Genomic DNA, 49336 nt, shown 5'->3' on the forward strand with positions numbered 1-49336 from the left:
CCGGAGTCGACGCCAAGTCTCCCGCCACTCTCGTTGCGGCGCCCCATGGGCCACACCGAGTTCCAGGTAGGGGTTGAACAGTGGCCCACGTCGATTGCGATCCGTGGCGAGTCGGTCTCGGAGCCAGGAGATGTTGGCATCCGTGCCGAGGCTACGGTTCTCCAGTGCGAGCAACCGGTCCAAGGCCTTGCGCAACGCTGAGGAGTCACCATTTTCCGCGAATCGAAGGTCGAGGTACACCTCCATCGCAACGGCTTCCTCTCGCACCCACCGTTCATCGGCGTCCAGGTGCGGACCGATCCGCTCGTAGGCGGACGGGTTCACCTGAAGCAACTCCTTGTGGGCCGCCCGCAGGTCCCGCCACGCAACGAACCCAGATGTCTCCTGGTGGGCTGTCTCGATCGGCCCTGAATACAAGTTCTCCAGCACCGGCCACAAGGCCTCCTCCTTGAGGATCGCCTTGGGCCAGACTTCAGGCCGATCCACCGCACTGAGGAGCTGAAGCACCAGACTCCGGGTTCGTGCGTCGAGTGCACCGCTCAGCCTTGTGAGGGCATCAGTGTCTCCCAAGGCCACGGCCGCCAGATCGGAGATTCGCGCCGGTGCTTCAGCCGGGATCTCGCACGAAGGGTCTTGGAGCAGTCGTCTACGCCACGATTCCTCCGGCCAGTCGAATTCGTCGAGTTGTTCCTCGGTCAGCCGTTCAGGGGAACGGCGGGCCAACAGATAGCGATTCTCTTGCTCGTCCACCCGCTCTGTACCGGTGAATGGGAAAGCGGTGCCCCGGTCGACCAGATCGTCCACCAGACTGAGCGGTGCCCGCTCCAGAAACCGCTCCAGGCTTCGCAGCTTGTTCCCACGACGGAGCAACTCGCTGTCGCGCCACAGGCTCAAGGCGGGAGTGTGAGGTGGGAGGTCATTGAGTTCCGCCGCGGTGTTCCGTTCACCGGCGGCCAGCATCACGCCCACACGGGTCCAGCGTGTCAGCGCCGAAGCCCCGATCTCGTGAAGTTCCTCCAAGTGGGTGATGGCGATGTCGGGAGGAAGTTCCATCAAGGCCCGCATCAGCAACACGGGCGCGCCGGGACACATCCGTTCCGCCAACAGTTTCCGAAGTTCTCGCGGGGCCGGTCCATCACCGGCGTCTTCGAGAACGGCCTCGACCACGGCGCGCAGTCGCGGAATCCGTTCGGGGTCGACCTGAAACTCCTGCCAGACGCTGTCCTTACGCCCTAGCTTCCTTCTGGCTCGGACCCGTTCGAGACGGCGCAGCTCTTGTTCGAGCAAAGCGTCTTCGCGCGCACGGGAGGCACTGGATTCCACGTTGACGAGCTCTATTCACAGAGGAGGGGCACGACCTTGGAACGTGACAATCCGTGCGGGTTCGGACCTTCACCAAGCTTCCAGGATCTTACCGGCCTGATCACCGAACCGGGAAGTGCAAGATGAGCCCGCTTCCGACCACGCAGAGTGATGCGTTCGGGGACTCCCGGTTCGAGTGAACGCGTGGTCAGGCGATGCCGGCCTCGGTCAGGAACGGGCTCGGGGCGCCGTGCCAGGACATGTGCAGGTGGTCGCGGGCCCTGGTGCACACCACGAAGAGCAGGCACCGTTCCGCCATCATGTCGGCCTTGTGCTGGAGTTCGTCCACCTCTTCGGGGGTGATCGCCTTGGGGTTGGGCACCGCTCCGTCGGAGACCCCGACCGCGGCGACGCATCGGAACTCCAGACCCTTGAGCGAGTGCATCGTGCCCACGCGCACCCCGGGGGTGTCCTCGTCGGCTCCACGTAGATCGCGCGCTTGGATCCCGGCCTCCTTCAGGGCGGTCACCACGTCCTTGGCCACCCACCGGACCCGGGTGGCCACCGCCACCGATGATGGTTCCACCCCGGCGTCGATCCACTCGCGTACCCGTTCCACGAGGCCGTCCAGTTCCTGCTCGTGGTCGGCGGCGGCGTAGGTGGTGGGCCTTGGTCCTTGGAGCGCCGAGCGGTACCCGGCCAGGGACTCGGTACCGCCATCGGCCAGGGACTCCACCTTCGCCCCGTCCAACAACGGCCGGGACCAAGTGAGGATCTGCTGGGTGCTGCGGTAGTTGCGGCGCAGCCGCTGGGAACGGCCCACCACGTTGATGCCGAGGGTCTTCAGGGAGACCTTCGCGTCGTAGATGCGTTGGTGGGGGTCGCCGGCGATGAACAGGTCGTCGGGCGCGGGCGCTACGGCCGCGCGCAGGAACCGCCACTGGGCGGGGTGCAGGTCTTGGGCCTCATCGACCACCACGTGTCGGAAGCGGGGGCCTTGTTTCTCCAGAACCCGAGCGGCCAGGTCGCAACCACGAAGGTGGGTCTGCATCCCGTCAGAGTCCAAACCGGTGGTGAAGGCGGTCATCGCCTTCCACACCCGTTCCCGTTGGGCACCGGCGAGACGGCTTCCCCTTCCGCTACGGGTGGCGTCCTGGTATTCCTCCAGGGTGTCCAGACGCTGGGCGAGGACGACGTGCCGGTATTCCTGTTGGAGGAACTCGGCGTTCCACTCCAGACCTTGGTCCTGGACGATCGTGCGCCAGCGGTCGAGCTCTTGCACGTCGCTGATGAACCGCGGGGCGCGCCCACCATTCTCCTCGGTCAGGACCTTGCTGGCCTGGGAGTTGACGGTGGTGATGTCGAGCCGCTCCATGTGGGCCGCATCGTCCACGAGTCGGCGGATGCCCATGCCCAAAGCGTCGGCGAGGGCGTTGGTGAAGGTGGTGAGCAGGATGCGTTCGTCGGGGCGTAGGTAGGTGAGCAGGTGTTTGACCCGGTGCATGGCCACCACGGTCTTTCCGGTACCGGGGCCCCCGGTCACCTGGTAACTACCGGGATAGCTGGCCTTGTAGGCGACCTTGCGCTGCGCCGGGTGCAGGAAGATCCGCCAGGCCGCGAAGGGCTGGGAAAGGATCTCCTCCAATTCGTCCAACCCCGAGACCAGACGCACACGGGTGGGGGTGTTGCGGATGGCGGTGTCCATGTCACCGCTGACCGCACCGGAGGGGCGGTGGGCGACGATGTCGCGCCAGACCTCCTCCACGGAGAACTCGGCGGCCAGGTACTGGAGCACCTCCGCCTGGTCCTCGGGCAGGAACGGAACGATGTCGACGAGGGCGTCGGCGTCCACGACGGTGCGGGCCGCGCGCAACACCTTCTCGCTCAGACCCAAGGTGGTCAGCTCGCCGTCGGAGATCCCGGCGAACAGACGCTGTTCGGGTGCGGTCGGGGCGGCTCGCTCCTCCAGGTCGGGGGTGAGGCGATCCAGCCCTTCGTCGTCCCAGATCTCCACCGCACCGGTGAGCCGGTTGACGCCCGCATCCTGTTTGTTGGCCCAGTCGTAGGCGGGGTCGTGGTTCATGACCTTGAGCAGGACGTAGCTGTCGCCGCTCGGGGGCGCCAGGACCACGCCCCGGTAGAAGTTGTCCACCTTGAAGGTGAAGATGTCGCGGTTGCGGCGCGCTTGGGGTGGTTTGAAGTTCAGGCCCTTATCGGCCTTCAGTTCGGCGGGGGTGAGCAGACCGAACTTCTCCATGGCGAGTCGGACGTTCTTGCGCGCCGACGGCGGAAGCTCGTCGTACTCACCGCTCTCGAAGAACTGCTGGCCCAGGAAGAGCTGCGGCATGGGGGGGAGGTCTCCTTCTGGCTGGTACGACTCGGGGCGCTGCGGCGGCCGGGCTCAGCCGGGGGTCTGTCCCAGCCGGTCCAGGAGTTCGGCGACCTGGAGGGTTTCGGGGGCGCCCGGGCCGTAGGCCGCGCGCAGGTCAGAGTACAGCGCGCGCAGTTCAAAGGAGGCCTGTTCGGTCTCACCCGAACGAAGGCGCCACATTGCCATCTGCCTACGCAGGTCCAAGGCGTCCTCGGAGCGTTCGCCAAAGACCGATCGGTATCGGTCCAGAACGTGCTCGGCCTCCCTCAGGGCCTGGGTGTTCCGTCCCAGTTGCGCCATGCAGTACACGGCCTGTTCGCGGCAGATGAGGGCGCGTTCGTCCTGTAGGCCCGCCTGGCGTTCGAGGATGTCGGCCAGGTCGGTGAACTCCGGTAGGGCCAGGCGCGCGTCCCCGTTGATGGCCAACGCGTTGGCCCGCAGTAGGCGCAACTCCACCACCTGGGCGGATTCGGCGCCCAATGCGTCGGCGGCCGGGTCGATCACGTCGTCCAGGACACCGATGGCCTGGGCGAAGCGTCCTTCGGCGATGAGGGCCTGGGCGTGCTGGTCCGCTTCGGTCAGTTCTCCGGGAGCCAGCCCCGGAGCGGGTACCAGATCGAGGGTGTCCTCCGCCGGGGTGGGCGGCAACGGCTTGGTGGGGGCGGCCACGACCGCCTTGGGACGGGGCGGGATCGGGCGCCGATAGGGACGAGTGGGGTCGGGCAGGGCACCGGGGGGAAGGGGACGATCCGGGGCGAGTGGCTCGGGCCGAGGAAGGTGGGGGACAAGACGTTCGTAGACGTCCTGCGCGGTGGCGGGGCGGTCCTCGGGGTCCTTGGCGAGCAGGTCCAGGGTGAGCTCTTCGAGGTCCGAGGGCAGTCCTTCCAGGTGTGTGGAGGGGGGGAGGGGGACCTCTCCCACGTGTGCGACCTGGAGTTGGAAGGACGTGTAGTCGTCGGGGAAGACGGACCGACCGGTGAGCATCTGGTACAGGACGCAGCCCAGGGAGTACAGGTCGCTGGCGGGGGTGGCGGCCAGGCCCCGTACCTGTTCGGGGGGCATGTAGGCGTAGGTTCCCAGGGGGCTGCCGGTCTGGGTGAGGCGGGTGACGTCGGTGCGCAGCACGGCGGCGATCCCGAAGTCCAGGACCTTCACGGTGCCGTCGTCGGCCACCATGATGTTTCCGGGTTTGAGGTCACGGTGCACGACGGGGACCGCGTGCGCTTCGGACAGGACCGCGCAGACCTGGGCGGCCACAGCCGTCGCGGTGGCCACCGGCAGGGGTGCGGCCTCATTGATGGTGTCGGAGAGCGACACCCCTCGTACCAGCTGCATCACCAGGTACAGCGAGCCCTTGTCCTTGTCCACGGCGGCGTCGTAGACGGCGGGCACCCCGGGGTTCTCCATCCGAGCGGTGACGCGCGCCTCGCGTTTGAAGCGGTCGGCGTACTCGTCGTAGCGCGTGGGATCGGCGACCGCGTCGGGGCGGATCACCTTGACCGCGACCGGGCGGTCGAGCACGGTGTCGTAACCGCGCCACACCTGCCCCATGCCACCGGTGCTGATGACGCCGACGAGTTCGTACCGGTCGGCGATCCGCTCGGGTGTGGTGTGCACCGGGCTCCCATCCGCCTCGGGCGCGGCCCACCGCCCAACCGGCCCGGCCACGCGGCTGCTGTGTCCTCGAAGGGCGATCCTACGGGGGTTGTGGATCAGGGCTCGCGGCCGAAGGTCCTCAACCGGACAGTGGGCACCGGCTCCGATCCACAGGTACAAGACATCACCGACCCACCGCTCACCCTTGGTCGTGATCCGATGCCATAATGTCGCGATGTCCTCCACTTCCACACCTTTGCCCCCTGATTCCCCCAACACTCCAGGTAGGCCTCGTCTGCGTAGTGGCTACGTCGCGAGTCTGATCTGCGCCGTCGTCACGCTGGTGGTCTTCGGAATCCTTCTCGCCCTGGGCCCCTGGGTACGTCATCCCGCTCCCGACTTCATCAGCGAGGTGGGCCGCGACCTGGAGGTTCGGCTGGATGTCGAGGAAGGGGATCTCGGGGAAATCGGAGTCTATGGGCTGAAGTTCAACGGCTACTGCATGGTCACCACTCCTTCCGGCGTTCATGGAGAAACCGAGCTGCACGCCGCGAGCGGCTACTACTTCGGGGCCGAGGAATGGAACCTGGTCCAAACCCTGGAGCTCACCGAGACCGGCACCCATGACATCGTCTGCGAAAACCCGGACACTGATTTCGGCATCGCTTCCAAGGACCTCTACGAGAACGCTCCGACGAGACAGCTCCTGTGGGGGCTCACCCGGATCAGCCTGCCCGTCTTGGGACTCGTCACCACGGTGACCATCGTCGTGGTCACTTGGGTGCGTGACAGGCGGGGGAAGGCCGTCATCAGGCGGAGTCACTGACTCCTACGTCAGCTACCGGGGCCCGTCATCGCACGGGCCCATCCGCGTCCACGGGTGCGCTGCACGAGCGTCCAGGAATAATCCGGATACCCCTACCCTGACCTGGAATTATTTAATCCTCGCTACCGGCGAGGACAAGTTCTGGCGCCAGGATCATCCTGTGGAGTCTGCTCCGGGGTGAGGCGGCGGGGCCGGGCGGCGAGGGCGCCCGGCCCGCTGTGTGGGTCAGGACAGGAACGGGACCAGGTGGTGGGCGAGTGCTCCGATAGCGGTGGCCAGGATGTAGCCGAGCACCTGCCGGCCCACGTACGAGCTGCGACGACGGGGTTTGCGATGGCTGTGCGGACGCCGAGGTCGGCGCGGCGATGGCGGACGCGCCGGCCGGGGCGGAGGCGGGCCATCATCCGGAGCCGGGCGGGGACTCGGAATCATCGGCCGTGGCCGGTGTCGCGGAGCGGGTGAGGGTTTCCACGGATCTTCAGGACGTTCGAGTTCAGGAACTTCGTGGGCGTGGCGCTCGTCTTCGGTCACTCGGGTGGAGTACAGGGGTGCCCAGAGTGGGAGGACCCCATGGGGATTGTCGGCCATTTGGACGAGTAGACGCCGTTCCAGGGCGTGCCGGCGGGCACGCGGGGTCTCCATGTTCGGGGACGAGGCCCCGGGGCGGGAGAAGCGCTGTCCCCGAGGCGCGTCCAGCACGGCGCGCAGTTCACCCGTGACAGGTCCGGGGCTCATACCAGGGCTCCGAAGGGGGCGCGGGGGCCGGTGAAGGCGAACTCGGCCCACAGGAAGGTGCCCAGACCCTCGCAGAAGGGGAAGTCCAGGACCTTGCGGCTGCCCCAGCGTTGGGAGAGGTGTTCGACCATGAGCAGGCCCCGGCCTCGTTCGGCCTCCTCCCATTCGGTGAGGGTGCGATCGGTGGGGATGACCGGTTCGGTCAGCGGGTCGTTCGGGGCGAGGCTGGTGCGGTGGCCGTCGTCGATGACGCCCAGGCGCAGGGTGGTGGCGGTGGGCATGGTCAGGGTGCGGACGACGTTGCCGTCGGGTTCACCGGATCGGCTGTGATCGATGGCGTTGGCGAAGATTTCGCTGGCGCACAGGACGATGTCGGCGGCCGTGTCGGAGTGCAGGCCGACCAGGCCCGCCAGGTCGCAGTGCAGGTCACGGCGCATGATGGCCAGGTGTGCCAGGTCGCCCGGGTAGAGCAGGCAGGGCCAGCGGCGACCCGGGAAACCCAGGGTGGGCACGGGCTTGGGGGCGGGGTGCACGTGCACGGGCGGGAACGGCTGAGGCACAATGGACATGTCGGTCAGACTCCTTCGTTCTTTGAAGCGGGATGGTTGGAACTTCGATCGGCCTGCTCTGGGGGTGTTGGCGCACCCGCCAGAGCTTTTTCATGCCGGGGTGTGGATGGTTCGGTGCTCGGTCAGTGGTCGGTGAGGGCTTGGCGGGGACTGGGGGTGAGCCGCGCGGCGAGTTCCGCGATGCGGTGCAGGGAGTCCTCGGCCGGTAGGGCGACCCCTTGGAGGGTGGCGAACAGGTCGGTGTGAGCCTTGACGGTGGCCGATTCGCGGTGGAAGTGGCCGGTACCGCAGGGGTGCGGGGTGTAGACCAAAGTGCGGGCCGGGGAGTAGCACAGCGTCCAGAAGGCGCCACGCAGCCCGGGGTGGGGACCGGTGGTGGCGGGGACGCGGTCCTGCTGGGCCAAATGGTGCAGGTGCAGGAGCTGGGCCCGCAGGACTTCGGCCGGTGCGAGGTACCGGGTCAGGGCGATTTCGTCGACCACCAGGCAGTGGGGCGTGGTGGCGGTGGTGGGGTGCAGCCGGCCAGTCTCCTCGACAGGGGCGTTGGTGGAGAGCGGAAGGTTCATCGGGGCTTCGAGCCGGTGCAACGCGGCGGCGTAGGAGTCGGTGAGGTAGGGGTCCGGGAGAACGAGGGGCGCATAGGCCCGGACCTGGAAGGCCTCGCTCAGAGCGTCGGTGATGGTGGGCGGCCGGTCGGAGTGGAAGAGGGCCGCCAGGTGCGCCGAGGCCCAAGAGTTCCAGAGCTCACCGCCGGCGTTCAGCGCCCGATCGAGGTCCCGGGCGATGCGGAGGCCGGGGTCGCAGCCGCCTGATTCGAGCTCCTGGAGGAGTTCGGGTGTGGTCAGCACCAGGTCGGCGACGAGGGGAAGGGAGAGCCCGCGTTCCTTCCGTGTCGACCACACCCCTCCCCCATAGCTCTCCCATCCCGCTCCCTCCAGCTGCACACCTATCCCAAACTCACCAACCACAGACGACCTCCTCGGCAACGTCCGACCCTCTGCTTACCGAGGGTCGGGGGATGGTTACAGTAGACACCGAGAAACACGCAGATGCAATCCGCATCCACAAATCCCTTGGAGGAATTTTGCCGAGCCGAAGAGCCAGTGCAGTATGGAAGACATGACAATGAGCCCCACCGTCGCCCAATGGCAACTTGCGACCGATTTGCGCAAGTTGCGTGGAGGTAGGAAGCTTTCCGAAGTGGCTCGCGCCATCAAGGTGAACGTCTCCACCGTTTCGCGTTGGGAGACACCCGGGGTCGAAGGGGCCATCCCAGGGCCTGGCAGCCTGGAACGTCTCTTGGAGTACTACGAGCTTGACTTCGAGGCCATCAAGCGCTTCCTACACGTGCGCAAGGAAGCGCGTTCCTCGGGCTGGTGGCAGTCCAGCGGCATCGCGGACCATTACGGCACCTACATCGGCCTTGAAAACGAGGCACGACGCATCCGGACCTACGAACCCGTACTCATCCCCGGTTTGATGCAGACCGAAGCTTACGTTCGCGCTCTCTTCAAGGGCACAATGCCCAGTGCGGCACCTGAAGTTGTGGATGCCGCTGTAGAGGTTCGCCTTACCAGGCAAGCCACCTGGCAGGAACGAGGCGCGCATCTGTGGGCGATCATCAGCGAAGCAGCCATCCGAACAACCGTCGGAGGTTCTAAGGTGATGGCCGAACAGATTCGGCAACTCACTCAACTCGCCGAGCAGCGAAACGTCACCCTCCAGATACTCCCCTTCGAGGCAGGAGCGCACGCTGCACTGGTGACCGGCGAATTCACCCTGCTCACCTTGGATGAGTTGTCGGTGCTCGTGACTATCAACGACAACACAAGTCTCTTCTGGGACGATCAAGACGCTTTGGCGCAGCACACCAACGTGTTCGAACGACTACTCGCAGATGCTTGGCGTCCTGCACAGAGCCTCGAATACTTGGAACAAGCCGCCCAAGCCTTGGAGAAGGAGTAGTTATGCGGCCGTACGCAGCAAACTGGCGCAAGTCCAGCTATAGCGGAACGTCGACGAACTGTGTCGAAGTGGCCGACATAGGTAATGGGGCCGCCGTACGAGACACCAAGCATCGTGACCTTGGCATGCTCATCTTCCCCTCAGCCGAGTGGCAGGCGCTTCTCAGCGCCACCCAGAATGGGCTCCCTGAGGAGGCTTGATGACAGGTTGGTTCAAGTCCAGCTACTCACAGAGTGAGGCTGCCTGCGCAGAGGTCGCCCACAACCCTTGGCGCAAGTCCAGCTACAGTGCCGAGCGGGGTGAGTGCGTGGAGGTGGCCGAAGGTCCGACTACCGGCATCCGCGATACACAGAACCGCAAGCACGGCGCACTGTTCTTCGCGGCGGACGAGTGGCAGGCCTTCCTCGGTATCGCCAAGGGCGCCTGACACACTGACCGTTCTTCCTCTCGACGATCTTGTACCTGTGGCGAACAGAATGAGACCACGAACTGTTCGGCCCTGCCTGCTTTGAGTCAGCGAGGCGGGGCCGAACAGTTCGCAGGCCAAGTACTGCGGCTCAAGCGGCGCTGAGGCCGTTGCGTTGGCGCAGTAGCCGGTAGGCCGCCCGGCTCATCGCCCGGTTGATGGAGCTCTGGAAGTCCTGCTCACCGATATAACGCTCGGTGAACTCCACCCCGCTCTCGTATCGGTCCATCACGGCGTTCTTCATCGCCGGGTCGAACTTGTGCCGGAACGCGCCCTCGTCGTTGTTTACGGCGGCCATCTCGACGTCGGGGTCGTCCATGACCGTCTGGAGGCGCTCCTCCATCATGAGCTTGTCGGCTTCACTGAGGTCTTGGCCGAAGTGCTCGTTGAAGATCTCGATGATCTCCGACAGCAGTTCCTTCTTCGGGTCGTAAGCGCTGCCGGCCCCGTCCGAGAACCCGGGCAGCTCCTGGTCTTCATCAGAACTGAGCTTCAGGTCACTCTCGCCCTTACGGAACAGCTTCAGGTGGCTCAGGTCCACCTCACCGATGTCCACTCCCCCATCCTTGCGTGCGGGCAGCACCCGCAGCAGGAACCGGCCGTACAGGTACAGGCGCTCCAGATCCGTGTCCGGGTAGCGCATGATCTGGGAGAGGAAGGCGTACTTGGTGACGTAGTCGTTCAGGTCGGCGCGGAAACGGTCGGCGTCGGTGCGCTCGTCCTCTTCCTCACTCTCCAGCAAGGCAGCGAACCGCTCGACGGCCAGGGCCGTGAACCTGTTGAGCTCGGGATGGTTCTTCAGGTTATCGGCGCCGGGCTGGACGTCCAGCTTGTGGAAGGCTTCGGCGAACCCTTGCATCTCGTCCCGGACCAGCACGTTGAACTCGTGCATGACCCGATGGGAGATGGTGTGCAGGATGTCCGGATCTGCCTCGGCGGTCACGGCCTGCTCGTAGTAGGGCAGGAAGGCGTCCCGGATGTCCTCGGCGTCGTTGACGAAGTCCAACACCCGCAGGTCGCTCTGGGACTTGAGGGGGTGGGTCCGGTTCAGCCGGGACAGGGTCTGCACCGCCGCAACGCCCTTGAGGGACTTCTCCACGAACATGGTGGTCAGCAGCGGCTGGTCGAATCCGGTCTGGTACTTGTCGGCGACGATGAGAAGCCGGTATTCCTTGCCGTTGCGCTTCACGGCCGTGGGGTCGTCCGCCAGGGTCGCGGCGAAGCGTTGGGGCAGCTCACTCTCGGCGAACCCGTTGATGCTGTGCTCGCTGACCTCTTCACCCGCCCGGTTCTTGAGCGAACCGGAGACCGCGAGGAGGGCACCCGGGTCGGGTGCTCCGCTGTCCTTCAGGTAGCTACCGATCGCTTCGTACAGCCACAGGGCCGCCTGCCGGGAACGGGTGACCACCATGGCCTTGGCCCGCCCACCCATCTGCTTGCGGGTGACGGCGTTGAAGTTCTCCACGATGGTCTCTGCGTGCTGGGCGAGCGTGGAGTCGTGCAACAGCGCGAACCTGGCCAGCTGCGACTTGGCCTTGGCCGCGTCGACCTCACGGTCCTCGGTGTTGGCGTTCAGCAGGCGGTACTGGGTGCCGTAGGTGATGTAACTGCGCATCGGGTCGAGGATGAAGCCCTCTTCGATGGCCTGGCGCATCGAGTAGGTGTGGAATGGCTCGTAGAGACCGGTGGCCTCGTTACGCACCCCGAACAGGTTGAGGGTCTTGTGCTTGGGGGTGGCGGTGAAGGCGAAGTAGGACAGGTTGGCGCTGCGACCCCGGTAGGCGGCCGATTCGCGTAGCGCGTCCTCGGTGGACCTGGGGGTGTCCTCGCCGTTGGTCTCGTCGCTGTCGTCGTCGGCGTCCAGGCCCAGGTCACGCAGGGCCTTCTTCACGTCCTTGGCCGCTTCACCACTCTGGGAGGAGTGCGCCTCGTCGACCACGATCGCGAACCGGCCGCCTCGGATCTCGGTGGGTTCGCGCTTGAGGTACTCCAGCAGGGCGGGGAAGGTCTGGAGGGTGACGACGATGATGCGCTTGGTGGAGGTGGACAGTGCCTCGGCGAGCTGGGCGGACTTGGAACCACCCTTGCCGCTGATCCGCCCGACCAGTCCTTCGACCTGAGAGAAGTCACCGACGGTGTCCTGAAGCTGCTTGTCCAGGACCGAGCGGTCGGTGATGATGACGGTCTTGTCGAAGACGGGGGTGTTGGGCTGAAGGCCCTTGGCGACGGCGGCCGGGTCCAAGAGGGAGACGTCGGCGGGGGTGTGCAGGGAGGAGAGCCGGTGCGCGAGCCAGGCGATGGTGTTGGACTTGCCCGAGCCGGCCGAGTGCTGGATGAGGTAGTTGTTCCCGGCGCCGTGGAGTGCGGCGTGGTCGACCATGCGGCGCACGGCGTGCCACTGGTGGAAGCGAGGGAAGATGACGGTGTCGCGTCGGCGGCCCTTGTCGTCCTTGCCGCGCTTGACGTGGATGAAGCGTTCTAGCAGGTCGAGCCAGTTGTCGACGTCCCAGACCGTCTCCCACAGGTAGGCGGTGCGGTATCCGCTCTGGTCGGCGGTGGGGAGTGGGTTGCCGGCGCCGCCGGTATTCCCTGGGCCTTCGGAACCGGTGTTGAAGGGCAGGAAGCGGGTGTCCTTGCCGGCGAGCTTGGTTGTGAGAAAGACCAGGTCGGGGTCGACGGCGAAGTGCACGAGAGCGCGCTTGTGGAAGAGCGGTTCGCGCGGGTCCCGGTCACGGACGTACTGACGTTTGGCGTCGTTGACGTTCTGCCCGGTCAGGGGGTTCTTCAGTTCAGCGGTGGCGACGGGGAGGCCGTTGACGAACAACCCCAAGTCCAACGCCTTGTTCTGGCTGTCGTCTCGGGTGGCGTAACGCAGCTGCCGAGTGACGCTGATCCGGTTGGCGTCGTATTCGGCGAGGGCGTTCTCGGCGATGGTGTGCGAGGGCTTGAAGTAGGCGAGAGCGAACTTCAGTCCTTCGACGGTGATGCCCTTACGAAGGACATGGAGGGTGCCCTCGGTGTTGATCCGCTTGGCGAGCGTCTTGGCGAAGGTGGCCTGGGCCTGATCCTGAGAGCTGCCGCAACGGCTGATGAGTTCATCGAAGACCTCGGCCTGGGTCGCACCGATGAAGATGAAGAGCTGAGCGGTGTCCAGTGCCAATTCGGGGCTGTAGGAACTGTTGTCGCCCTGGATCCAACCACGGTCCAGCATCGAGGCCACGATGTGGCTTTCGAAGGTGTTCTCGTCATACACGGGGCTCATGACACGTCAGCTCCTCGCGCGGTAGTGACATCGATCTGACCAGTGACAGCAGCGGTGATCAGCGCACGCTTTCGCTCTTCCAGAAGGTCGATCTGACGCACCAAGGCGGAGCGAAGGCGACCAATCTCTGCAAGTGAGCCGTTCACCTCGACAGCAGCCTTGTGCTGCTCTGCCAAGGAAACAAGAGGAATAGGAAAAGACTTGACCTTGCTGCTACTTGTTGAAGCCAGATTGGTGCTCTTAACACCGGTTGCTTCAAAATAGCAACGCCCATGCAGGGAGCGCGTGAGCAGTGCTAGATATTCAGCATCAAGTCGCTCAGGATCCGGTCGCAGGGCGAACACATGGTTCTGGTGCAGCGCTCCAGGGAGTTCACCACTCCAGACTGTTCCACGCCCGAGTTTGTCGATATCCCCACCCTCGGTCATCAACACATCTCCAGGCTGAAGCGCCGAGCGATCCGCTACCGCTTTGGGAACCGTGATCTCAGTAACAGAACCGAGCTCCAACCGATCAGCCTTGACATTCGCTACTCGGAGATAAGGCCGTGTCACATCAGTCTCGGATCTCCCACGCGATGCGTCGACAGTAACGCCACCTTGAACATGACAAAGGTAACCAAGGCGAACCAGAATTGGGGATTCCTCAGCGCGAGGCAACCACGGCCAGGGAAATTCTCCGGATGCACGTCCGATACTTCCAGGAAATAGGCGTTCAGAGATGAAGCTCGCCTCACGCTCCTCAAATATTCTCATCTGAGATCTCCGAGCAGCCATAATACTTCCGATCCGACCAACCTCAGCATCGAGGAAGTCAGCAATGCGCCACTGCTCTTCGACTTCCGGGAAGTGCACCCAAAGATCTTTAACCTGTGACTCACTAACATAAGGTAGCGGACCAGACCCAGAAAGCTCCCCCATGTCGATGGTCGTCATGGCATACATTAAGAATGCAGCATCCCCAATCCGAGGAACCACAGACATCAAGTTATTATCCATTGCAGCTTCACGCAGAAGAACCCTCCTCTGATTCTTCAGGAGGGCCGCCCCAACTTTCGGAAATACTACGGACCCAACAGGAGAAACTCGGCCACCCAATTCGGAAAGCGTCGACCTGTTAACCCAATTGTTCGCCTCGCGCACGCCTTGGGAATTCTCAGCCAATGAAAGATCCGAAACCTTCAGGAAAGGAATTTCACCAGTCCCGCTTCCCTGAAAAGAGTGAGGGAATCCTACGCCACTTATAGTCCTGGCGATACGCCCCAACTTGACCATACGCGTCGAAGTAGTCACTTGGTTACCTCGCCAAGCAGCCGCTGGATCTCGGCCTCAAGTTCCTTCAACTCCGTGTCGATCTCCTCCAGCGGCCTTGGCGGCGTGTAGACGTAGAAGTGTCGAGTGAAGGGGATCTCGTACCCGATCTTCGTCTTGTCCTTCTCCACCCACGCATCCGGAACGTGCGGCAGGACCTCACGCTCCATGTAGGCGTCGATGTCCTCGTCCAGCGGGATGTTCTCGAAGTCGCGCAGGTCCGTGTCCGGTTCCGGCTCGCCCTTCTTCTTCTGGACCTCGCCCTCGGGGTCGCGCACCGACACCGCACCCCACACGGCCTTCATCACCGGCGTCGGCGGCTTGGCGATACCGCCCTCGGCCAAAGCCTGCTGGACCCGATCGGCGAACTCGGTCTTCTTGATGCTCGGCTCACCACCCACCAGTGACCGCAGCGCCTCGACCAGCTCCGCCTTCTGCTCGTATTTGGCGGTGCTCTTGCCCTTGTCCAACGCGGCGCTCAGCTCGACCAGCGTCTCCTCGGTGACCTCGAAGCGCAGCTTCAGCGGCCTTTCCACGGTGATGCGCTGGTATCCGAAGTCCTCGTTGCCGAACACCTTCACCTTGCCGTGCAGCGGGTGCTCGGGGTCCTCGACCACCCCCAGCGCGTCCGCGTACAGCCGCGTCAGCTCGGTGATCTGCTCGGCACTGACCTCCTTGCGCTTCTCCCCCAGGGATTTGCGCATCTTGGTCCAGTGCTCGCGGGCATCGATCAGCTTGACCTTGCCCTCATGGGCACGATCCTTGCGGTTGGTCAGAATCCAGAAGTAGGTGGAGATACCGGTGTTGTAGAACAACTGATCCGGCAGGGCGACGATCGCCTCCAGCCAGTCGTTCTCCAGGATCCAGCGGCGAATCTCGGACTCACCGGAGCCGGCCGCACCCGTGAACAGCGGGGAGCCGTTGAAGACGATGGCGATACGGCTGCCACCCCGCTTCTCACCCTCCTCGTCGAGCTGGACCGGCTTCATCTTGGAGATCATGTGTTGCAGGAACAGCAGCGATCCGTCATTGATGCGCGGTAGCCCGGCTTCGAAGCGACCGGAGGAGCCCAGTTCGTACTCGGCCTCCACATCGTCTTTGACCTTCTTCCACTCCACACCGAACGGCGGGTTGGCGAGCATGTAGTCGAACTTGCGGCTCTGGTGTCGGTCGTGGCTGAAGGAGTTGCCGAACTTGATGTGTTCGGGGTCCTGGCCCTTGATCATCAGGTCCGATCGCGAGATCGCCCAGGACTCGGGGTTGAGCTCTTGGCCGAACACGACCGCCTTGGCATCCGGATTCAGGGCCGTGATGTGGTCGTGCATCTCGGTGAGCATCCCGCCGGTACCACAGGCCGGGTCCAGGATCTGGCGGATGATGCCGGGGGTGCGCAGAACGTCCTCATCCGGAGCCAAGAGAAGATTGGCCATCAGCTTGATGACCTCACGCGGGGTGAAGTGTTCACCAGCGGTCTCGTTGGACATCTCGGAGAACTTACGGAGAAGCTCCTCGAAGATGTAACCCATCTGGACGTTGGAGATCCGATCCGGAGACAGGTCCAGGTCGGCGAACTTGCCCACCACCTGGTAGAGCAGGCCGGAGTTGTCCAGTTTTCGGATCTGACCTTCGAACTCGTACTTCTCCAGCACCTCATGGGCGTTGTAGGAGAAAGCGTTGATGAAGTGAGTGAGGTTGTTCGCCGTTTGGGAGGGGTCGGCGGCGATGCGCTCGAAGGTCAACGGGCTGGTGTTGTAGAAGCTGTGCCCCGACGCCCGCAGCACGAACTCGTGGTGGACGGGCTTGTCCTTGAATTTCTCGTGTGCGCTCAGCACCGCCTGTTTGGTCGGCTCCAGCACACAGTCCAAGCGACGCAGCACGACGAACGGCAGGATGACCTTGCCGTACTCCGACTGCCTGTAGTCACCGCGGAGCAGGTCCGCGACCGACCAGACGAAGCTCACCATCTCCTGATGGGTACTCGAATTCACCGGGGTCCTTCCGAAGGGGTGTGCGCCTGAAGGGGCATGCAGCGGGGTTGGTTCAAGTCTGTCTGATTCACGGGGTTCCCGTGACCTCTTCCACGGGTTCCTCGGCGCCCGCCGGCGGCGGCTCGACCGGCGGCTCCAAGAGCCCCGTTCGCAGTCCGCTGGTGAGGCGTTCTCCCAGTTCACCGGCGGTATCACGGGCCTGTTCCAGCCGCTGCCGAAACTCGTGCAGCTCGCGGAACGCCGCGCCGTAGCGGTGCTGTTCCGCCAGCGGCAGCAGCGGCACGCGCAACCGCCGAAAGTCCACGCGCAGGATCGTCGAGCCCTGTCCTGCCCGGCGCAGGTTGTCCTCATCGGCGAGGAAGCCGGCCAAGAACCACGCGTCGAGGTGGGCGGGGTCCGGACGCACCAGGTACAGCGGGTTCCCCAAGAGCGCACCGGCGTCGATCCCGGTGACCACCCGGATCTTGGAGGCCCCGCTCCTGGTCATAGCCGAAGGGATGAGCACGTCCCCTTCCTGGATCACCTGGTGTCCCGTGGTTTCCGGCTCCACCGGTTCGGCGAGGCGCTTGCTCGCCTCGCCACCACCGTTGACGTCGCCGGGGGTGAGCACCCTTGGCCCGGTGCCCTCATCCAGATCGACGACGGGTACAACCGGTGCCCGATAGACGGCCAGGGCCCCGGACCGGGACAGGTCGTCGAGGGTGGTCATCCGCCACTCCCCCGGCTCACGAGCGCCCCACCCGACACCGGGGACGGACGAACGTGTGTCCTCCAGGGTGCGCAGGAGTCTTCGTCTGACCTTGCCCACGCCCTTGTGCGCCTGGGCCGGACTCACCTCGGGGACGGTGGCGGGCAGGTGGCGCTGCGGGGTCAGGTCCACGCTGTCGTCCAGCAATTCGACCACGGGCACGGCCCGGCTGAACCCTGTCTCGTCCACCACCGTGTCGGGCCCGTCCAGGAACGTTCGCCAACTCCGACCCACTCGATCGCGTAGCTCGTCCCAGTCCGCGGGCCTGCGATCCTCTCCCCCACCACGATCGCTCTCGGTGTCGACGAAGAGCACCCGGTGCCGCTGCACGGCCTCCGTCTCCGGCTGTTCCAGCACCCACAGGTGCAACCCCACGTGCAGGGGCGCGGCCGCACCGATCGGCAGAGCGATGACGGCCGCCAGCGCTCCCCGCCGAAGCAGTTCCCGCCGGATGCGGCGGCCCGAGGGCCGGGAGGCGGCCGCAGGGGGCATGAGTACGACGTCGCGGCCGCCGGGGCGGGTGTGGGCCAGGCAGTGTTGGATCCAGGCGAGTTCGGATTCGGAGCGAGGTGGGACTCCGTAGGCCCATCGTTCGTCGTAGGCGAGTTCGTCGGCGCCCCAGTCACGTTGGTTGAAGGGCGGGTTGCACAGCACCGCGTCGAAGTGACGTCCGTCGAAGGCGTCTGCGGTGAGGGAGTCTCCTCCCATGACCCGCCCGGGGGCTCCGCTGGGCACCAGTCCGACCAGTGCCTGGGCCAGGCGCGCGCCGGCTTCCTCGATCTCCTGTCCGTACAGGCCCACCGCTCCGTCCTTCGATGCGGTGCGCAGCAGGGAGCCGGTGCCACAGGCGGGGTCGAAGACCTCGGCTCCGCGTACGTCGGCCAGGTCGACCATCAGGTGTGCCAGGGGGGCGGGGCTGAGGTGCGCCTTGCCGCCCAGGGCGCCCAGGTAGGCCTCGTGCAGGTGTCCGGACAGTTCCCGGGCGGCGTCCGGGGTGGTGGCCGCTCCTCGCACGGCTTCGGCCAGGTCGGTGCCTCCCTGGTGGTTGGCCACCCGATCCGCCGCCTTCTTCGTGGCCCGTCCCTGGGACAGGTGGAGCAACAGTTCCTGGACATCGGCGACGACCTCTCCCAGATCGCCCTCCTCGGCAGACGTCACCCGGATCCGCTCCCAGACCTGTTCGTGGGGGGCGCGTTCGGGCATGCGGTCGCTGCCGGCCAACCACCGTTCGACCTGAGCCAGGTCGAACAACGCCCGGTTTCCGTTGCCTCCCACGGGTTCGGGAAAGTCCCCATGGCGTTTGCGCCAGTTGCTGACCGTGGTCCGGCTCACCTGCGCGATGCGCGCGATGTCGGCCGCGGTGACAGTCGTGTTCTGCGCCATCGAAGCCTCCTTTCCTCGGTCGTGAACAGTACACCACAGCCTTACTCAGGTTGACAATGTTTTCAGGCAGTCCCTATGTTGATGGCATCGGCATCACCGCTCCATCCGACGACACACCCCCTGGAGTCCGGCCATGTCCTTGCCCCTTCCCCTGCCCTTCGAGCAGGAGGAACCGGAAGCCCACCCGCAGAAGGTCACACCACGGCAGTTGCTCGACATTCGCGAGGCCGAGTGGCGTCCGCACCTGGAGTCGGTCTCCCTCGTCTCCGAGGCGCCCTTCAACGCGAAGGAACTCGACCAGGCGGCTCGGGCGCTGGGGTCGATCTTCACCCGGGAACTCGACGTGTACGGGCGCTCGAACCTGCACCATTGGCCCGCCTGCCTGACGGCGGTCACAGTGGGGGTGGCCACCAGGCGCTACGCCCACGGCACCTTCTGGCCGGCGTTGTGGGAGAGCACGAAGGTCCCCAGTTCGCGTCGCAAGACCGAAGCCTGGGGCACCCGTTTCCTGCGCTCCCTGGAAATCCTGGGCGTGGACACCTTCCCCGGGATGAGCTACCCCTACGTGGATCCGATCCTGATGCACTCGGGGATCCCCACCTACTGCCTGGGTGACGTCTTCGACCTGCTGTTGCACCGGAGCGCGGTGGAACCCGGGTTGGACGCGTACGGGTTCCACCTGTGGGCCGTCTCCGGTCGTCACCGGCTCAGGGACCTGGACATGCCGGCCGACAGGTTCATCTCCTCCGGTGGTGACTACGCCCTGGAGACCATCGAGCGATGCATGCAACTGATGGATCTCCTGCGCGAGGACCCCGACGCCGCTCCTCGGGAGGTGGGGCTACCCCAGCGGTTCCACGCCCCGGCGGTAGCCGCGTTGGAGCGCGCGGCGGGTCGGGGCGCCCTCCCCCGACAACCGCTCTGGCAATCCGCCACGCCCCGCGCGGCCCGAGCACGTCTGCGTCTGGATCCCTTCGTCCACGGAATCCACGTCGTCCTGCCGGTTCTGGACGGCACCGACGACCTCGACGTCTCGTGGGAGGTCACCACCGACGAGGGCACCCACACCGTGCGTACCCGCCGTCGTTGGGGCGCGGCGGCCGAACCGACCGTGTTCGCGCTCGCCCGCCCCACCCGTTCGGTGAACGTCACCCCGCAGGGGCTCGGGGTACGCGAGCAACTGGACCTGATCGATCCGCTGGACCCGCTCCTGGTCTTCGACGACTCCGGTGCGTTGACCGGTACCGACGCGACGTTGTCGCCCGGGCCGGTGTGGGTGATGCATCCCGGCGACCACGTGCTCGAAAAATCCGAGACGGTGGAGGAACTGGGCGAGTCCGACGTGCCCTATGGCTGGGAGGGGTGGTCCCTGCGTCGGCTACAGCTGTACCGGGGCGACTCGATCCGGTTGGAAGGGGGTTCCCACCACCGTGCCCAGGGCCGGGAGCGACCCCGGTTGGAACTGCCCGAACCCGTTCCCGGCGCGACCACCCCGCTCGGGGCACCGGTGTACCCGCACCGGCCCTCCGTGGTCCTGCCCGAGGCGGAGGGCGTGTCGGTGGAGTGGTCGGTGGAGGTGCGGTCAGCGGAGGAGGGGCGCCTGATCTCTCGCGTACGGGCGGACTCCGGTGAGGACGTCGTCCTTCTGGCGGACCTGCGATCGCCCGTGGTGGGCTCCTACACCGTGAACGTTCGGGGCCCGCTCGGGCGTGGGTTGAGCCGGCAGATCACCATCGTCGAGGGGCTCGACGCCCGACACACACCACGTGTGCGCGTCATCGAACCAGGAGGGCTGGTGCCGGCCGAGACGCGTTTGGCGGCCGCCGACGGTGTCGAGGTCGAGCCCGCCCATCCGCGGTTCGGTCCTCGGGTGGTGGCCCGTCCCGTCACCGTGCGCGCCGGAACCTCGGTGGTGTCCCTACTGGTCGAGCCCCCGCACCTGCGTCTGCTCACCACCGGTGAGACGTCCCCGCAGTGGCGCGTCGAAGCCGCGCGGTTGGACTGTGAGTCCGTGTCGGATGCGGGTGACCTGCTCGTGCGGGTACCCGAGGGCGAACCGGGCCCCGGCCCGTTGCTCGCCTTGCAGGGCACGGACGTCGTCCAGCGGGTGGACGCGATCTCGGTACTCGGGGCGAACACGCACCGTTATCCCCTCGGGCAGCTCGTGGAGACGGCCGCCGCGCGGCGCCATCTGCGTCTGGTCGTGGGGCATGGCTCGACACCGATGCCCGTGGCCGTCGTGCGGCCCAGGAGGTTCGCGAGCGGCGCGGAGGTCCGCGACGGGGTGATCGAACTCGAAGGGTTCGCCGGTATCGACGACGTCAGCGCGGCCGTGTACCTGCGCGGCGCACCGTGGCGGGCACCGGTCGTACTACCCGTACCAGTGGACGGGCGCGTTCCCCTCCCCGATGAGCTGCGCGAGGCCGGGCCCATGCGGCTGCTGTTGGCCGTAGAGGACCCGTGGTCGGTCACCGACCATCCCCGTTGGCCCGGGAGCGACGACCCGAACGTGTTGGGCTGCCCGGCCCAGGGGCGACCCACCGGCTCCGACGAGGAGGAGGAAAGACTGTGCGCCGCCTTCGCCACCGGGGACGGCCTGGACTCCCTGCCGCTTTCGCGTGACAACGCCGTTCGCCTGTGGCGGGTGCTGGGGGCCTCCGACCTCCTGGCCCGCTCCGGTGTGCCCCCAGAGCGGATCATCGCCTGTGCCGACGCCTTGGGCAACACACCGCTGCCGGCGCTCATGGCCCACGGCGACTCCGAGCTGTCCGCCACCGAGAGCGTATGGGCACTGGTCACCGGAGGACTCGTCGCCTCTCCAGCGGGTGGGCGCGTGCCCGTGCGGCAGGCGGCGGAACTGTGGCACCGTCTGCCCGCAGCGGCCGCCCTGGCCACCAGCGACCTCATGCCCCTGATCGACGCCGAGGTCTCCGACCCCGACCACGCCGAGCTGATGGAACAGTTGGAACGGCGATGTGGTGGGATCGCCATGACCCTGCTTCGGGGGAAAGCGGACCCGGCCTCGGGCGCGGGCAGGTTCGACACCAACGCCGAGCACCTGGCCCGGATGTCACCGGACCAGGTCACCGCGATCTGGCAGGCGGCCCGGGTGGTCCCACGCGCCCTGCTGGACGAGGACTCACGCACCCAGGCCGCTCTGGGGCTGTTCAGCGCACGTGATCGACCCGCCATGCACCGGATACGCTCCGCCGCGCCCGACATCGCCGGGAGCGTCCTGCACCTGGCCAAACGCCTCGACCAGACCTACCGCCGTCCCGTCCTGGACCTGCTGGAACCACGCCACGCCCCGGGCGCCGCCCGCTGGCGCAACCTGCCCGCCGCGTCCCTGGCCCTGGCCCTGTCCGCACGGTTGGCCGCACGCGGCGTACCCGCCTTCGCCTCCCTGGCCCGTGGGCAACGCGCGGTCTGGGGGGACCTGGCCCGGCACGCTCCCGACCTCGTCCGCATCGACATCGTCTTGGCCGAACTGGCCCTCGCCGGGGCCGAACGCGCCCACTTCGCCAAGGAGCAGAACCGATGACCTCCCGATTCGACCCCATCGACGTGAGCGCACTGATCGGTGACGGCTACCGCCGTTACCTGGGCTCGCTGTTGCCGCTGCGAGACCCGGCCCTGGCGGACGCGCTCTCCGAGCAGATCTCCGACAGCCCCCTGCTGAGCAAGGGGCCGCTGTTGGAGGCCACCCCGGCCTACGAAACCGGTCGAACACCACGCGAACTGGTCGAGGAAGGTGTCCTCTCCCCCGGGTTCGCCTCACCCACCGGCCCGGCCGTCCATCTCGACCGACCGCTGTACAACCACCAGGAGGAGGCGATCCGCAAGGCCCGTCAGGGCCGCAACCTGGTGGTGGCGACCGGGACCGGGTCGGGGAAGACCGAGAGCTTCCTGTTGCCGATCCTCAACGAACTCCAGGCCGAGCACGAACGCGGCGAACTGGGCCCCGGGGTTCGAGCCATCCTGCTGTATCCGATGAACGCGCTGGCCAACGACCAGCTCAAACGACTGCGCGAGACGCTGTTGGCCACCAGCCCGCACATCACCTTCGGTCGCTACACCGGGGAGACCAAGGAGACCGAACAGCAGGCCCTGGATTCCTTCAGGGCCCTGCACCCGGGCCAGAACCCTCCGCACAACGAACTCCTCAGCCGGGAGCAGATGCGCAAGAGTCCGCCGCATCTACTGCTGACCAACTACGCGATGCTGGAGTACCTGCTGTTGCGCCCGGCGGACCTGGACCTGTTCGAGGGCGAGCACGCCGGGCACTGGAAGTTCATCGCCGTGGACGAAGCGCACGTCTACGACGGGGCCAAGGCCGCGGAACTGGCGATGCTGCTGCGCCGGCTGCGTGACCGCGTCGCCCGTGGTCAACAACTCCGGTGCATCGCCACCAGCGCGACCGTCGGCGACGACGCGAGCGCGGTCACCACCTTCGCCCAGCGTCTCTTCGACGCACCATTCGACTGGGATGACGGTGATCCCACCAGGCAGGACCTGATCCGTGCCACCCACCGGGACACCATGCCCCACTCCACGTGGGGTCCGCTGTCCGCGTTGGACTACCGCAACGTACGCGAGGACGACGACCCCGACCACGCCCTGCGAAGCGTCGCGGCCGAGCACGGAGCCGAGGCTCCTTCCTCCTTCACGCTCCTGGCCGGGGAACGTCGATTGCAACATCTGCGCGTGCTGTTGGCCCGTGGCGGCCCCAAACCTCTGGAGGAGCTGGCGGAGGAACTGTTCGGTGCCGTCCCCGAGACCGTCTCCGGGACCGAAGGGTTGACCGCCGCCGATCGAGTACGGGCTTTGGCGGACCTGGTCGCGTTGGCCAGCGCGTTCCGCGACACTGATGGCACACCGCTGCTGTCGGCCCGATACCACCTGTTCACCCGGGCCACCGACGGCGCGTTCGCCTGTCTGACCGATCAGGGACCGCACGTGTCGTTGGCCCGGCACGAGACCTGCGAGACCTGCTCGGCACCCAGCTTCGAGATCGGCTCCTGCAAAAGGTGCGGGGACCTGTACCTGGTGGGAAGCATCGAGGCGGAGGGGCGCGGGGCACGTCTTGTTCCACAGACCTCGCGGCAGAAGAAGCCCGACTGGTTGCACCTGGGCGGCACGCCGATCACCGTCGACGACGATGACGACACCCTGGAGCAGGCGAACAAACTCAACACCCGGAACGCCTACCTGTGCGTGGGCTGCGGGTCCCTGGTCGACTCGCCCTCCGGCGCGTGCGCGATCGAGTGTCCCGAGCGTTCCCTACGCGAAGTCCGACTGATCAAGACGCAGGGCGACCGTGCCGCCCGGTGTCTGAACTGTGGCGCGCTCGGCACCCACACCCTGCGCCGGTTCGAGAGTGGTAACGATGCCTCCGCCGCCGTCGTGGCCACCGCGCTGTACCAGGCCCTGCCCGAGGACACGAACGCACAGGTCGCCGATCAGCCCGGGGGCGGACGCAAGCTGCTGATGTTCAACGACAGCCGCCAGGCCGCGGCGTTCTTCGCGCCTTACCTGGAGACCAGCTACGGAACGTTCCAGCACCGGCGTCTCGTCCTGGAGGGCATGACCACGATCCACGACCCGGACGACGAGCTGCGAATCGACGACCTGATCGATGAGACCGCTCAAGCCGCCAAGCGCGCCGGGTTGTTCGGCCGCAAGGTGTCCAAGCGTCAGCGTGCGTCCAGGGTCGGGCCCTGGGTGATGAGTGAGTTGGTCAGTACCGACGACCGCCAGTCGTTGGAAGGGCGCGGCCTGCTCAGGGCGGACCTGACCCAACCCGAGGGGGTGTCTCTGCCTCCCGCGTTCACCGAGCGGCTCGGGCTGGACGAGGACGAGGTGTGGGACCTGTTCGGGGAGCTGGTGCGCACGTTGCGTCAACAGGGCGCCCTCAGCATGCCCGAGGGCGTGGCCGCCGACGACGAGGCGTTCATGCCCCGGCTCGGTCCGGTGTACGTGCGTCGAGATGGCGCTGACCGTGCGCGCAAGGTGATCAGTTGGGTGCCGACCTCGGGGCAGAACCGACGGCTCAACTACCTGGAAAGGGTTCTGAAGCGGCTGGGGGTCTCCGAGGATGACGTACCGGCGCGGAAGGTGCTGGAGAAGGTGTGGGACTTGCTCCGGGACATGCCCGAGGGTTGGTTCGTCCCGACGGACGACCGTGTGCTGGGAACGCTCTACCAGGTCGACCACGAGGGGCTGGAGGTGTCCCTGGTGACTCCGGAGAAGGCCCCCTACCAGTGCGACGCCTGTCGGCGTCTGCATCCGGTGTCGGTGCGCGGTGTGTGTCCGACCATGAACTGTCCCGGGACGCTGCGCCCCTACGACATCCCCGACGCCGACAAGGACACCGACCACTACCGGCACCTATACCGGACGCTCAACCCGGTCGCGTTGACCGCTCAGGAGCACACCGCGCAGTGGTCGGCGCGGGAGGCGGCCAACGTGCAGCAGGAATTCGTCACGGGCCGGGTGAACGCGCTGTCCTGCTCGACCACGTTCGAACTCGGCGTGGACGTGGGCGAGCTCCAGTCGGTGTTCATGCGCAACATGCCGCCCACCACGGCCAACTACGTACAGCGTGCGGGGCGGGCCGGACGGCGCTCGGACTCCGCGGCCTTGGTGGTCACCTACGCGCAACGTCGCTCCCACGACCTGTTCCGATACCAGGAACCCGAGAAGATGATCGCCGGAGAGGTGCGGGCGCCCTACGTGCCGCTCGCCAACATCCGGATCGACCGCCGGCACGCGCACTCGGTGGCGATGGCGGCGTTCTTCCGGTACTGGTTCCAGACCACCGGCGAGTCCTGGAACAAGGTGGGGGAGTTCTTCCTGTCCGGTGACGAGGACCGGCCGGCTCCCGCCACCCGGGTCGTCGACTTCCTCTCCCCCGTACCGGGCCACGTCACCGAGGCCCTGCTCAGGATCCTTCCCTTGGAGATCGCGCAGGAGATCGACGTGGCGGGAGGCGGTTGGGTCGGCGGGCTCACCGAGCTCTTGGAGAGGATCCGCCTGGAGGTGACCCAAGACGTCGAGGACTTCGAACGGCGCCGGGTGGAGGCCTTCGAGGCACGCAAGGACATGTTGGCGGAGCGGTTCGGTAAGACCATCAACACGGTGGTACGGCGCCCGCTCCTGGGTTTCCTCGCCACTCGCAACGTGCTGCCCAAGTACGGCTTCCCGGTGGACACCGTCGAACTGCGCACCCATCACTCGGGAGAGCCCGTCGGCAGGCGATTGGAACTGGCGCGGGACCGTAGTTCGGCCATCTACGAGTACGCCCCTGGAAGTTCCATCATCGCGGGCGGGAAGAAGTGGACCTCGGCGGGCATCTACCGGCTCCCCGGACGTGAACTGCACCCCCACCACTACCGGGTGTGCGCCGACTGTGGTTTCTACGACGAGTCCAAGGACCCGCTGGAAGGTGTGTGTCGCTCCTGCGGTGTGGCCGCCCGAGGAGGCAGGACCAAGTACATCGTTCCCGAGTTCGGCTTCGTCGCCAGCGCCAAGGTGCAACCCGCCGGGATGACGCCCCCGCAGCGTTCCTGGCATGGTTCCACCAACGTACTGCGGTTGGCGGCCGATCCCGAGAACCACATCTGGCCCCTGCCCGGCGGGGGCGAGGTCCTGTGTCAGGCGGGCAGCAGAGGTGAGTTGGTGGCGATCTCCGACGGCCCCGGAGGGCACGGTTTCCGGATCTGCGGCTGGTGTGGCTGGGGTACGGGGACGGCCACCGGCAAGACGCCCACCGAGCACGAGAATCCGTTGAAGGGGAATCGGTGCGAGGGTCCACTCGCCCACCTGTCCCTGGCCCATCGGTACGAGACCGACATCGTGGAGATCTCCTTCGGTGGCCGTCTGGACATCGGACGCGCCTCCGAACCGGTCCGATACTCCCTGTTGTACGCGCTGTTGGAGGGTGCCTCTTCGGTGTTGGACATCAGCCGTGACGACATCGATGGAGCGACCTTCCGAAGGACGGCGGGCACCATGGCCCTGGTGCTGTTCGACACGGTTCCCGGTGGTGCCGGCGGTGCCACCCGGATCGCCGCGAACTTCCCCGAGGTCATGAAGGCGGCCTTGGACCGGGTCACGGCGTGTGACTGCGGGGTGGAGACCTCCTGCTACAGCTGCCTGCGCAACTACCGCAACCAGTACTTCCACGATCGACTTCGTCGAGACGCGGCGTTGCACGCATTGGAGTCACTGCTGAACCGAGGCTGAAGGCCTGGGGCCGGGAGATTCCACTCCCGGCCCCGGGAGCCCGTTCCTCAGGCGACCACCAGTGCGACCGTGAGTTGGGCGACCGCCGCGAATCCGGAGATGATCGTAGCCGCGGCGACCACGGCGGGAAGCGCCCTCTTCCAACTGGCGAGGGTCTTGGCCCGAAGTTCCCCCCACCCCTCCCTGACCACCATGAGTTTGGCCGTTTGCCATCTGTGTTGCTCGATATGGCATCCCGGCAGCAGGCCCGGGGAGTTGTTCCGGCAACGTGTCTTCGCACCCCGATTCCACGCACCGCACGGCAGCGGCATCTGGAAGAAGGTGTAGAAAACCCCCACCGTCGCGGCGATGGCCATCCACATCGGACCCACTTCCGGCAGAAACCACCCAAAAAACGCAAAGAGAATAAATGCTATTCCCCAGTAGCGCAACGGGCTGCGCGCTTTCTTCTTGACCATGACAGCAATCCTCGGCTGAATCTTTCGACCAAGGCAAGAGCTCATCCGTTTTCCATTGTGACCGATGCAGGACAGGCAGGACACGCATGAAATCATCGAGTCGAGGAAAGGCAAAGCCCCCGCTTATACGGAGAAACCGAGAAGCATGACACGAGGGCCGGAACCAGAGGCTCCTTACCATGGAATCCACCTCCGACCCCCTTTTCCCATGGGCCACATCAGTCACCCTTCGCCTTGCCCTTCGTGACCGTTAGTGGACACGTAAGGTTTCCCGAGAAAGGCCAGAGGGAAAAAGGGGTGCGAACGCCGGTGCGAACCCACGAGGTGAAGCGGTGCCCATCTCCCCCGGGCCGTCCCCATCCGCCGAACACGCCCCACACGACCCGCTCGCTTCCGTACGCGGAAGAATCCTGCTCCACGTCAAAAGTATCTCCCGCGCTCCCTTGGAAAGAATTCCCGCCGATAGCGGTGGAGTGGTGTTCTCCGGAAAGGACGCACGGAAGAACGCGCAGGATTTCGTCTCGGCCACGGGCAGTGGTCATCCCGTGGTGCTGGATCCCTCAGCCTATGAGAGTTCCTACGCCACAGCGGAAGAACCGTTCACCCTCGAATCGCAGCGGTACCTGGACACGTGGCGGACCGGGCTGGGCGCGACCCTGGAGACCCTGGTGTCCGGCCCGGCGAACCTGGTTCTGACGCCCACGCGCTACCTGAGGTGTGACGCCGAAGGAGCACGCGCCTTGGAGGAGGCCGTCCGGCGGGTGAACACGGTGGACCTGCCGGACGTGGTCTTCGCGGTGCCGGTCGACGCCGGCTGGCTCACAGACCGACGAGAACACCTCGTCTCCTGTCTACGACGAGTGAACCGTGTCCCCACTGCGTTGCTCCTCGGGGCGAAAGGCAATCCCCTGGAGTCGGAAAGCCGGGCGAAGGGGCTACGGGAGGTCCTCAAGGCCTGCCCGGGCACCGGACTACTCAGGACCGACCTTGCGGCACTGGACGCTATGGTGCACGGCGCCGCGTTCGCCTCCATCGGTGACACCGCCTCCGTCCGCCACGCGGTTCCCCCGGGGCGACAGGGTGGGCCACCGAACTCGGATTCCAGCCCCAACCTCATCCTGCCCGAGCTGATGGGTTACTTCCGCGGTTCTACCCTCGCGGAGCATCTGAGGAATTCCCCGTACTGCCTCTGCGATCCCTGCACCGAATGGGGAGAAGCCCGGGCCAATGGTGAAGCGGGCAGGCTCCCCTCTGGCTTCCAGGACTCGTCCGACACCCCGGACGCACATGCGCATAACATGGCGATCTGGTCGCGTTGGTGGCGTGAGCTGAGTTCGGAGTCCTCCGTCAACGCCATGAAGACACGGTGGCGTGGCATGTGCGAGCGGGCCTACAACGAATACGGATGGCACAACCGAGTGATCTCTCCCAGGAAGGCCGTGTTCAAGGTGCCGCCATCACTGCGTTACTGGGGTGGTGGGCGAGGATGAGGCTTCGCGCTCGGCCACGACCCGATGGACGTGTTCTGCCAGACGCCAGTGAAGCGCCGCCACGATTTCGGGAACATCGGTAGGGGCGTTCACCAAGACCTTCACGTTCTCGCCATCACACTCCGCGAGGCCCACACCGTAGAAGTCCGCCTCCCAACACGCCCGGTCACGGTCCTCGTTCAGGGGTGGGCATACCGCCATTCGTGGGACAACCCGGCCGAGAACACAGGCTCTGTCCAGCGCTTCGGCCCAGGTGTCGCCTCTGGAGAGAAGCGCTTCCAGGCGCACCGGTGGGTCCACCAGTCTCGACACTCGTCCGTTCTCACGCGCCCTGGTCCACGTGGGCAGCGCGGGAAGAATGCGTTGCTCCCGCTCGGTCAGTCCTTCCACCGACACCCACTCCCCCAACGGGAGAGCCTGGAGCAGTTGATAGACGCCCAGACGAGAGCCGAGCGTCCGGCCGCCGCCCTCGCGAAGTCGGCGCTGCGCTTCAACGGGGCGATACACCGCGGTGACCGGTCTACCTCGCAGGAACATGTCCACGGCTCGTGCGTCTTGGAAGCCGATGAGAGCCCGAATGGTTCGGAGTTGGATTTCCACACCACAGATGCTGGCAGAGAGTCGAGGAATCCGGCAGCGGAACTTCTCCATCTGTGGACCGTGACACCGCCGCCCCGCCGCCCGGGGTGGGCGGCGGGGCGGGGTGGGGGTCAGCGGGCGCGGAGGACCACCAGGTTGCAGGTGATGTTCTCCTTGACGTGGTAGACGCTCTGCGGTGTGGACTCCTCCAGGTGGGCGAGGCCGGCCTCTTCGATGGCCTCGACCTTGGCTTTGTAGCCGGAGGGTTCCCAGATGCGGTCCAGGACGGTGACGACGATGGGCGCGCCGGGGCGCGCGACGCGCACGAGTTCGTCGAAGGCTTCGGGGCCCACGTGGCCTTCGGTGAGGGTGCCCACGCAGATGACCGCGTCGTAGGCGTCGTCCTCGGCGGGCAGGCGCTGCGTGAGGTCGGCCTTGGCGAGGTCGCGGTAGAGGCCCTTGGCCCGGGCCTTGTCGAGCATGGCGGTGGAGAGGTCGAAGCCGTCGATGACCTCGAAGCCGTGGCCGGACAGGGCAGCGCCGACCAGGCCGGTGCCGCAGCCCGCGTCGAGGATCTCGGCCTCGGGTCGGTCGGCCAGCAGCGAGCGAAGGCGTTCGGCGGCGAGGGTGGGCGCGGCGTAACCCATGCCCTCGGTGGTGTCGTGTTCGTAGGTGGCGGCCCACTCGTCGTAGGCGCTCTCGGCCTCTTGGGGGTTCTTCAGGGCGTACACACGGTCCAGGATCCGGCGGTGCTCACTCATGGATCGGCCTCCCTCGTCTGATGAAAAGGACATCAAGCCTTATTGCGACCATATAGGGCAAGGGTTTTCGGAGTGCGTGGTGGTGAGGGCCACAGCGACGGTCGTCGGTGGACCGTGACGTTCGCCGAACAGGGGGAAGATGCCCTCCATGACGGACATCTCCCCAGAGGATGAGACGAAGGCGAACCGCGGCCCCCGAGAGTGGCGACTGGTGTGGCGCCACCGGCACGCGGTGATCCTCGCCTTGGTCGTGGCCCTGATGGTGGGCGCGTGGGTGGCGCAGAGCGCGGCGCGTCCGATGTTGTGGGTGGCGGGCGCGTTGGTGGGCGCGTTCCTGGTCTGGTGGATACGCGGGCGGTGGCTTCGGGCGAGGGAACGCCGGGCCCTGGAAAGGGTCGATCTGTCCGAGGTCGACCTGATGACGGGCGTGGAGTTCGAGGAGCACGTCGCCATGCTGATGCGGGTGAGCGGCTACACGGCGGTGACAGTGGTGGGCGGCGCCGACGACGGCGGGGCGGACGTGGTGGGACGCGCTCCGGACGGCCGGGAGGTCGTGGTGCAGTGCAAGCGGTGGAACCACGCGGTGCCGCCCAACGACGTGCGTGCGTTCATCGGTGTACTGCACAGCGGTTACGAGGGCTACGAGGGGGTCTTCGTGTCCTCGTCCGGTTTCACCGAGGCCGCCGCGACGCAGGGCGAGGGGCACATGGTGTTGGTGGATCGGGACGCCCTGGCTCGGTGGATGAGCGGCGTGGAGGCGCCGGAGCCGCTGTCGGGCGGATGAGGGCCCGCGCCGGAACGCGGGCCGGGGGCGTGTTTTCGCAGTTCAGGGTCGGGTTCTGGGTTTTTGGAAGTTTCCTGTCCTAAACCCTTGGGATACCGGGCCCGCGGGTTGCTTGGGATTCTCGGGGTAGTTCCCGCCCCTTCCTGGTGAGCCAATGGGGGACGGGACGTGTGGGGCTCCCGGGGTTCGGGGGCTCCACGGGCCCCGATCGCGGCGGGGCCGATCCGGTCCGTAGAGCCCCGAGTGTCTCCGGCAGACTCCCGAGTTGGTACCCCCGTCAGTCACTGACGGGGGTCAGCGGGCTGTCCGGGCCCACCTGGGGGTCAGGTGGGCATGGGTCTTCTGGGTTTCATGCTCTCTCCCGGGTTCAGTGGCGGCAGTGCGGGGGTTTGCGGGGTCGGGGGATGCGCGGGTGGACGCCCGGGCAGGTGGCCGGGGCGGTGAGGCCGGGCGGGGTCGGGAGGGTCGCCCAAGTGATGGTGCGTTCGACCAACACGACGGGGGTGGACAGCAGCGTGAACAACAGGAGCCCGGAGCACGGGGCGAAGAGACGGAATCGCTCGAACATGTGCCCAGACTGGCAGGGGAAGGGTGAGCGCATGGCTACTTCGCGTGATCGTCCCGTGTCCGGTTGAGGTCAGGGGTCGGGCGTGTGTCGTGGCGGACGCGGGGGTAGGACCTCCTACTTCAGCCGAAGACCTCCATGAGCACCACGATCAGACCGATGACCAGCATCGCCGCGAAGATGAAGTAGCAGCCCACGTTTCCGGTCGCACCCGGGTCGCGGGTGGGGCCGCGATGGATTTCAGTGCGCCCCTTGCCGGGCTTGCGCTTGCTCTTCTTCTTGCCCACCTTGGTTCTTTCCGTTCCTGGTCGGGGGACGATCGGAGCCAGAGCCTGGCATGAGGGCCCGAGATCGGGCAAGCGACGAGGTCAGGCGTGTTCGGGTTCGGTCGGCTCGTCGGTGTCCTTGGGTTCCTTGCGCGCCCAGTAGGTGGCCACCAGCGCGCCGGACAGGTTGTGCCAGACCGAGAACAGGGCGCCGGGCAGGGCGGCGAGCGGCTCGAAGTGGGTGGCGCCCAGGGTCGCGGCGAGCCCGGAGTTCTGCATGCCCACCTCCACGCTCAGGGCGCGGCGGGAGGTGTCGGGCAGCTTGCCGAGCGCGCCCACGAGGTAGCCCAGTCCCAGGCCCAGGGTGTTGTGCAGGATGACCGCCAGGCCCAGGAGGAGTCCGGTGCTCAGGACCGCGTCGGCGTTGGCGCCCACGATGCCGGCGACGACGAACACGATGCCGGTGACCGACACCAGTGGCAGTACCGGCAGGACCTTGGACACGGCGCGGTCGGCGAAGGTGCGCAGCAGTAGGCCGGCCACCACCGGGAGTAGGACGACCTGGAGGATGGAGACGAACATGTCGGCGATGGACACGTCCAGGGTGGATCCGGCCAGGGCCAGCACCACGAGCGGGGTGACGAACGGCGCGAGCATGGTGGAGATCGACGTCATGGCCACGGACAGGGCGACGTTGCCGCGGGCCAGGTAGACGATGACGTTGGAGGCGGTCCCGCCGGGGGACGCCCCCACCAGGATCATGCCGATCACCAGTTGTGGCGGCAGGTTCAGCAGGTGGGCGATGCCCCAGCCCAGCAGCGGCATGATCGTGTACTGGGCGAGTACACCGAGCACGACGGCTCGCGGGTGTTTGGCGACGATGGCGAAGTCGGCCGGGCGCATCGTCAGCCCCATGCCGAACATGATGACGCCGAGCAGCAGGGACACGTGCGGGGCGATGAGGGAGGCCTGGGCCGGTGCGGCCAGGCCCACCACGGCCCCCAGCAGGACCAGGAGCGCGAACCACCTGCCGACGAAGTCGGCGACCCGCTTGATGATCGTCATCGTGTACTTCTTCCCACGTGGTGTCCGGAGGGCTTCCTTCCGGCCGGCAGCACGTTACTCCCCTGGTGATGGGCGTGGAAGCACCAGGGTCGGTCGGAGCGTGCCCGGCCTCATGTGGCGGCCTCCGCCTCGGCCAGGAGGGTTCCGGCGGTGGAGCGGGGCACGTGTCGGGTCGGGGTGATGCCGAGCAGTTCCGCGGCGAGTTCCTCGTTGCCGGCGAACCCGGCGTCGGCGTCCAGGGTCTGTTCTCCGTCCCAGAGCATGAGCAGTGCGGAGACGGTGCCGCTCGCCTTGTCGTGGTGCATGTCGTAGTGCGCGGCCATGGGGACGCTGTCGTAGTGCACCCACAGGTCGTGGCCGGTCATGAACATGTCGAGGTCGAAGGTGACGGTAAGGCCCATGAGTTCGGGTTTGTAGCGGTCGTCGATGCCGGCGAAGGCCTCGTCGAGGGCGACCACGCGCGGGCAGGTGGGGGTGGCCGAGGTGTAGAGGGCGTTGGCGGCGGCGAACAGGGGCAGGTGGATGGCGGCGGACTTCTCGCCGCCGGACATCTGTTCGTGCTTGTTCTTGGTGAGGGTGACCTCGTCCTTGCCGGGTACGGCCAGGCGCAGCTCGAACCGGTACCAGGTGCGGTAGTCCAGTACGGCGGACAGCACCTGTTTGTGGCCGGCCCGGGGATGGGCGGCGTGGTAGTCGCGGATCATCTGGCGCAGGACGCCGCGCAGCTCTCCCAGTCCGCGGGGGCCGAGGCCGTCACCGTCGCGGCCGACCAGTTCGGCGGCCTTGCGCTGGTGATCGCCGAGTCCGTCGGAGCGGGACCAGCGGATGCCCACCCGGGTACCCGACGACATGGGGCGGGCGCGGGTGTCGCGGTCCATGGCGCGCACCAGTTGTTTGGCGGTGCGGACGCGTTCGTGGATCTGTTGGGCGATGCCCCCGAGCAGTTCGTCCTCCAGGAGTCCCTGTTCCTCCTCGCGCAGGAGCGCGCCCTGTTCCTGTACGCGTGCGGCCACGGCGCGAGTGAAGGCGGAGACGGGGGTGCGTCCGTTCTCGTCGTTGACGTGGACGGTGACCAGGCCGCTGGCGCCGACCTCGTGGTCGACCCGGTAGCCCTCGGCGTCACCGCCGAGCGCTTCCTGGAAGGTGCGCAGGGCCTGGGACATGCGGGTTCCGGCGCTCTTGAGCTCGCCGTCGGTGACCTTGGCGGTGCCGACGCGTTCGGTGAAGGCGTCCATCAACGCGGCGGCGTCGCCGGGCAGGGTGTCACGGACCGAGTCGACCTCGCCGGTGAGCAGGCGTTCGGCCGCCTTCTCGGGTGCCGGCCACTGGTCGGGGGCGGGCCACGTGCGAGAGGTGTCCACGTCCAGGACCGCGCGCACGGCGGGTCGGGTGAGCGCGGAGAGGGCGGCGGTGTGTTCGAGGAGTGTGGCCAGGGCGTCGGTCAGCGACCGGCCACCGCTGTCGCGCAGTGTTTCGGATCGAACGGCCAGGTCGTGGGCGTCGGAGGCCTCCTTCTCGGCGTCGCGGTGTCGTTCGCCGACCTCGCGCAGTTCGGACTCGGTGTGTTCGAGCCGGTCGAGGAGTTCGCGGGCCGGGGCGTCGATGGCGGCCTCCAGCGTGGCCAGTTCGGCCGTCTCGCGTTCGTGGTCGGCCCGGCCTCGGTCGAGTTCGGCGCGGTCGCCTTGGAGGGCTTCGGTGAGCCGGGTGACGGTGTCGCGGCGTTCGTCGAGGTCGCGGGTGTACTCAGCGATGTCGGCGCGGGCGCCGTGCAGGGCGCGGGCGGTCTCGGCGAAGGCGTCGAGCGCGGCGGCGACGGCGTCGACGTCCTCGGCACGAGTGGGCATGGCGCGTTCGGCGGCCACGGCGCGGACCTTGCGGCGTTCGGCCTCCACCTGGGCGATGGCGGCGTCGAGTTCACGGCGGGCCTCGGCGCGGCCTCCGCGCACGGAGGCCAGGAGGGTGGAGTGGTGTTCGAGGGCGCGCACGGCCTTGGCGACGTCGGTGGCCTCGGGCAGGTCGACGCGGGCGTGGGCGAAGTCCTGGAGTCGTTCGCCGGCCCGGAGGAGCCGGTCGTCGAGTTCGGCGCACTCGCGGGTGAGTTCGCCGATGCGAGTGTCGCAGGCGGAGAGGCGTTCACCGCGCCGTTGGGCGCGGTTGGTGGCCCCGATGAACTCGGCGACGGGCTTGGGGTGGGCGCCGACCAGTGGCCCCAGGCGGAAGCGGGCTCGGGTGTCCACGCCGACCGTGGCATCTTCGTCGGTGAGGGGGAGGGCGGCCAGGACGGCGGCGATGACGTCGGTGGGTACGTGTTCCTGGGTCTCGGGGACCAGGACGTCGGCCAGGGTCGGACCGGTCGGGGCCGCGCCGGTGGGCAGCAGGTGGGCGTCGGCCTCGGTCGCGTCCAGGGCCTGCCGGGTGAGGTCGGGGTCGGGGTGGATCCAGGCGGTGAGCAGCCCGGCGGCGTGCAGGGCGCCCTCGATGGCGGCGCCCTGTTCGGCGGGCAGGTCCTCGCGGAAGCGGACCAGCCGCCACAGCGGTGCGCCGGGCCGATCGGTGCGGGGTGCGGGGCGCAGCGGGTCGGCGGGTGGGGCGTCGTCGCGTTCGGCGGCCACGTGGTCGCGTTCGCGCCTGGCCTCGAAGAGTGCACGACCCAGGCTCTCGCGCTCGGCCTCCAGGGTGTGCACGTGGGCGGCCGTCTCCAGCCGGTGTTCGTGCACCTGTTCGTCGAAGACCTGGGCGAGGGTGGGGGTGCCGGGTTCGCCGTAGGTGTCCAGGGCGGCGCGCAGGGTCTGGGGGCCCTCCGTTCCGGTGACGTCCCAGCGCCGTGCCCAGGCGTCCAGGTCGCCGGCGACCGCTCGGCGACGTTCGGCGAGGTGGTGTTCGGCCGCTTCGCAGGCGCTCTCGTGTTCGCCGAGGGTCTGTTCGGAGCGGGAGGCGGCCGTCTCGGCGCGGCGGCGGCCCTCCTCGGCGCGTTCCTGGTCGCGGAGGCGTTCGCGGACTGCTCGGACGTCGTCGAGGCGGGCGCTCGCCCGGGCCTTGGCGGTCTCTGGCAGGTCGTCGCCGGTGTCGACCTCTCCCTCGGCGTCGTGGACGATACCGGAGCGTTCGGCGGCGCCGACGAGTTCGACGCGCAGTTCCTCGGCACGGGCGAGTTCGCGGTCGAGGCGGTCGGAGACGCGGCCCGCCTCACCGCTCAGGCGGGTGATCTCCTCCTCCTGGCCGCGCACCCGGCTCTGTTGGGTGGCGATGCGGCGGGCGCGTTCCTCTTGGCCGGACCTTCGGACCTGGAGGGCCTGCTGGTCGCGGAGGGTGTCGTGCTGTCGTAGGGCGTCGCGTTCGGCGGTCAGCTCGGCGGAGCGCTTGCCCAGTTCCTCGGACCTGGCGCGGGCCCGGTCGCGGTCGGTGGAGGCCCGCAGGAGTTCTTCCGCGGCGTCGGCGACGGTGCGGGCGTGGGCGTCGGCCTGTTCGGTGGCGGTCTCGACCCGCAGCAGTCGATGGCGCGCGTTGAGGGCCAGGTAGTCGGAGTAGACGTCGCCGAAGGCTCGGGCGGCCTCGTGGGAGGCGTTGGCTGCGGCGAAGCGGCTCTGGACGGCGGAGAGGTTGGCGAAGTCGCGGGCCGCCTGGTCGACGAGGGTCTCGTCGAGGGGGCTCAGGCCACCGGTGAGGGTGTGCGAGACCTTCTCGGGGTCCAGGTCCTTGGCCAGCAGGGGGCGGCGCAGGGCCAGCAGCAGGTCCAGGAGTTGGACGTAGCGGTCGCCCAGTCCGAACAGGCGGGCGTCCACGGCGCGGCGGTAGTCGGCGGCGCTGTTGTGGTGGGCGTCCTCGCCCAGGGCGGTCTTGAGCTGGCGTTCGGTGAGGGGGCGGTCGTCGGTGGACAGCAGCCCGAAGTCCACGCCCAGGCGTTGGTCGGTGACGAAGAAGGAGGGGGTGACGCCGTCGCGGTGGCGGTGGGCGCGCAGACCGATGATCAGGGTGACGGTCTCGGTGTCCCCGCCCTCCGCCTCCGCGTGCTCGGTCTCGTCGCGTTCGCGGGCGAACTCCATCCACACGTAGCCGTAGGCGGACTCGTCGCCCCGGTAGAGCAGGTTGGACTTCATGGTGCGGTTCTGGCCGCTGAAGGGGTCGAGCCGGCGGGCGTCGGTGTAGCCGTCCAGGATGAAGGGGAACAGGACCTCCAGCGCCTTGGTCTTGCCCGAACCGTTGTGTCCGCGCAGCACCAGACGCCCGTCGGCGAAGACGAACTCCTCGTCGAGGTAGTCCCAGATGTTGACGATCCCCGCCCGCTCGGGTCGGAAACGGTCGCTCCTGCGGATCATGGTGCGGTGTCCTCGGTTCCTGGTTCGGGCATGGTCTCGGCGATGGGTTCGGCCGTCGGTTCGATGGGGCCGAAGGGCAGCAGGCCGGTGTCGGGGCGTTCGGGCAGTGCCCCGCGGATGTTGCGGTAGCGCAGCGCGGCCGGGGTGACCAGGACCCCGCCCGGGACCGGACGCACCAGCGACAAGGCGGACAGCAGGTCCAGCGCCGCGTCGAGCAGACCGTGGGGGTCGCGCTGCCAGGCGACGGTGAAGGAGGCGGCGCCGAACTCCTCGAACAGGTCGGCGACCATCTCCTCCAGGCGTTCGCGCTCCACCAGGGGCGCCGGGGCGGGTTCGCCCGGGTGTGGCGGGTCCTCGGAGCGGTCCCAGGCGAGTTCGGCCACGACCGCGTCCCGCGGCACCCCGGAGTCGACCCGACCGACCAGGTCGACCTGCTCGTGCAGCGGCCCGGGCGCCGGCAGGTGGGTCAGGGCGGCCCACGACTCCTCGAAGTGGTCGGCGATCTGGGCCAGGAGCAGACCGGACGCGCGGGTCACCGCCCCTCCCCTGCCGGGGAAGGCGCGGTCGGTGAAGGTTCCGGTGGGGTCGGCCAGCAGCACGCCCTCGGCGCGGCGTTCGGGTTGGAGGCCGGTCAGGCGCGCCACCTCCGTGACCAGGCCCTTGGTGCGCAGGGCGGCGGCGACCTCGGGTTCGACGTCGGAGTAGTAGACCACCGGGTACTCCACCAGCAGGCGGCGGGCGCGCCGGGCCACGCGTTCGGGGGCGGCGTCCGGGCCGAGGGGGTCGTCGAGGAGCCCGGCGGCGCTGTGCAGGTGCTGGACCGGCCGGCTGGGACGGAAGAGGATCTCGCAGATCTCATGATCGATGTCGAACAGGGCGTCGGCGTGTTCGCCACCACGCGCCCAGGCCTCCACCGAACCGTCGGACAGGTGCAGGGCGCCGCGTTCCAGCAGCCAGTGGGCCACGTCGACCAGCGCGGCCTTGTGGGTGGAGTCGGTGGGGTCGTAGCCCAGGCCCTGGATGTCGTTGGCCGAGGGGGTGAAGCGGCGGACCAGGTCACCCAGGCTGATCTCGACCTGCGAGCGTTGGAAGGAGGCCAGGACCAGGCACAGGTAGGCCAGGCGTCGACGGTCGAAGGGTTTGCCCTTGCGCGCGAAGACCTGGCGCTGGGTGGGGTCGAGCAGGTCGAGTTCGCGTACCAGCCGCACGTGGTCGGTGGTGGCGATGAGCCGGTAGCCGAACAGGACGCGCAGGTCCTCGGCCATCTGGTCGGCCCAGAACAGGACCTGGTCGAGCACGCCGGGACGCGGCCGGACGGCGGTGATGACGTCGCAGGTCAGGACTCTGCGCACGGCCTGTTGGTAGGTACCCAGGTCCACGTCCGGAACGCGCGGGCGGGTGGCCTTGGCCATCACTTCCCCCTCCTGGTGGCGAGTTCGAGGCGGAACCCGGGCAAGTGGAGGTCGCCCTGGACGGTGCGCACGGTGGCGCCCTGGTCGCTGGGCACGAGCCGCACGAGGGTTCCGGCGTCGTCTCCGGTGGCCGAACTCAGGCGTCCGGCGACCACGGACCGGGATTCCAGGGCCTTGGTGACCAGGCGCAGCAGGACGCGGGTATCGCTGTCGTCCAGGACGCGCTCGTGCGCGCCGTCCTCGACCAGGCGTCGCGCGGAGGCGCGTTCGGTCTCGCGGTCCTCGCGTTGGCGGCGGCGCAGTTCGGTGCGGGCACCCCGGTCCCGGCGGACCGGTTTGGGCACGCCCGGGGTGGGCGAGCGGTCGTTGCGGAACAGGGTGACCGAGACCTCCACCCCGGCGGCGTCGTGCCAGGAGTCGGAGGGGGAGAACTCGTCGCCGTCCTCGTGGGCCACGCCCAGGTGGCGGGCGGAGCGGGTGTTGAAGGCGGCGCCCATGAGGGCGTGGGCGGCGCCGTCGTCGGGGGTGTCGAACACCCAGGCGGCCAGGTGGCGCAGTTGGGTGGAGCGGTTGACGCCGCCGCGTTGGGCCTCGGTGATCTGGCGCAGGAGCGCGACCACACCGGAGACGGCCGAGCGGGTGGCCTGCCCGAGTTCGGCGGCCCGGGTGGGCGTCCCGCCCTCGGTGGCGAACCAGGCGCGCAGGGCCCGCCAGCGGCGGTGCCAGTCCTCCAGGCGTTCGGAACGGTCCATGAACAGGCGTTCGTCGGCGTCGGCGGCGCGGGAGAGCAGGGTGGTCAGGCCGGTGGCCTCGACCTCGTGGACGGCCTGGTCCAGACGGGGCAGGTAGCGGTCCAGTTCGGCCATGAAGTCGGACATGTGGACGAGCAGGGCGTTCTTGTGGCGCAGGAAGACCTCGGGCGAGGCCTCCGTGGAGCGCAGGATCTCCCCCAGGGTGACGTGGAACTGGGCGGAGCGGCGCCCCATGTCCTCCATGACCGAGTCCAGGCGGGACAGGCGACGGTAGACGTCCTCGACACGGCCGGTGCGGTTGGCCTCTGACAGGGCACCGAGGTCCTCCAGCACGTCGGAGAAGACCAGGCGGGACAGGTTGACGTCCTCCACGCGCGCGCCCAGGACCCCTTCGACGGCCCGGTAGGCGCGGTAGCCGAGTTCGCTGAACTGGTAGACGGACTGGCGGTTGCGGTAGCCGGCCAGGCTGCCGGCGCGGGAGGCGTCGTCGAACCGGTGCACGACGCCGTCGGTGGCGAGTTCGTCGAGACGGCGGCGCAGACCGGGGGCGTCCATGACGGGGGCGTCGGGGTGGTGCGCGGCGAGCTCGCGCAGGGTCGACTCGACCTCGTGCGCGCCGACCTGGACCTGGTGGACCTCGCGGCGCCGGTCCACGGCGCGCAGGACCCACAGGTAGGTGACGTGGTCGTCGCGCCGGGTGAAGTTGAACAGGCGGAAGCGGTCGCTGACGGCGAGCGCGTCCAGATCCAGCGCCGCGCGTTCGACCACAGCTTCCACCCCCGTGTCTCGTGGCTCGCGGTCCGCACCCCCGTGTGCGAACACCACGCCTGGGCCATTGTGGCAGTGCGCGGGGACGGTCCGGTCCCGCGTCCTTGGGGCCCGCCCCGGAAATGTCGGCGCCCCGTGCGAGGATGTGCCCCGCTATGTCTGCCACCCTTGTCCCCACCCCCTGGGAGGAACGTGACCGTACGACGGAGTCGACGCGGGCGGCGCGTGCGCGGACGACGGTGGGTCCGGTGGGTGCGTGGTTCGCTGCCACTGGCGCTGGTGGTGCTCCTGCTGGGGCTGGGGTGGTTGCGGGACAACGCCGATCGCCCACTCGTGTGGCTGTTCGTCGGTGTGGTGGCCCTGCTCGCGGCGACCGCGGCGGGCTGGTGGGTGTGGTCGCGGCTGCGCCTGGCCCGGGAACGGTGGATCGTCTCGCGCACCGCGATCGCCGGGATCGACACGATGTCGGGGATCGAGTTCGAGCGGTACGTGGCGCGGCTGCTGCGCACTCACGGGTACACCCGGGTGACGGTGGTCGGTGGAGCCTCAGACGGTGGAGTGGACCTGCGCGCGCAGACCCCCGACGGTAGGGCGTTGGCCGTGCAGTGCAAGCGTTGGCGCAAACCGGTTCCACCCAACGAGGTGCGGGCGTTCCTGGGCGCGCTGGCCGGAAGCCACCGCGGCTACCTGGGGATGTTCGTCGCCTCGAACGGGTTCACCGCGGAGGCGGTGAGCGAGGCCGGCGACGGGATGGTCCTGGTGGACCGGCACGCCCTGGGCCTGTGGATGGCCGGCGAACGCGCCCCGGAGCCACCACCACCCTGACTTCGGCGCGGCCTCTTCTGAGGCGGCCTCATCTGGGGGAGGCGGCGAACGCGCCCTGCACGAAGTGACGTTGGAAGACGAAGAAGACCAGCAGTGGCACCAGCATGGACAAGAGCGCGCCCGAGGCCAGGACGTCGACGTTGGTGCCGAACTGGCGCAGATCGGAGCGCAGCGCCACGGTCAGCGGTGCCGAATCCGGACTGGTGAGCACCAGGGCGACGAGCATGTCGTTCCACACCCACAGGAACTGGAAGACCGCGAGGGAGGCCAGGGCGGGCCGGGACACCGGCAGGACCACCTTGCGGAAGATCCGCCACTCGCGGGCCCCGTCCATACGGGCCGCTTCGAGCAGGTCGCGGGGGATGCCCACGAAGAAGTTGCGCAGTAGGAACACCGCGAAGGGCAGTCCGAAGGCCACGTGGAACAGGACGGCGCCGGTGATGGAACCGAAGACGCCCAGGGCCCCGTAGAGCCGGGAGATGGGGATCAGGGCCGCCTGGACCGGCAGCACCAGCAGGCCCACGACGGCGACCATGATCCAGTCGCGTCCGGGGAAGTCCAACCACACCAGGGCGTAGGCGGCCATCGCGCCGATCCCCACGACCAGGAGGGTGGACGGCACCGAGATGTAGACGGTGTTGAGGAACGAGCGGAGGACGACGCCGTCCTGGACCAGACCCTGGTAGTTGGCCAGGGTCAGTTCGGTGGGCTTGACCAGGGCCGTCCACCAGCCGCTGTTGGTGTTGTCGGCCCCCGAGCGCAGTGACACCAGGGACAGGCCCAAGAGAGGGACCATCCAGAACAGCGCCACGATGATCAGGAGGAATCGCAGGGCGCCCGATCCCAGGGCACCGACCAGACGCGCGGCCGGGCCGCGACGCTGGGCGCCGGTGACGGATACCTCGACGACCGAGGGCGACTTCTTGGCCGGGGTGGTCATGGGCGCTCCCGCCGGAACCGGCGGATGTTGAAGTACATGATCGGCAGGACCAGGACCATGAGCAGGACCACGAGTGCGCTGCCCACGCCTTGGTCGCCGCCCGCGCCGAAGGAGACCTGCCACATGCGCAGGGCGATGACGCCGGCGTCCGATTGCACCGATCCGGGCACGATGACGAACACCAGGTCGAAGATCTTCAGCACGTTGATCGTCAGGGTCACGAACACCACGAGCAGCAGGGGGCCCAGGAGCGGCAGGGTGACCTTGCGGAACACCTGCCATTCGGTGGCCCCGTCGACCCGGGCGGCTTCGAGGGCGTCGCGCGGGATGGCGGCCAGTCCGGCGGCGATGAAGGTGACCGCGAACCCGGTCATGATCCACACCCAGGAGGAGATGAGCACCGGTGTGACCAGGGCGGGACCCAGCCAGGTCAGGCCGCGGAAGGGTTCGGTGAAGTTGTCGGCGGCCAGGTGGATCGTGTACTCGCCGGGTGGTGTCTCGGGCAGGGTGAAGCGGCCGTCGTCGCCGGTGGTGGTGGAGGCGACCACCCGGCCGTCCTGAACCACCTGCACGGTCATGCGGGGCATGCCGTACTCACCGTCGTCGAGGGCGCCGGGCTCGCCGTCCAGGGCCACGTCCAACCAGACCACGCCCCGCACCGCGCTGTCGGCGGGTTCGGGGACGGAGGCCGGGGAGGCCTGTTCGGGCAGGTCGCCAGGGCGCACCCCCACCATGGGCAGTTCGACGACCCGACCGGGTTCGTGGGTGTGGGCGCCGGTGAAGCCGCCGAGCGCGGTGTCGGGGCGTAGGGAGGCCTCGCGCGGTTCGGCGCCGGGGTACTCCGAAGGTGAGGTGAAGGCGTCGTGCACGCTCACCATCGCCGCGTTCACCACGCCACGGTCGGGGTTCTCGTCGTAGACGAGCCGGAAGACGATGCCGGAGGCGAACAGGGAGATCGCCATGGGCATGAACAGCAGGACCCGGAAGGCGGTCGCCCAGCGCACGCGTTCGGTGAGGACGGCGAGGATCAGCCCCAGCCCGGTGACCAGGGCGGGGGCGACCAGCACCCAGATCCCGGTGTTGCGGATCGCGGTGAGCGTGCGGTCGTCGGTGAACATGTGGGCGTAGTTGTCGAGCCCGACGAACCGTGCGCCGGAGGCGTCGTAGAGGCTGCGCACCACCGAGTACGCGGCCGGGTAGAGCAGGAACACGGCGAGGAACAGCAGCGCGGGCAGCAGGAACAGGATCGCCGGACCCAAGACGCGGCGCGGCCGGGAGGCGCGGTGGTCGGCAGGGTCCGGGGGGAGGTCGTGGGGCATGCTCATCCTTCGCCGTACGCGTGGGTGGCCTCCTCTTCCAGGCGCGACATGGTCCCCTCCACGTCGGAGGGGTCGCGTAGGAAGTCCTGGAGGGTCTGCCACATGCCGTCGCCGACGGTGGCACCGAACACGGTGGGCTGTTGGTCCGACAGGTCGAAGCGCACACCGTCACCGGCCCGGACGACCCGCTCGGCGACTTGGCCGGTGACCGGGTCGGCGTAGTCGTCAGCGGTCAGGTGCCGGTTGGGCGAGACGAACCCGCCGATGGCGGCCCACTCCCCCGAGGCGTCGGCGCCGGCCAGGAAACGCAGTAGTTCCATGGTGGCCGCGCGATCGTTCATGGCCACGGCGGCGTCACCGGCCACGACCACGGAGTCGTCCCCCTCTTCCATGGGAGGGAAGGGGAAGACCCGGGCGTCGTCGCCGACGGTGGCGTTGGTGCCCGCGGTGACCACCCCGCCGATGAAGTCGGCGCCCGCCACCATGGCGGCGTCGGGGTCGTCGCTGTAGACGTCCACCACCGAGGTGGGGAAGTCGGTCTGGAGCGCGCCGCCGCGGCCGCCCGACATCAGGCGGTCCTGGCCCCAGACCTGGGCCAGGGTCTCCAGGGCGACCTCCACGCTGGGGTCGGTCCAGGGGATCTCGTGTCGGCCGAGCCGGTCGTACATCCGGGGGCCGGCGGTGCGCAGGTAGACGTTCTCGAACCAGTCGGTGAGCACCCAGCCGTCGGCGCCGGCGATGGACAGCGGGCTGACGCCGATGTCGGCGAGGTCGTTGGAGAGTTCGAGGAACTCGTCCCAGGTCCGAGGGGGCACGGCGCCGATCTCGGTGAAGAGCGCGTCGTTGTACCAGACCAGGGATTTGTCGGCGATCTTGAGGTAGACGCCGTAGGGGGTGCCGTCCACCGAGCCGAACCCGGTCCAGGCGCCGGCCATGTTCGCATCGAGGGTGTCGACGACGTCGGTGGTGAGGGGGACGAGCGCCCCTTCGTCGGCGAAGTGTTCGATGAGGCCGGCCTGTGGGATGAGCGCGACGTCCGGTTCGTCGCCGCCCTGGATGCGGGTCTGTAGGAGGGTCTGGAGGTCGTCGCCGGCGCCGCTGTAGGAGACCGTGACACCGGTTCGTTCCTCGAAGACGGCGAGGACGCGTTCGAAGGCCCGCTGTTCGTCGCCCGCCCAGGGGCCCACGATCTCCAGGTGTTGCCCGGCCAGGTCGGAGTCGGCGGGGAGGCCCCCGCCGTCGCTACAGGCGGTGGTGGTCAGGCCGAGGGTGAGCAGGGCCGTGGCGGTGCGGGTGAGGGGTCGAGAGCGGGGACGGGGGTTTGAGGGGCGGGGGGTTGGGGGGCGCATAGGGGATACTCCTCTAGGAGTGGTCGATCGCGATGCCCGTGACCGGGTCGAAGAAGTGGATGCGGTCGGTGTCCACGGCGACGGTGATGACCTGCCCCTCGAACACGTGGGTGCGAGGGCTGAAGCGGCCCACGCACACGACGCCGTGATCGACGGCGGGGAGGGTCTCGTCGACACCGGCGTCGCGGGCGAGTTCACGGGTGTCCTCGGAGACCATGGGCGGCGCGTGCAGGGGAAAGTGCACCAGGACGTCGGAGCCCATGGCCTCCACGAGGTCGGCGACGGAGGTGAGGGTGGCCCCCGCGGCGGCGCCGACGATCCCGGCGTCCTCCATGTCCTCGGGTCGGATGCCCACGACCACCTTCTGGTTCGCGTGATCGCGCAGGGCCGGGCGGCGATGCAGCAGGGCGTCGGGGAGGTCGAGGGTCTGATCACCGATGTGGACGCGGAACCGGCCGTCGTCCTCGGTGAGTTCCACGCACATCAGGTTCATGCCGGGAGAACCCACGAAACCGGCGACGAACAGGTTGTCGGGGTGATCGTAGAGCTCCTGGGGCGGACCGACCTGCTGTAGGACGCCGCGCTTCATCACCGCGACCCGGTCGCCGAGGGTCATCGCCTCGGTCTGGTCGTGGGTGACGTAGACGGTGGTGACACCGAGATCGCGCTGGATGCGGGCGATCTGGGCGCGCACCTGCACGCGGAGCTTGGCGTCCAGGTTGGAGAGGGGCTCGTCCATGAGGAAGGCCCTGGGTTCACGGACGATGGCGCGGCCCATGGCCACGCGCTGGCGCTGACCGCCGGAGAGGTTTCCGGGTTTGCGGGTGAGGTGCTCCTCCAACCGCAGGACCTCGGCGACCTCGCGCACCAGACGATCGATCTCCGCCTTGGGGACCTTGCGCAGTCGCAACCCGAAGGCGATGTTCTCGTAGACGTTCAGGTGCGGGTAGAGGGCGTAGGACTGAAAGACCATGGCGACGTCTCGGTCACGGGCGGGCACGTCGTCGACGACACGGCCGCCGATACGGATCGTGCCCTCGGAGACGCTCTCCAGGCCGGCGAGCATGCGCAGAGCGGTGGTCTTGCCACAGCCGGAGGGACCCACCAACACCAGGAACTCCCCATCCTGGACCTCCAGGGAGAGGTCGTCCACGGCGCGGGTTCCGTCCGGGTAGACCTTGCCCAGGCCCTCGATCACGATCTCCGCCACGACACCTCCGAACGACGGGCGCCCGATCGACGCCCCCTGTGGGTCAGGGCCGGGCCGATGGGATGTGACGCGGGCCACCGCCGGCCGTCTGCCAAGACAGTAATGGGACCTCCGCCCAAGGAAGCCTCAACTCTGCTTCCTCCTCATCTCGATTCGGGGTCCAGGTGGTCTCGGACCGTCGCGGCGGTCTTTCCCGTTCGTTACCGTGTCCGCATGGCAACCGTGTTGCTGGTCGAGGACGACCGGATGGTGCGTGACGCCCTGGTGCGGGCGCTGCGCGGACTGGGACACGTGGTGTTCCCGGTCGGCACCGCCTTGGACGCGCTCAGGCAGGCCGCCGAACACGAACCCGACCTGGTCATCCTGGACCTTGGCCTGCCCGACCTGGACGGGGCCTCGGCGTTGCGCATGCTGCGCGGCCACAGTGACGTTCCGGTGATCGTGGCGACCGCGCGCGCCGACGAACCCTCGATCGTGCGGCTGCTCAACGACGGGGCCGACGACTACGTGGTCAAACCCTTCTCCAGCGCCCAGTTGGCGGCCCGGATGAACGCGCTGCTGCGACGTACCTCCCGGGGCGGGGCCGACGCGACCGAGCAGAGCGAACTGACCGTGGGCGAGCTGTGCATCAGCCTGGCCCAACGTCGGGCGACCCTGGCGGGGAAGACCTTGGCGCTGTCCCGGCGCGAGTTCGACCTGCTCGCCTACCTGGCCGAACACCAGGGGCGGGTGGTGACCCGGCGCGAACTCGTGGAGGCCGTCTGGCACGAACACCCCTACGTGGGCCACGACCAGACCATCGACGTGCACATGTCCTGGCTGCGCCGCAAACTCGGGGAGAGCGCGAGCCGGCCCCGGTACCTGCACACCGTGCGCGGAGTGGGGCTGAAGCTGGAGGCTCCCCGGTGAGAGGACTGCTGGCACGGACCGCCGCCCTGGTGGCGTCACTGGTGGCGTCGGGAGTGTTGGCCGGTGCCGCGTTGTGGGCGTGGCAGGAGACCGCCGACCGCTCGGCGGTGGAGGCGCGCACCCAGGCGGACCTGGTGGCGGCCGTGGTCACGGTCGACGCCGAACCCGAGGTATTGCGCGAACTGGTGGCCTCCACCCCGGCCGGGGCCGAGGGACACCTGGCGGTGCACCTGCCCGGAGGGGACACGGTGGGAGCCAGCCGGGCGGGGGACGAGGACGTGGCGGCTCTCGGGGGCGGAGGCGTCGGAGCCGGCGAGGGCGCCGTTTCCGAGCGGGTTCGGGAGGTCCGGGTCGAGGGTGGCCGGGCCCTCCTGGTGGGCACTCGGACACCGGAGGGCGAACCGGCGGTGGTGGAGGTGTTCCGGCCCGGTGGTGAGGTGGCCGCCGCCCTCGGACGAAGCCTGGGGTGGTCGGTGCCGGTGGCGGCGCTGGTGGTCATCGGCGCGGTGGCGCTGACCGACCGGCTGAGCGCCCCCTCACGTCGGGCGCTACGCGAACTGGCGCGAACCGCGGTGGCGATCGGGCACGGGCGATTGAACGCCCGCATCAGGGTGAGCGGCCCGCGCGACCTCGTGGTGCTGGGAGAGTCCATCAACTCGATCGGCGAGCGGGTGCAGGACCTGCTGGCCAAGGAACGCGAGATGGCAGCGGACGTCTCGCACCGACTCCGCACCCCGTTGACGGCGCTGCGCCTGGACACCGAGTCCCTACCCGGCGCGGAGGGCGAACGCATTCGCGGGGCCGTGGCCGTCATGGAACGCGACGTGGACGAGATCATCCGCAACGTGCGCCCGAGGGAGGTCGAGGAGGACACGGAAGGCGGGGTTGGAGCCGAGGGTGAGGCGACGGGGGCCGGAGCGGGAGTGGCCGAGTGCGACCTGTCAGAGGTCGTCCTCGACCGGATGGGGTTCTGGTCGGTGCTGGCCGAGGACCAGGAGCGCGAGGTGGAGGTGGACCTGCCACCGCACCCGACTCGGGTCGCCCTCGGAAGGGAGGAAGGCGTCGCGGTGCTGGACGCCCTGGTGGGCAACGTGTTCCGCTACACCCCGGCCGGAAGCCCGTTCGCGGTGACCGTGGTGGGGCACGCGGGATGGGTTTCGTTGCTGGTGGAGGACGCCGGACCGGGCTTTGGCGATCCGACCGCGGCGTTGCGACGCGGCAGCAGTGGGGGTGGTTCGACCGGGCTGGGCCTGGACATCGTGCGCCACGCGGTGGAGACCACCGGCGGGACCATTCACCTGGAACGCGGCAAGTTGGGTGGTGCGCGGGTGCGTTCCCGATTCGCTGAATTGGGGGCGGACCACGACGAGGAGCAACCGCTGGCCTGGCGTCTGCGCCGCTCAGGTTGAGGTGAGGGCTTGAGAGCTTGGGGGCTGGGGGTTGGACAGGGAGAAGCGGAACCGGACTGGATGGGATGGGACTGGATGGGACCGAACGGGGCGGGGCGAAGGCGGGAACCTAGGTAGGGCCTGCCGGCGTCCGGGTGTGTGGCGGGTGTGTTGGTAGGGCGCCTCGGCTAGAGAACCTTGAGGTTGTTGGGCGGGGTGGGGGTGGGTTCTCCCTCCTTCCCCGCCCGACAACCCCAGGGCTTCCGGCCCCAGGCGCCCCACCCACAGCACCAATCCCCCAGGCAGACCCTCAATGGGCGCGGCCGGCCAGAGTCAGCGGTGGAAAGCGGTGTTCACCGGTCGGGTCGCTCAAACGCATCGTGTACACCCACCAGCGTCCCGAGTCCGGGGAGGGACAGGACTCCGACCAACCGTGGGTTTGCCCCCAGGGGATAACGATGCTCTCCGCACCTTCCAGGGAGGTACCGGAGGGGCCCGATTCCTGTGGTGGTCGGCCGTGACGGCAGGTGGAGGTCAGGTTCAGGGTGATGTCGGAACCCGTGCCGTTGCGGATCTCGTTGTACCAGGTCACGCGATTCCCCTCGTGCCCGATGCTCAAGAGCCGTATGCCCAGGCCGTTGGCGAACTCGTGGGGGCGGTCGGCCGGAATGATCGGGGCCACCAACGGCACCAGGAACTTCAGACCGATGACGGACAGGGTCAGGGCGACGGTGACGATCAGGGCCTTGCGGGGGGCGGACACAAGTCTCCTGGGGGACGGGGACCGGGACTGGACGCCCCGATACGCGGGACGCCCCGAGGTTACCGGTCCAGGAGTTGGGCGCAGCGGATCAGGCCCAGATGCGAGTAGGCCTGCGGGTGGTTGCCCAACGCGCGTTCGGTGACCGGGTCGAACTCCTCGGGGATCAGCCCGGTGGGACCGGCGGCGCCCACCAGGTGCTTGAACAGCTCCTCGGCCTCGGCGCGGCGCCCGGTGAGCAGGTAGGCCTCGATCAGCCAGGTGGTGCACAGGTGGAAGCCGCCCTCGCCGCCGGGCAGGCCGTCGTCGCGGTGGTAGCGGTAGACGGTGGGGCCGCTGCGCAACTCGGCCTCGATCGCGGTGACGGTGGCCTGGAAGCGCGCGTCGGTGGGGTCGATCAGTCCGGACAGGCCGATGTGCAGGGAGGCGGCGTCCAGGTCGGTGCCCTCATAGGCGGTGGTGTAGGCCTGGGCGGTCTCGTTCCAGCCCTTGTCCAGGACCTCGTGGGCGATCTGGGCGCGCAGGTCGGGCCAGGTGGGCTCGATGGCGCGGTCGTAGGTGTGGGCCAGGGTGATGGCCCGGTCCAGGGTGAGCCAGCACATCACCTTGGAGTAGACGCGTTGGCGGGGTTCGTCGCGTTCTTCCCAGATGCCGT

35 protein-coding genes (1 of these 35 running past the window's edge) are annotated in these 49336 nt (G+C 68.0%); 11 read left to right on the forward strand and 24 right to left on the reverse strand.

Going from position 1 to position 49336, the window contains the following annotated elements; all coding sequences use genetic code 11:
• The 3 genes from ABZ717_RS10110 to ABZ717_RS10120 form a co-directional block, all read right to left on the reverse strand.
• On the reverse strand, positions 1-1323 hold the 5' portion of the coding sequence (locus ABZ717_RS10110; RefSeq protein WP_358507903.1) for a hypothetical protein. Its footprint begins 285 nt before the window's first position; the window shows 1323 of its 1608 coding nt (coding positions 1-1323); its start codon is at positions 1321-1323; the stop codon falls past the left edge of the window.
• A 187-nt stretch (positions 1324-1510) separates the two neighbouring features.
• Positions 1511-3649, reverse strand: coding sequence for a UvrD-helicase domain-containing protein (locus tag ABZ717_RS10115; RefSeq protein ID WP_358507905.1), 2139 nt, complete (start codon positions 3647-3649; stop codon positions 1511-1513).
• A gap of 54 nt (positions 3650-3703) precedes the next feature.
• The gene (locus ABZ717_RS10120; RefSeq protein WP_358507907.1) at positions 3704-5290 is read right to left on the reverse strand and encodes a serine/threonine-protein kinase; all 1587 of its coding nucleotides are present in this window, start codon (positions 5288-5290) and stop codon (positions 3704-3706) included.
• Between the two features lie 214 nt (positions 5291-5504).
• On the opposite strand from ABZ717_RS10120, the gene ABZ717_RS10125 reads away from it, so the two are divergent.
• Positions 5505-6095: a hypothetical protein gene (locus tag ABZ717_RS10125; protein ID WP_358507909.1), complete on the forward strand. Its 591-nt coding sequence runs from the start codon at positions 5505-5507 to the stop codon at positions 6093-6095.
• Between the two features lie 731 nt (positions 6096-6826).
• Here ABZ717_RS10125 and ABZ717_RS10130 read toward each other — a convergent pair.
• Complete coding sequence (locus ABZ717_RS10130) at positions 6827-7399, reverse strand: ATP-binding protein (RefSeq protein ID WP_358507911.1); 573 nt, start codon at positions 7397-7399, stop codon at positions 6827-6829.
• Between the two features lie 122 nt (positions 7400-7521).
• A complete protein-coding gene (locus tag ABZ717_RS10135; RefSeq protein ID WP_358507917.1) occupies positions 7522-8301 on the reverse strand; it encodes a DUF5753 domain-containing protein in 780 nt (259 codons plus the stop codon).
• A 223-nt stretch (positions 8302-8524) separates the two neighbouring features.
• On the opposite strand from ABZ717_RS10135, the gene ABZ717_RS10140 reads away from it, so the two are divergent.
• The 3 genes from ABZ717_RS10140 to ABZ717_RS10150 are packed head-to-tail and all read left to right on the forward strand — an operon-like array spanning position 8525 to position 9791.
• On the forward strand, positions 8525-9364 hold the full coding sequence (locus tag ABZ717_RS10140; RefSeq protein ID WP_358507921.1) for a helix-turn-helix transcriptional regulator: 840 nt from the start codon (positions 8525-8527) through the stop codon (positions 9362-9364).
• A gap of 2 nt (positions 9365-9366) precedes the next feature.
• Positions 9367-9564, forward strand: coding sequence for a DUF397 domain-containing protein (locus ABZ717_RS10145; RefSeq protein ID WP_358507923.1), 198 nt, complete (start codon positions 9367-9369; stop codon positions 9562-9564).
• Positions 9564-9791, forward strand: coding sequence for a DUF397 domain-containing protein (locus tag ABZ717_RS10150; RefSeq protein ID WP_358507925.1), 228 nt, complete (start codon positions 9564-9566; stop codon positions 9789-9791). The genes ABZ717_RS10145 and ABZ717_RS10150 overlap by 1 nt, the downstream gene beginning before the upstream one ends.
• 130 nt (positions 9792-9921) lie before the next feature.
• On the opposite strand, the gene ABZ717_RS10155 is transcribed toward ABZ717_RS10150, so the two are convergent.
• The 4 genes from ABZ717_RS10155 to ABZ717_RS10170 form a co-directional block, all read right to left on the reverse strand.
• Positions 9922-13092: a type I restriction endonuclease gene (locus ABZ717_RS10155; RefSeq protein ID WP_358507927.1), complete on the reverse strand. Its 3171-nt coding sequence runs from the start codon at positions 13090-13092 to the stop codon at positions 9922-9924.
• Positions 13089-14027, reverse strand: a complete 939-nt coding sequence (locus ABZ717_RS10160; protein ID WP_358507929.1) for a hypothetical protein — start codon at positions 14025-14027, stop codon at positions 13089-13091. Before ABZ717_RS10160 ends, ABZ717_RS10155 begins: the two co-directional genes overlap by 4 nt.
• A gap of 353 nt (positions 14028-14380) precedes the next feature.
• On the reverse strand, positions 14381-16390 hold the full coding sequence (locus tag ABZ717_RS10165; RefSeq protein ID WP_358507931.1) for a class I SAM-dependent DNA methyltransferase: 2010 nt from the start codon (positions 16388-16390) through the stop codon (positions 14381-14383).
• A gap of 67 nt (positions 16391-16457) precedes the next feature.
• On the reverse strand, positions 16458-18521 hold the full coding sequence (locus tag ABZ717_RS10170; protein ID WP_358507933.1) for an N-6 DNA methylase: 2064 nt from the start codon (positions 18519-18521) through the stop codon (positions 16458-16460).
• A 133-nt stretch (positions 18522-18654) separates the two neighbouring features.
• Between ABZ717_RS10170 and ABZ717_RS10175 the strand changes: the two genes are divergently transcribed.
• The gene (locus ABZ717_RS10175) at positions 18655-22062 is read left to right on the forward strand and encodes a hypothetical protein (protein ID WP_358507935.1); all 3408 of its coding nucleotides are present in this window, start codon (positions 18655-18657) and stop codon (positions 22060-22062) included.
• The gene (locus ABZ717_RS10180; protein ID WP_358507937.1) at positions 22059-26765 is read left to right on the forward strand and encodes a DEAD/DEAH box helicase; all 4707 of its coding nucleotides are present in this window, start codon (positions 22059-22061) and stop codon (positions 26763-26765) included. The genes ABZ717_RS10175 and ABZ717_RS10180 overlap by 4 nt, the downstream gene beginning before the upstream one ends.
• Before the next feature lie 47 nt (positions 26766-26812).
• On the opposite strand, the gene ABZ717_RS10185 is transcribed toward ABZ717_RS10180, so the two are convergent.
• A complete protein-coding gene (locus ABZ717_RS10185; RefSeq protein ID WP_358507939.1) occupies positions 26813-27223 on the reverse strand; it encodes a hypothetical protein in 411 nt (136 codons plus the stop codon).
• Positions 27224-27771: 548 nt separating this feature from the next.
• On the opposite strand from ABZ717_RS10185, the gene ABZ717_RS10190 reads away from it, so the two are divergent.
• A complete protein-coding gene (locus tag ABZ717_RS10190; RefSeq protein ID WP_358507941.1) occupies positions 27772-28713 on the forward strand; it encodes a hypothetical protein in 942 nt (313 codons plus the stop codon).
• Here the strand turns inward: ABZ717_RS10190 and ABZ717_RS10195 are convergent.
• Both ABZ717_RS10195 and ABZ717_RS10200 read right to left on the reverse strand, forming a co-directional pair.
• Positions 28681-29364 (reverse strand): hypothetical protein, encoded by a 684-nt coding sequence (locus tag ABZ717_RS10195; protein ID WP_358507943.1) that lies wholly within the window; start codon positions 29362-29364, stop codon positions 28681-28683. The genes ABZ717_RS10190 and ABZ717_RS10195 overlap by 33 nt on opposite strands.
• A 59-nt stretch (positions 29365-29423) precedes the next feature.
• Positions 29424-30053 (reverse strand): methyltransferase domain-containing protein, encoded by a 630-nt coding sequence (locus ABZ717_RS10200; protein ID WP_358507945.1) that lies wholly within the window; start codon positions 30051-30053, stop codon positions 29424-29426.
• Positions 30054-30201: 148 nt separating this feature from the next.
• On the opposite strand from ABZ717_RS10200, the gene ABZ717_RS10205 reads away from it, so the two are divergent.
• Positions 30202-30837, forward strand: coding sequence for a restriction endonuclease (locus tag ABZ717_RS10205; protein ID WP_358507947.1), 636 nt, complete (start codon positions 30202-30204; stop codon positions 30835-30837).
• Positions 30838-31204: 367 nt separating this feature from the next.
• Here ABZ717_RS10205 and ABZ717_RS10210 read toward each other — a convergent pair whose 3' ends face one another.
• The 6 genes from ABZ717_RS10210 to ABZ717_RS10235 form a co-directional block, all read right to left on the reverse strand.
• Positions 31205-31405 carry a hypothetical protein gene (locus tag ABZ717_RS10210; protein ID WP_358507949.1) on the reverse strand — a complete coding sequence of 67 codons (201 nt, stop codon included), beginning with the start codon at positions 31403-31405 and terminating at the stop codon, positions 31205-31207.
• Positions 31406-31524: 119 nt separating this feature from the next.
• Positions 31525-31689, reverse strand: coding sequence for a hypothetical protein (locus ABZ717_RS10215; RefSeq protein WP_358507951.1), 165 nt, complete (start codon positions 31687-31689; stop codon positions 31525-31527).
• Between the two features lie 81 nt (positions 31690-31770).
• Positions 31771-32733 (reverse strand): bile acid:sodium symporter family protein, encoded by a 963-nt coding sequence (locus ABZ717_RS10220; RefSeq protein WP_358507952.1) that lies wholly within the window; start codon positions 32731-32733, stop codon positions 31771-31773.
• Between the two features lie 110 nt (positions 32734-32843).
• Positions 32844-37049 carry a TIGR02680 family protein gene (locus tag ABZ717_RS10225; protein WP_358507953.1) on the reverse strand — a complete coding sequence of 1402 codons (4206 nt, stop codon included), beginning with the start codon at positions 37047-37049 and terminating at the stop codon, positions 32844-32846.
• Entirely contained in the window at positions 37046-38461 is a 1416-nt protein-coding gene (locus tag ABZ717_RS10230) for a DUF2398 family protein (RefSeq protein WP_358507955.1), read from the reverse strand. Before ABZ717_RS10230 ends, ABZ717_RS10225 begins: the two co-directional genes overlap by 4 nt.
• Positions 38461-39981 (reverse strand): TIGR02677 family protein, encoded by a 1521-nt coding sequence (locus tag ABZ717_RS10235; protein ID WP_358507957.1) that lies wholly within the window; start codon positions 39979-39981, stop codon positions 38461-38463. The genes ABZ717_RS10230 and ABZ717_RS10235 overlap by 1 nt, the downstream gene beginning before the upstream one ends.
• 252 nt (positions 39982-40233) lie before the next feature.
• On the opposite strand from ABZ717_RS10235, the gene ABZ717_RS10240 reads away from it, so the two are divergent.
• Positions 40234-40806, forward strand: a complete 573-nt coding sequence (locus ABZ717_RS10240) for a restriction endonuclease (protein WP_358507976.1) — start codon at positions 40234-40236, stop codon at positions 40804-40806.
• 28 nt (positions 40807-40834) lie between these two features.
• Here ABZ717_RS10240 and ABZ717_RS10245 read toward each other — a convergent pair whose 3' ends face one another.
• The 4 genes from ABZ717_RS10245 to ugpC are packed head-to-tail and all read right to left on the reverse strand — an operon-like array spanning position 40835 to position 45624.
• Positions 40835-41746, reverse strand: a complete 912-nt coding sequence (locus ABZ717_RS10245; protein ID WP_358507959.1) for a carbohydrate ABC transporter permease — start codon at positions 41744-41746, stop codon at positions 40835-40837.
• The gene (locus tag ABZ717_RS10250; protein WP_358507961.1) at positions 41743-43065 is read right to left on the reverse strand and encodes an ABC transporter permease subunit; all 1323 of its coding nucleotides are present in this window, start codon (positions 43063-43065) and stop codon (positions 41743-41745) included. The genes ABZ717_RS10245 and ABZ717_RS10250 overlap by 4 nt, the downstream gene beginning before the upstream one ends.
• Before the next feature lie 2 nt (positions 43066-43067).
• Complete coding sequence (locus ABZ717_RS10255; protein WP_358507962.1) at positions 43068-44414, reverse strand: extracellular solute-binding protein; 1347 nt, start codon at positions 44412-44414, stop codon at positions 43068-43070.
• 13 nt (positions 44415-44427) lie between these two features.
• Positions 44428-45624, reverse strand: coding sequence for a sn-glycerol-3-phosphate ABC transporter ATP-binding protein UgpC (gene ugpC, locus ABZ717_RS10260; protein ID WP_358507964.1), 1197 nt, complete (start codon positions 45622-45624; stop codon positions 44428-44430).
• 213 nt (positions 45625-45837) lie between these two features.
• Here ugpC and ABZ717_RS10265 point away from each other — a divergent pair, with 213 nt between their 5' ends.
• Positions 45838-46533 (forward strand): response regulator transcription factor, encoded by a 696-nt coding sequence (locus ABZ717_RS10265; protein ID WP_358507966.1) that lies wholly within the window; start codon positions 45838-45840, stop codon positions 46531-46533.
• Positions 46530-47942 (forward strand): HAMP domain-containing sensor histidine kinase, encoded by a 1413-nt coding sequence (locus tag ABZ717_RS10270; RefSeq protein WP_358507968.1) that lies wholly within the window; start codon positions 46530-46532, stop codon positions 47940-47942. The genes ABZ717_RS10265 and ABZ717_RS10270 overlap by 4 nt, the downstream gene beginning before the upstream one ends.
• Positions 47943-48231: 289 nt before the next feature.
• Here ABZ717_RS10270 and ABZ717_RS10275 read toward each other — a convergent pair whose 3' ends face one another.
• Positions 48232-48684 carry a hypothetical protein gene (locus ABZ717_RS10275; protein ID WP_358507970.1) on the reverse strand — a complete coding sequence of 151 codons (453 nt, stop codon included), beginning with the start codon at positions 48682-48684 and terminating at the stop codon, positions 48232-48234.
• Between the two features lie 59 nt (positions 48685-48743).
• The coding region (locus ABZ717_RS10280) for a glycoside hydrolase family 15 protein (RefSeq protein ID WP_358507972.1) at positions 48744-49336 on the reverse strand (593 nt) is incomplete at its 5' end.

The sequence above is a fragment of the Nocardiopsis sp. NPDC006832 genome, from assembly GCF_040635885.1.
Taxonomy (GTDB): Bacteria; Actinomycetota; Actinomycetes; order Streptosporangiales; family Streptosporangiaceae; genus Nocardiopsis.

Coding starts and splice junctions, on each gene's coding strand:
- ABZ717_RS10115 (WP_358507905.1), bottom strand. CDS start 3,649: ATGCCGCAGCTCTTCCTGGGCCAGCAGTTCTTCGAGAGCGGTGAGTAC.
- ABZ717_RS10125 (WP_358507909.1), top strand. CDS start 5,505: ATGTCCTCCACTTCCACACCTTTGCCCCCTGATTCCCCCAACACTCCA.
- ABZ717_RS10130 (WP_358507911.1), bottom strand. CDS start 7,399: ATGTCCATTGTGCCTCAGCCGTTCCCGCCCGTGCACGTGCACCCCGCC.
- ABZ717_RS10140 (WP_358507921.1), top strand. CDS start 8,525: ATGAGCCCCACCGTCGCCCAATGGCAACTTGCGACCGATTTGCGCAAG.
- ABZ717_RS10145 (WP_358507923.1), top strand. CDS start 9,367: ATGCGGCCGTACGCAGCAAACTGGCGCAAGTCCAGCTATAGCGGAACG.
- ABZ717_RS10150 (WP_358507925.1), top strand. CDS start 9,564: ATGACAGGTTGGTTCAAGTCCAGCTACTCACAGAGTGAGGCTGCCTGC.
- ABZ717_RS10155 (WP_358507927.1), bottom strand. CDS start 13,092: ATGAGCCCCGTGTATGACGAGAACACCTTCGAAAGCCACATCGTGGCC.
- ABZ717_RS10160 (WP_358507929.1), bottom strand. CDS start 14,027: ATGACGACCATCGACATGGGGGAGCTTTCTGGGTCTGGTCCGCTACCT.
- ABZ717_RS10170 (WP_358507933.1), bottom strand. CDS start 18,521: ATGGCGCAGAACACGACTGTCACCGCGGCCGACATCGCGCGCATCGCG.
- ABZ717_RS10175 (WP_358507935.1), top strand. CDS start 18,655: ATGTCCTTGCCCCTTCCCCTGCCCTTCGAGCAGGAGGAACCGGAAGCC.
- ABZ717_RS10180 (WP_358507937.1), top strand. CDS start 22,059: ATGACCTCCCGATTCGACCCCATCGACGTGAGCGCACTGATCGGTGAC.
- ABZ717_RS10185 (WP_358507939.1), bottom strand. CDS start 27,223: ATGGTCAAGAAGAAAGCGCGCAGCCCGTTGCGCTACTGGGGAATAGCA.
- ABZ717_RS10195 (WP_358507943.1), bottom strand. CDS start 29,364: ATGGAGAAGTTCCGCTGCCGGATTCCTCGACTCTCTGCCAGCATCTGT.
- ABZ717_RS10200 (WP_358507945.1), bottom strand. CDS start 30,053: ATGAGTGAGCACCGCCGGATCCTGGACCGTGTGTACGCCCTGAAGAAC.
- ABZ717_RS10205 (WP_358507947.1), top strand. CDS start 30,202: ATGACGGACATCTCCCCAGAGGATGAGACGAAGGCGAACCGCGGCCCC.
- ABZ717_RS10210 (WP_358507949.1), bottom strand. CDS start 31,405: ATGTTCGAGCGATTCCGTCTCTTCGCCCCGTGCTCCGGGCTCCTGTTG.
- ABZ717_RS10220 (WP_358507952.1), bottom strand. CDS start 32,733: ATGACGATCATCAAGCGGGTCGCCGACTTCGTCGGCAGGTGGTTCGCG.
- ABZ717_RS10225 (WP_358507953.1), bottom strand. CDS start 37,049: ATGATCCGCAGGAGCGACCGTTTCCGACCCGAGCGGGCGGGGATCGTC.
- ABZ717_RS10230 (WP_358507955.1), bottom strand. CDS start 38,461: ATGGCCAAGGCCACCCGCCCGCGCGTTCCGGACGTGGACCTGGGTACC.
- ABZ717_RS10245 (WP_358507959.1), bottom strand. CDS start 41,746: ATGACCACCCCGGCCAAGAAGTCGCCCTCGGTCGTCGAGGTATCCGTC.
- ABZ717_RS10250 (WP_358507961.1), bottom strand. CDS start 43,065: ATGCCCCACGACCTCCCCCCGGACCCTGCCGACCACCGCGCCTCCCGG.
- ABZ717_RS10255 (WP_358507962.1), bottom strand. CDS start 44,414: ATGCGCCCCCCAACCCCCCGCCCCTCAAACCCCCGTCCCCGCTCTCGA.
- ABZ717_RS10265 (WP_358507966.1), top strand. CDS start 45,838: ATGGCAACCGTGTTGCTGGTCGAGGACGACCGGATGGTGCGTGACGCC.